General features: G+C 40.4%; 49 protein-coding genes (1 of these 49 running past the window's edge). 45 read left to right on the top strand and 4 right to left on the bottom strand.

What is annotated here, in order from left to right:
- From G631_RS0101970 to G631_RS0101935, 8 genes are all read left to right on the top strand, one after another.
- Positions 1 to 1,201, top strand: the 3' portion of a protein-coding gene (locus G631_RS0101970; RefSeq protein ID WP_026488014.1) for a Ppx/GppA phosphatase family protein. It extends 347 nt beyond the left edge of the window; 1,201 of the gene's 1,548 nt are visible here — the last part of the coding sequence; its start codon lies off the left edge, out of view; its stop codon occupies positions 1,199 to 1,201.
- A gap of 18 nt (positions 1,202 to 1,219) precedes the next feature.
- Complete coding sequence (locus G631_RS0101965; protein WP_035789104.1) at positions 1,220 to 3,379, top strand: RNA degradosome polyphosphate kinase; 2,160 nt, start codon at positions 1,220 to 1,222, stop codon at positions 3,377 to 3,379.
- A 13-nt stretch (positions 3,380 to 3,392) separates the two neighbouring features.
- Positions 3,393 to 3,980: a Maf family protein gene (locus tag G631_RS0101960; RefSeq protein WP_026488012.1), complete on the top strand. Its 588-nt coding sequence runs from the start codon at positions 3,393 to 3,395 to the stop codon at positions 3,978 to 3,980.
- Positions 3,981 to 4,001: 21 nt separating this feature from the next.
- The gene (locus G631_RS0101955; RefSeq protein WP_026488011.1) at positions 4,002 to 4,256 is read left to right on the top strand and encodes a hypothetical protein; all 255 of its coding nucleotides are present in this window, start codon (positions 4,002 to 4,004) and stop codon (positions 4,254 to 4,256) included.
- Positions 4,257 to 4,375: 119 nt separating this feature from the next.
- Entirely contained in the window at positions 4,376 to 5,182 is an 807-nt protein-coding gene (locus G631_RS0101950; protein WP_026488010.1) for a Cof-type HAD-IIB family hydrolase, read from the top strand.
- Positions 5,183 to 5,249: 67 nt separating this feature from the next.
- Positions 5,250 to 6,098, top strand: a complete 849-nt coding sequence (locus G631_RS0101945; RefSeq protein WP_026488009.1) for a PHP domain-containing protein — start codon at positions 5,250 to 5,252, stop codon at positions 6,096 to 6,098.
- 152 nt (positions 6,099 to 6,250) lie between these two features.
- Positions 6,251 to 7,744, top strand: coding sequence for a transcription termination factor Rho (rho, locus tag G631_RS0101940; RefSeq protein ID WP_026488008.1), 1,494 nt, complete (start codon positions 6,251 to 6,253; stop codon positions 7,742 to 7,744).
- A 115-nt stretch (positions 7,745 to 7,859) separates the two neighbouring features.
- On the top strand, positions 7,860 to 8,276 hold the full coding sequence (locus tag G631_RS0101935) for a LysM peptidoglycan-binding domain-containing protein (RefSeq protein WP_026488007.1): 417 nt from the start codon (positions 7,860 to 7,862) through the stop codon (positions 8,274 to 8,276).
- 110 nt (positions 8,277 to 8,386) lie between these two features.
- Here the strand turns inward: G631_RS0101935 and G631_RS0101930 are convergent, their stop codons facing one another.
- Positions 8,387 to 10,195 carry a hypothetical protein gene (locus G631_RS0101930; protein WP_026488006.1) on the bottom strand — a complete coding sequence of 603 codons (1,809 nt, stop codon included), beginning with the start codon at positions 10,193 to 10,195 and terminating at the stop codon, positions 8,387 to 8,389.
- Positions 10,196 to 10,736: 541 nt separating this feature from the next.
- On the opposite strand from G631_RS0101930, the gene G631_RS0101925 reads away from it, so the two are divergent.
- The 22 genes from G631_RS0101925 (at position 10,737) to carB (ending at position 35,347) form a co-directional block, all read left to right on the top strand.
- Positions 10,737 to 12,101, top strand: a complete 1,365-nt coding sequence (locus G631_RS0101925; RefSeq protein WP_026488005.1) for an ABC transporter substrate-binding protein — start codon at positions 10,737 to 10,739, stop codon at positions 12,099 to 12,101.
- Positions 12,102 to 12,209: 108 nt separating this feature from the next.
- Positions 12,210 to 13,106: a carbohydrate ABC transporter permease gene (locus G631_RS0101920; RefSeq protein ID WP_035789099.1), complete on the top strand. Its 897-nt coding sequence runs from the start codon at positions 12,210 to 12,212 to the stop codon at positions 13,104 to 13,106.
- Between the two features lie 3 nt (positions 13,107 to 13,109).
- Entirely contained in the window at positions 13,110 to 13,958 is an 849-nt protein-coding gene (locus G631_RS0101915; RefSeq protein ID WP_026488003.1) for a carbohydrate ABC transporter permease, read from the top strand.
- Between the two features lie 137 nt (positions 13,959 to 14,095).
- On the top strand, positions 14,096 to 15,853 hold the full coding sequence (locus G631_RS0101910) for a cache domain-containing sensor histidine kinase (protein ID WP_026488002.1): 1,758 nt from the start codon (positions 14,096 to 14,098) through the stop codon (positions 15,851 to 15,853).
- A gap of 46 nt (positions 15,854 to 15,899) precedes the next feature.
- Entirely contained in the window at positions 15,900 to 16,667 is a 768-nt protein-coding gene (locus tag G631_RS0101905; protein ID WP_026488001.1) for a response regulator transcription factor, read from the top strand.
- A gap of 22 nt (positions 16,668 to 16,689) precedes the next feature.
- A complete protein-coding gene (sdaAB, locus tag G631_RS0101900; RefSeq protein WP_026488000.1) occupies positions 16,690 to 17,358 on the top strand; it encodes an L-serine ammonia-lyase, iron-sulfur-dependent subunit beta in 669 nt (222 codons plus the stop codon).
- A gap of 9 nt (positions 17,359 to 17,367) precedes the next feature.
- A complete protein-coding gene (gene sdaAA / locus G631_RS0101895; protein WP_026487999.1) occupies positions 17,368 to 18,246 on the top strand; it encodes an L-serine ammonia-lyase, iron-sulfur-dependent, subunit alpha in 879 nt (292 codons plus the stop codon).
- Between the two features lie 172 nt (positions 18,247 to 18,418).
- A complete protein-coding gene (locus G631_RS19820; protein WP_026487998.1) occupies positions 18,419 to 19,531 on the top strand; it encodes a class B sortase in 1,113 nt (370 codons plus the stop codon).
- A 216-nt stretch (positions 19,532 to 19,747) separates the two neighbouring features.
- Positions 19,748 to 21,571, top strand: a complete 1,824-nt coding sequence (locus G631_RS0101885) for a leucine-rich repeat protein (protein ID WP_026487997.1) — start codon at positions 19,748 to 19,750, stop codon at positions 21,569 to 21,571.
- Positions 21,568 to 22,497: a DUF1848 domain-containing protein gene (locus G631_RS0101880; protein ID WP_026487996.1), complete on the top strand. Its 930-nt coding sequence runs from the start codon at positions 21,568 to 21,570 to the stop codon at positions 22,495 to 22,497. Before G631_RS0101885 ends, G631_RS0101880 begins: the two co-directional genes overlap by 4 nt.
- Before the next feature lie 63 nt (positions 22,498 to 22,560).
- On the top strand, positions 22,561 to 23,175 hold the full coding sequence (locus tag G631_RS0101875) for an MBL fold metallo-hydrolase (protein WP_026487995.1): 615 nt from the start codon (positions 22,561 to 22,563) through the stop codon (positions 23,173 to 23,175).
- A gap of 320 nt (positions 23,176 to 23,495) precedes the next feature.
- Positions 23,496 to 25,040, top strand: coding sequence for an ATP-binding cassette domain-containing protein (locus tag G631_RS0101870; RefSeq protein ID WP_026487994.1), 1,545 nt, complete (start codon positions 23,496 to 23,498; stop codon positions 25,038 to 25,040).
- Complete coding sequence (locus tag G631_RS0101865; protein ID WP_026487993.1) at positions 25,033 to 25,500, top strand: GNAT family N-acetyltransferase; 468 nt, start codon at positions 25,033 to 25,035, stop codon at positions 25,498 to 25,500. The genes G631_RS0101870 and G631_RS0101865 overlap by 8 nt, the downstream gene beginning before the upstream one ends.
- A 39-nt stretch (positions 25,501 to 25,539) precedes the next feature.
- On the top strand, positions 25,540 to 26,406 hold the full coding sequence (locus G631_RS0101860; RefSeq protein ID WP_026487992.1) for an aminoglycoside 6-adenylyltransferase: 867 nt from the start codon (positions 25,540 to 25,542) through the stop codon (positions 26,404 to 26,406).
- Positions 26,393 to 27,022: an alpha/beta hydrolase-fold protein gene (locus G631_RS0101855; RefSeq protein ID WP_026487991.1), complete on the top strand. Its 630-nt coding sequence runs from the start codon at positions 26,393 to 26,395 to the stop codon at positions 27,020 to 27,022. The genes G631_RS0101860 and G631_RS0101855 overlap by 14 nt, the downstream gene beginning before the upstream one ends.
- Positions 27,023 to 27,040: 18 nt before the next feature.
- Entirely contained in the window at positions 27,041 to 27,919 is an 879-nt protein-coding gene (locus tag G631_RS0101850) for an SPL family radical SAM protein (protein ID WP_026487990.1), read from the top strand.
- A complete protein-coding gene (locus G631_RS0101845; protein WP_026487989.1) occupies positions 27,916 to 28,698 on the top strand; it encodes an HD domain-containing protein in 783 nt (260 codons plus the stop codon). Before G631_RS0101850 ends, G631_RS0101845 begins: the two co-directional genes overlap by 4 nt.
- Before the next feature lie 83 nt (positions 28,699 to 28,781).
- Positions 28,782 to 30,077, top strand: coding sequence for a helix-turn-helix domain-containing protein (locus G631_RS0101840; protein WP_026487988.1), 1,296 nt, complete (start codon positions 28,782 to 28,784; stop codon positions 30,075 to 30,077).
- 279 nt (positions 30,078 to 30,356) lie between these two features.
- Positions 30,357 to 30,536, top strand: a complete 180-nt coding sequence (locus tag G631_RS0101835; protein ID WP_026487987.1) for a hypothetical protein — start codon at positions 30,357 to 30,359, stop codon at positions 30,534 to 30,536.
- Position 30,537: 1 nt separating this feature from the next.
- Positions 30,538 to 31,098 carry an AAA family ATPase gene (locus G631_RS0101830; RefSeq protein WP_026487986.1) on the top strand — a complete coding sequence of 187 codons (561 nt, stop codon included), beginning with the start codon at positions 30,538 to 30,540 and terminating at the stop codon, positions 31,096 to 31,098.
- Between the two features lie 241 nt (positions 31,099 to 31,339).
- Complete coding sequence (locus G631_RS0101825) at positions 31,340 to 31,933, top strand: low molecular weight protein-tyrosine-phosphatase (RefSeq protein ID WP_026487985.1); 594 nt, start codon at positions 31,340 to 31,342, stop codon at positions 31,931 to 31,933.
- A gap of 165 nt (positions 31,934 to 32,098) precedes the next feature.
- Positions 32,099 to 35,347 carry a carbamoyl-phosphate synthase large subunit gene (gene carB, locus G631_RS0101820; RefSeq protein WP_026487984.1) on the top strand — a complete coding sequence of 1,083 codons (3,249 nt, stop codon included), beginning with the start codon at positions 32,099 to 32,101 and terminating at the stop codon, positions 35,345 to 35,347.
- A 94-nt stretch (positions 35,348 to 35,441) separates the two neighbouring features.
- Here carB and G631_RS0101815 read toward each other — a convergent pair whose 3' ends face one another.
- On the bottom strand, positions 35,442 to 37,019 hold the full coding sequence (locus G631_RS0101815) for a helicase HerA-like domain-containing protein (protein WP_026487983.1): 1,578 nt from the start codon (positions 37,017 to 37,019) through the stop codon (positions 35,442 to 35,444).
- Positions 37,020 to 37,548: 529 nt separating this feature from the next.
- Between G631_RS0101815 and G631_RS21050 the strand changes: the two genes are divergently transcribed.
- The 3 genes from G631_RS21050 to G631_RS0101800 all read left to right on the top strand — a co-directional run bounded on the left by G631_RS21050 (position 37,549) and on the right by G631_RS0101800 (position 40,304).
- Positions 37,549 to 37,986 carry a hypothetical protein gene (locus G631_RS21050; RefSeq protein ID WP_026487982.1) on the top strand — a complete coding sequence of 146 codons (438 nt, stop codon included), beginning with the start codon at positions 37,549 to 37,551 and terminating at the stop codon, positions 37,984 to 37,986.
- Positions 37,987 to 38,419: 433 nt separating this feature from the next.
- Entirely contained in the window at positions 38,420 to 39,184 is a 765-nt protein-coding gene (locus G631_RS17670; RefSeq protein ID WP_051196719.1) for a flagellin, read from the top strand.
- Between the two features lie 193 nt (positions 39,185 to 39,377).
- A complete protein-coding gene (locus tag G631_RS0101800) occupies positions 39,378 to 40,304 on the top strand; it encodes a hypothetical protein (protein WP_026487981.1) in 927 nt (308 codons plus the stop codon).
- A gap of 53 nt (positions 40,305 to 40,357) precedes the next feature.
- Here the strand turns inward: G631_RS0101800 and G631_RS0101795 are convergent, their stop codons facing one another.
- Both G631_RS0101795 and G631_RS0101790 read right to left on the bottom strand, forming a co-directional pair.
- On the bottom strand, positions 40,358 to 40,600 hold the full coding sequence (locus G631_RS0101795) for a hypothetical protein (protein ID WP_026487980.1): 243 nt from the start codon (positions 40,598 to 40,600) through the stop codon (positions 40,358 to 40,360).
- Positions 40,601 to 40,699: 99 nt separating this feature from the next.
- Positions 40,700 to 42,619: an asparagine synthase-related protein gene (locus G631_RS0101790; RefSeq protein ID WP_026487979.1), complete on the bottom strand. Its 1,920-nt coding sequence runs from the start codon at positions 42,617 to 42,619 to the stop codon at positions 40,700 to 40,702.
- A 137-nt stretch (positions 42,620 to 42,756) separates the two neighbouring features.
- On the opposite strand from G631_RS0101790, the gene G631_RS0101785 reads away from it, so the two are divergent.
- From G631_RS0101785 to asd, 12 genes are all read left to right on the top strand, one after another.
- On the top strand, positions 42,757 to 44,400 hold the full coding sequence (locus tag G631_RS0101785) for a SulP family inorganic anion transporter (RefSeq protein WP_026487978.1): 1,644 nt from the start codon (positions 42,757 to 42,759) through the stop codon (positions 44,398 to 44,400).
- A gap of 272 nt (positions 44,401 to 44,672) precedes the next feature.
- Positions 44,673 to 46,064, top strand: coding sequence for a PhoH family protein (locus tag G631_RS0101780; protein WP_026487977.1), 1,392 nt, complete (start codon positions 44,673 to 44,675; stop codon positions 46,062 to 46,064).
- A gap of 202 nt (positions 46,065 to 46,266) precedes the next feature.
- Complete coding sequence (locus G631_RS0101775) at positions 46,267 to 47,310, top strand: ABC transporter ATP-binding protein (RefSeq protein ID WP_026487976.1); 1,044 nt, start codon at positions 46,267 to 46,269, stop codon at positions 47,308 to 47,310.
- A 22-nt stretch (positions 47,311 to 47,332) separates the two neighbouring features.
- A complete protein-coding gene (locus G631_RS0101770) occupies positions 47,333 to 48,208 on the top strand; it encodes a carbohydrate ABC transporter permease (RefSeq protein WP_026487975.1) in 876 nt (291 codons plus the stop codon).
- Between the two features lie 12 nt (positions 48,209 to 48,220).
- Complete coding sequence (locus G631_RS0101765) at positions 48,221 to 49,060, top strand: carbohydrate ABC transporter permease (RefSeq protein ID WP_035789095.1); 840 nt, start codon at positions 48,221 to 48,223, stop codon at positions 49,058 to 49,060.
- 111 nt (positions 49,061 to 49,171) lie between these two features.
- Positions 49,172 to 50,497, top strand: coding sequence for an ABC transporter substrate-binding protein (locus G631_RS17665; protein WP_196803797.1), 1,326 nt, complete (start codon positions 49,172 to 49,174; stop codon positions 50,495 to 50,497).
- Positions 50,498 to 50,648: 151 nt separating this feature from the next.
- The gene (locus tag G631_RS0101755; protein WP_026487973.1) at positions 50,649 to 51,959 is read left to right on the top strand and encodes an MBL fold metallo-hydrolase; all 1,311 of its coding nucleotides are present in this window, start codon (positions 50,649 to 50,651) and stop codon (positions 51,957 to 51,959) included.
- A 233-nt stretch (positions 51,960 to 52,192) separates the two neighbouring features.
- The gene (locus tag G631_RS0101750; RefSeq protein ID WP_026487972.1) at positions 52,193 to 52,405 is read left to right on the top strand and encodes a FeoA family protein; all 213 of its coding nucleotides are present in this window, start codon (positions 52,193 to 52,195) and stop codon (positions 52,403 to 52,405) included.
- 124 nt (positions 52,406 to 52,529) lie between these two features.
- Positions 52,530 to 54,521 carry a ferrous iron transporter B gene (gene feoB / locus G631_RS0101745; RefSeq protein ID WP_026487971.1) on the top strand — a complete coding sequence of 664 codons (1,992 nt, stop codon included), beginning with the start codon at positions 52,530 to 52,532 and terminating at the stop codon, positions 54,519 to 54,521.
- Positions 54,522 to 54,560: 39 nt separating this feature from the next.
- Positions 54,561 to 54,719, top strand: coding sequence for a FeoB-associated Cys-rich membrane protein (locus G631_RS20550; RefSeq protein ID WP_081671185.1), 159 nt, complete (start codon positions 54,561 to 54,563; stop codon positions 54,717 to 54,719).
- Positions 54,720 to 55,149: 430 nt separating this feature from the next.
- On the top strand, positions 55,150 to 56,553 hold the full coding sequence (gene argH, locus G631_RS0101735; protein WP_026487970.1) for an argininosuccinate lyase: 1,404 nt from the start codon (positions 55,150 to 55,152) through the stop codon (positions 56,551 to 56,553).
- A gap of 4 nt (positions 56,554 to 56,557) precedes the next feature.
- Positions 56,558 to 57,643 carry an aspartate-semialdehyde dehydrogenase gene (gene asd, locus G631_RS0101730; RefSeq protein ID WP_026487969.1) on the top strand — a complete coding sequence of 362 codons (1,086 nt, stop codon included), beginning with the start codon at positions 56,558 to 56,560 and terminating at the stop codon, positions 57,641 to 57,643.
- Positions 57,644 to 57,671 lie beyond the last annotated feature (28 nt).

Raw genomic sequence — 57,671 nt, 5'->3', positions numbered from 1 at the left:
ATTCCTCGATTATAAATCCATAGCCCTTAAACACGGCTTCTTTAAAGAAATCATTGCTAAGCCTACAGCCATAGTCGACATTGGCGGTGGTAGCATTCAGATATCTCTTTTCGAAAAAGACACCCTTGTTGCAACTCAGAACTTAAAGACTGGCGTGCTCAGGATCCATACCACCATGGAACTTGTTCATGCTCCGAGGCTTAAGTACATGGAACTTGTGTCAGAGCTTGTAAATTCTCAGCTATCTGTTTTTTCCAAACTATACCTGAAGGACAACTCAATAGACAACATAATAGTTATAGATGACTATGTTTCTCCTCTTGTGCAGAGATTTAGCAAGGAGGGTAAAGGCGATGGCTATATAACAACTCAGGAATACTTAGGGTTCCTATCTCAGGCCAATCAGGTAAGTGATATTGTTGTAGCAAAAAAGCTGAACATTCCAGAGGACAATGTACCTCTTTTGTATGTATCCGGAGTGCTTATAAAGTGTATTCTCGATGCCACAAATGCTTCTAATATCTGGGCTCCTGGTATCACACTCTGTGATGGTATTGCTTACGAATACGCAGAGCGTAAGAATTTTATAAGATCGCCCCATGACTTTGAGCAGGACATTGTGGCTTGTGCCCAGAACATTTCCAAGAGATTCATGGGCAGTAAGTCCAGAAGAGAAACCCTTCAAAAGATTGCCCTTACAATCTTTGATAATACTAAAGAGCTTCATGGACTTGGAAAAAGAGACAGACTTCTTTTGCAGATTGCAACTATCCTTCATGATTGTGGCAAGTATATAAGCGTAGTATACCTGGGGGATTGTTCTTATAACATCATAATGTCTACGGAGATCATAGGGCTTTCCCATTTGGAAAGACTGATGGTTGCCAATATTGTCAGATACAATCATGAAGAATTCGAGTATTTTGGTTCACCTAGCCGCTATATGGAAGGAATCTCGAGAGAAGATTATCTGAGAGTTGCCAAGCTGACAGCGATACTTAGAGCTGCTAATGGACTTGACAGAACTCACAAGCAGAAATTTAAGGATGTCAAGGTAAAGCTTGAGGATGACGAGCTTATTATCACTGTTGATACCAAGGCAGACATTACTCTTGAAAAGGGGCTTTTTAATAACAGAGCGGCCTTTTTCGAGGAAGTATTTGGCATAAGGCCAGTTATCAGGCAAAAGAAAATGCTATAAGAAATCGAGGGGTTATTTATGGCAAAGATAAAAGAAAAAAATAAGAAGAGCGAAGATTTTGAAAATCCTAAATACTACATAAACAGGGAGCTTAGCTGGCTTCAGTTTAATGAAAGAGTCCTGTCAGAGGCTGAGGATTCTGATAATCCTTTATTTGAGAAGCTTAAGTTTCTTAGCATCTCTGCCAGCAATCTTGATGAATTTTTCATGGTCAGAGTTGCATCACTCAAGGACATGATAAATGCAGATTACAAAAAGCTAGATATAGCTGGCATGACAGCTACTGAGCAGCTTGAAGAGGTTCTAAGGCATGTTCATGACTTTGTAGACAAGCAGTATGAAATATACAATAAGGAACTTGTGCCAGCTCTTTTGTCAAAGGGGCTTATGATCTGCAAGGCAGAAGATCTTATGGGCAAAGACAGGGAGTATGTGGACAGGTATTTTGATGAGTTTGTGTACCCTGTTCTGACTCCAATGGCTGTCGATTCCTCAAGGCCATTTCCTCTTATCAGAAATAAAACCTTGAATATAGCAGCACTTCTTAAGAAAAAAGAGGGCAAAGATGACGTCGATTTTGCTACAGTTCAGGTTCCCAATGTACTTCCCAGAGTTTTGGAAATACCTGGAAATGGCGGTGAGGATTCTGTCCGCAAGGTTATCTTTTTGGAGGATATAATCCAGAAAAACATTTCAAGGCTCTTTTTAAACTATGATGTCATTACAAGTTCGCCCTACAGAGTTGGTAGAAACGCCGATCTGTCTATTGACGAGGATGAGGCGGAGGATCTTTTAAAAGAGATTGAAAAACAGATAAAACGCCGTCAGTGGGGGCAGGCAATTAGACTTGAAGTTGAAGCTGGCATAAATAAAAAGCTTTTAAAACTCATTACTGAGGAATTAAATGTTGAAGAAAATGAGATTTATAACATAGAGGGACCTCTGGATCTGACATTTCTTATGAAGATGTACAAGCTTGAGGGATTTGACCATCTCAAAGAACACAGGTATAATGCTCCTGCACCAGTACCTGAGTTTGAGATGGATGACAATATCTTTGAAGTTATCAGTAGGGGAGATATTCTGATGCATCACCCATATGAGACTTTTGAGAATGTCGTTAAGTTTGTAGAAAGAGCTGCCATAGACCCGGATGTACTGGCTATCAAGCAGACTCTTTACAGAGTAAGTGGTAATTCGCCTATCATTGCAGCTCTTGCAAAGGCAGCTGACAATGGCAAACAGGTAACAGTTCTTGTTGAGCTAAAGGCCAGATTTGATGAGGAAAATAATATCGTCTGGGCCAAGATGCTTGAAAAAGCCGGATGTCACGTTATCTATGGACTTGTTGGTCTTAAGACCCACTGTAAGATTACTCTTGTTGTCAGAAGAGAAGATGACGGAATAAAGAGATATGTTCATCTTGCTACTGGTAACTACAATGATTCCACAGCCAAGCAGTATACAGATGTAGGTCTTTTTACCTGTGCTCCCGCATTTGGCGAGGATGCAACAGCTGTATTTAATATGCTCTCAGGTTATTCTGAGCCTCTTGGCTGGAATAAACTCTCCCTGGCACCTTTATGGCTCAAGGACAGGATAATAGACCTTATCAAAAGAGAAGAAGAGCATGCTAAAAATGGTGAGAGCGCAAGGATCATTGCCAAGATGAATTCAATATGCCACAAGGATGTTATTGCGGAGCTCTACAAGGCAAGCTCAATGGGAGTTAAGATTGATCTAATAGTAAGAGGTATTTGCTGCCTTAGGACAGGAATTCCCGGAGTTAGTGAGAATATCACAGTCAGATCAATAGTTGGCAATTACCTTGAACATAGCAGGATATTCTATTTTGAAAATGGTGGAATTCCTGAGTACTACGCAAGTAGTGCGGACTGGATGCCGCGAAACCTGGAAAGGCGCGTGGAGATTCTTTTCCCTGTTGAGAATGAGAAATTAAGGGAGAAACTATGGCACATTTTGTCAGTTGAGCTTTCAGATACCGACAAGGCTCATGTTATGGACGAAAATGGCAATTATATCAAGGTTGATAATAAGAAGCTTGATGCATCAGAAAGGGTTAATTCCCAGAAACAGTTTGGAGATGAAGCTGTTCGAAATTCTAAGGTTTTAAGCACTCAGAACTCAAGAGTGTTTATACCAGAAATGAAGGTTTAAAGGAAAGAAAGATATGAGATATGTTTTAGCATCGGGGTCACCTAGAAGAAAAGAGCTTCTTTCAAAGGTAATCCCGGAGTACGAAGTTATCCCTGCACAGGGAGAGGAGATAATAAACTCCGATGATCCAAGTAAGATTGTTGAGGAGTTGTCTTTTCAAAAAGCTTCCGAGATTTTTCACAAAATTTTAACGAATGATACAGATAGACTAGTTGTAATCGGCGCAGACACCGTTGTATCATATAATCGTAAAGTGCTTGGAAAACCCAAGAACCGCAACGACGCTGCGGATATGATAAGGAACTTATCAGGAAATGCCCATTCCGTGTTTACTGGAGTTACATGCTTCTACACAGATGAAGAGGGCAAGGAAAAGAGCTTTACCTTCCACGAGGAAACCTTTGTGGATGTAGCACCTATGACAGAGCAGGAGATACTTGACTATGTTGCTACAGGAGAACCGGACGACAAGGCAGGAGGCTACGGAGTCCAGGGACAGTTTGCAATCTTTATAAATGGTATCAGAGGCGATTACTATAATGTTGTTGGACTTCCAATAGCAAGGCTCTATCACGAAATGCAGAAATTACGGCTATTATAAAGAAGTTACGGAGGACTTTTTATGCACGAGTATGATGAAGCAGTTCTTAGATGTTTTTTGGAGAATCAGGGTCAGCTTTTCCCTGAGGATGTAGCATCGAATATGGAGGAGGCCGAGGCCTTCCTGGAGGACTGTATGGCTGTGGTTGTCGATGGTGTCGATGAGGTAGAAGAATATTTTGAGGAGACCGGAGTTGATACGGAAGGCAGCAATGTGCTTGATGCCGATGAGGTTTTTGATATTGGAGATGGCAGATACCTTATAGTTGAGGGATGACGCCTATTGTTTTGCTATTTGGTCTTTACCTGTTTTGAAACAGCAGGTAAAGACTTTGTTCGTTTATAGGCGGCAATTAGCATACTGACACAAATTATGAATGGAGACTTTATATTTACGTGAGTAAGATTTTTTTCTTTGACCTTGATGGGACACTACTTAATAAAGACAAGGTCATTACCCCAAAAACCATGGAGGCTCTTAGACAATTTACAGATGCAGGAAATCACTTCTGTATCAATACAGGAAGAGCAATTGACTCTGCCAAGGCGGTTTATAATGGCCTTGGACTAAATTTTAAGGGAAGCTTTTTATGTGGTTCTAACGGAACAGAGATATATAGCGTAGATGAAGATAAATACGTTTATAAGACGGGAGTGCCTCTTGAAATGGTGCCACAGATCCTTGATTTGGCCGATGAGTATGGAATCCATTGCCATACATATAACGAGACTCATATCGTATCAAGGCATGATGGCGAGTGCATGGACTATTACAGAAGGGTTATTAAGACACCTCTTATAGTTGCAGATGATGTGATGCAATATTTGAAAACGGCTCCCTCCAAGATGATTGCAATTGAGCTTCATGACCATGACAAGCAGGAGAGATTTAGAAAAGCTCTTTATGAACTTACAGAAGGGAAACTTACTCTTTTGTATTCTAATCCTTATTACATGGAGATTTTTCCATCAGAAGCCGGAAAGGGAAGTGCAGTAAAAAGACTTGCTGACATCTTGGGAATCCCTGTAGAGAACACTTATGCTGCTGGTGATGAACAGAATGACATTTCAATGATAGAAGCAGCAGGTTGCGGAATTGCCATGATAAATGGAACAGACCTGGTCAAGAAAAGCGCAGATGTCATAACTAGTGACGACAATAATCATGATGGTCTTGCCCGGTTTATTTTGGATGCTATTTGATTAAAAAGACTGATTTTATCTCTGTATTTGAAAGAGTACGGGAATAAATGACAATAGGAGAAATTTGATGAAAGCAATAGATTTACATACACATTCAACCTGCTCTGACGGAACCTTTAGCGTTGAGGAGCTTATGGATTATGCCCATGAGAAAGGGCTTGCAGCGATTGCTCTTACTGATCATGATACGGTAAAGGGGCTAGAGAGAGCAGATACTTACGTAAAAGAAAAATATCCTGACATGGAGTTTGTACCAGGAATTGAGTTTTCAACTGTAAATGAGGGAAAAGATGTCCATGTAGTTGGTCTTTATGTGAACTACAAGGATCAGGAGTTTCTTGATACTATCGATTCCTACATGAATTCCAGAATCCAGAGAAATATAAAGATGTGCGATAAACTGCGTGATGAGGCAGGTATAGACATCAGCTATGAGATACTTACTGAGATGTTTCCAAAGACAGTTATAACAAGAGCTCACTTTGCTAAGTACATGCTGGAAAAGGGCTATGTATCAAGTAAACAGGAGGTCTTTGACAGATTTATCGGTGATGATTGTCCATATTATGTGCCAAGAGAAAATATTACCCCTGAAATGGCAATTGAAGCCATTGTTAAAAATGGCGGAGTTCCTATTCTGGCTCATCCTGTTTTATATCATATGAGTGATGCTAAGTTAGAAGCTCTTGTAGTTCGTCTTATGGAGGTAGGACTTGCAGGACTTGAAGCTATCTATTCAACCTATGAAGCCTACGAAGAAAGACAGATGAAGGAACTTGCAGAGCGTCATGGCCTACTTATAAGTGGAGGATCTGACTTCCATGGAGACAATAAACCCAAGATAGATCTGGGGGTTGGCTTGGGCAAATTGTTCGTTCCTGAAAATATTTTGGAACAAATAAAAAAATATAGTTGACTAAAAAATAATAATGATGTAATATACCACAAGACATATCGTTTTAGTTCTTAAACAAATGCAATGATTTGCGGTCGTTTACTAATCCCATTGAACTAGAGTTTTATATATTATGTGTGGTGTAGATAGTTGCCCACGGAAATGGAGATATTTTGAGAGAAAGATACGAAACACTTAAACTTAATGACCTTCGTGACATTGCCAAAAAGCGTGGCATTAAGGGCGCTACAGCACTTAAGAAGTCTGAAATCATAGACCTTATGTGCGAACTTGATGAGAAGGAAGCTGCTAAAAAGGCTGAATCTCAGGAAAAAGAGACTGCTTCAGAGGAAAAGAAGCCACTTCATAAGAAGAAAAACATTGTTGTGACAAATAACAAGGAAGCTTTTAGCAGAGGTGAGGCGGTTGAGCGCAAAGAGGCTCCTAAGGCCGAGAAACCTGAAAGAGTTGACAGACCAGAAAAGACTAAGGAGGCAGCTCCTACTTCAGAAGGAGCAAGGGAAGAGGCAGAAGAGCTTGCAGATGGTGATGACGCAAATGGCATCCTTGAAGTTATGCAGGATGGCTATGGATTCATCAGATGTGAGAATTATCTTCCTGGAGAGAATGATGTATACGTTGCTCCAAGCCTTATCAGAAAATTTAATCTTAAGACTGGTGATATCTTAAAGGGAAGATGCAGAGCCAAGAAGGAGACTGATAAATTTGCAGCTCTTTCAAGACTTGATTCAGTAAACGGATACAGACCAGAAGTTGCTATGGGAAGATGGAACTTTGAGAACATGACACCTATTTTCCCAAATTCCAGAATTAAGCTTGAGCAGCCTGGAAGTTCTGTGGCTATGAGAATCATGGATCTTATAAGCCCTATTGGTAAGGGACAGAGAGGTATGATCGTGTCACCTCCTAAGGCTGGTAAGACAACACTTCTCAAGGAAGTTGCCAAGTCAATTCTTAGAAATGACAGTAATATCCATCTTATTATTCTCCTGATCGATGAGAGACCTGAGGAAGTTACAGATATCAAGGAGTCAATCGAGGGACCTAATGCAGAGGTTATCTACTCAACCTTCGATGAACTTCCTGAGCATCACAAGAGAGTAGCAGAGATGGTTATGGAGAGAGCTAAGCGCCTTGTTGAACATGGCAAGGACGTAGCAATTCTTCTTGATTCTATTACAAGACTTACACGTGCCTATAATATTGTTGTTCCTCCTTCAGGAAGAACACTTTCTGGTGGTCTTGACCCAGCAGCGCTTCATATGCCCAAGAAATTCTTTGGTGCTGCCAGAAATATGAGAGAGGGCGGAAGTCTTACAATTCTTGCAACTGCGCTTATTGAGACAGGTTCCAAGATGGATGATGTTATCTACGAGGAATTCAAGGGAACTGGTAACATGGAAATGGTTCTTGATAGAAAGCTTCAGGAGAAGAGAATCTTCCCTGCTATCAATATTCCTAAGTCCAGTACCAGAAGAGAAGATCTTCTTCTCACACCAGAAGAGCTTGCAGCTATCAATAGCCTGAGAAAGGGCTTTAATGGCATGAAGGCTGATGATGCAGTAGACCAGTGCATCAACCTTTTCTCTAAGACTAGGAACAATACTGAGTTTGTTCGCATGGTAGAGAAACAAGTTAGATTTTAACATGCTTTGAGCTGTCCAAAATAATGACCACCTTGTGTGGCAATATATACTTATTAGAAATGAAGGGTATGTATTGTTGCACAAGGTTTTTTCTTTATTTTGGAGGTAAAGCGTTATGACAAAGGCATTGATAGAAGCAGCAAGTCTTTATAATGATCCAAGGTTTTTATCAAAGAGTGAGCTTAGGATATACGAGAATAAGAAGAGAAGACTAAGGATAGTAAGACGCCAGAAAATGGCATTGGCACTATTTGTAACTGCGGTAATCTTTCTTTTGCTTTTCTTTAGGAATTCCATAAAATTGGAAGCACAGAATGAGAATTATATTCCGAAATGCAAGTATTATAAGGTTGTAACTGTTCATGCGGGAGATAATCTTAGTAGTATTGCAGGCAGATTCTATGATAGTCAGGAGTATGAAGACTTAGAGCACTTTGTGTCAGAGATCTGCAGTATTAATCAGTTAAATGATCCTGATGTGATAAAGGCGGGAGAGAGCATAGTAGTACCTTACTATGATGAATACAAATAATTAATGTTAGCAGTACTTATTAGTGAAATAAGTCATGAACTATATGAATGTAAAAAGAAAAGAGATTGGACGCATCCAATCTCTTTCTTTTTCTTTATATCATTTAAATGTTAGTCTTCCAATAACCAGCCATAGTTCTGAACTTCGAAGCCATCTATTGTTCCATCATCATCTATATCAAACTTGATATAATTATCACATCTGTCTAATGAATCTTTCTGATCAAGAGGAATAGTGTATTTCTTGTAATCCTTTTTGTACTCGTAGTTTTCAATCTTGTTGCTCTCAAGGAACTTCTTGATATCATCATCAGTTGATGAAATGTTGATTCCGCCAGGAATCTGGAAATCAAGCTTAGTACGGCTGTATACGTTAACCTGAACAGCTACAACGATTGTGTTATTGAGATGTACAGCATAATCCATAGGGTTAACTGCCTCGAGATATACTCTGTCGTCGCCGATTGAAACAGGAACAAGACATCTCTGTCCAGCGCCAAGAGTATCATCACTTACATTGTAGCTCCATCCATTGTCAAGGAACTTCTGCATTGGGCAAGGAAGAGCATAGACCTTCTTGTCAAGCTGAATGTTTCCTGAGAGAGGATCTGATCCAAGTTCCTTGGGCTCTACATAAGCTGAAAGGTACTCAGGTGTTTCATCAGATACTTCTGCCTGTACAAAGTCTTCTGGTTCAACATCGTTCTCGATATAAATAGTAGAGAGAATCTTTGTATCGCCAAAATAGAATCTTACAGAAGAATCGATTCCGTAATTGTCATGCTCTCCATAATATGTAAGAGATTTGCTTCCTGATGATCCGTCATATTCATTGTCGGCCTCACCCAGGATTGCCTTTACATCCTCAGCCTTACTCTCGCCGAGTTTGATAGCACCCTTCTGAACAGTTACTGTCTTGCCAAGTTTATGCATTGAGTAGTCGTCAAGTTCAACCTTTACGATGTAGCAATCGCTAAGAGCCATAGCATTGTTAGAGAAGTTCTTGACATATACTGTTACGTGGTTTCTTGATGTATCACCAGGAACCTGAAGGTAAATGTATTCATCCTGATTAGATGCAAGCTGCTTCTTGGCATCATTATCATCATTGTATTGCCATCCATCTGCTATAAGATCTGAGATAGGCATAGGAAGTGAATAATCAGTTCCATCAAAGTTGAAAGAGAAGAGGCTTGAAGGATCAACTTCTACATTACTCTTTGCAACCTTTGTTTCTTCCTTAGGTTCTTCAGCTTCTTCTGTGGTAGCTTCTACAGCTGCATCTTCCTCTGAAGTAGCTTCTACAGCTGCAATTTCTTCTTCCTCAACAGGTTCAACAGAAGCTTCAACTACAGGCTCTTCAATTTCAGGAGCAGCTTTCTTCTTGGAACCATTAGCGAGTGCAAAACCGCCAATTCCAAGAACGAGAACTGCGGCAATTACTACTCCAAGGATAAGGCCTGTCTTGTTGCCACCCTTGTTTCCGCCGTTCTGAGGCATACCAGGCTGAATAGGCTGGCCTGTCTTAGGATCAAACTTCATTCCACCGTTACCCTGCTGTGGAACACGCTGCATCTGAATAGGCTGACCTGTAACTGGATCAAACTTAGGACCGTTTGCTGCAGGTCCTCTCTGCATTCCAGGCTGAGGCATTCCGTTCTGAGGCATACCAGGCTGCATAGGCTGGCCTGTAACTGGATTGAACTTAGGTGCTCCTCCTGGCTGCTGCATGTTTGGCTGCTGCATTCCGCCCTGAGGCATAGCAGGCTGTATTGGCTTGCCAGTAACTGGGTCGAATTTAGGACCGTTTACAACTGGCTGTCCCATATTTGGCTGCTGCATACCTGGCTGAACACCGGGCTGAGCAGTTGGCTGATTGATTGGCTGTCCTGTAACAGGATCAAATTTCATTTCGCTCATTTTTCATATTTCTCCTTCCACATATGTTTCTACACGAAACCACAATATTTTAGCAAAATATTCTAAAAAACTCAACGTATATAAGTTTTATTATAAAAATTTGCTGACCTGAACTTAATTCTAAAACTTTGATAATAGAGAATATATATTTAGATATGAAAGAATAGCCGTGATAATTTGCTTATATGGTGAAATAAGAAAAAGTAAGTGTTAAAAGAAAATGCAATGTCGTGGAAATGTATAAATATCTGTTGGTTAAACTGGATATAAACTTTTATTTTTAAAACGTTTTCGTCTGTAAAGATTACTAGTTTTTTTAGAGCAATCAGAAATATTTTAAATTTATTTGTGCATATAGTTCAAAAAAATGATGCCCAAAAGACATTTTTTGTTAAAAAGTAAAAATAGTGCTTGATGAGGTAAAAGATTTACATTCAATAAAGTTCATGAATATTCTATATTCTATTTATAAAGAGTTTGGGTTGCATGCGCCTGAACTTAAACGTGAACGTGATTTAATTAAATAAGGAGAGGTATGAAAATGAAGAAACGTATAGCGTCTATTCTCATGGCTGGTCTTATGACATTCTCAATCTTCGGATGCGGATCACAGGCACCAGCAGCAGAAACATCTGACAACACTCAGACAGAAACTAAGGCTGATACTACAGAGACAGCTCCAGCAGCTGAGCAGACAGAAAATACTGAGGCTGCAGCTATTCCTACAGACGAGCAGATCACACTTAACATGTGGTGTATTGCTACAGAGAGTGACTCTAACCGTCATGCATATGAAGCAGCTATCGCTGAAATGGCTGAGAAATATCCTAATATCACTCTTAACTGGGAAGCATTTGAGAACCAGTCCTACAAGACTAAGATCAAAGCCGCTGTTTCAGCTAACGAGATGCCTGATATCTTCTTTACATGGTCATGCGCATTCCTTGGCGACTTTGTAGATGCTGGCAAGGTTTATTGCCTCGATGATGTTTATCCAAAGTTTGCAAGTGAGCTTCCTGAGAACATGCTTGGAAATACAACTTATGATGGCAAGCACTACGGCGTTCCTACAACAATGAACATCGTTGGTCTTTTCGCAAATATGGATCTTCTTGCAGAAGTTGGCTACACAGAGGTTCCTGGAACATATGAAGAGTTCATCGCTTGCTGTGATGCACTTAAGGAAAAAGGAATCATTCCTTTCGGATGTGCTGGTAAAGAGACATGGTGCGTAACAGAGTATCTTGAGTCAGTTATTGAGAAGAGTGTAGGTGCTGATACTCTTAACGATATCTTCCTTGGAAGAGATACATGGAACAATCCTGACGTTGCAGCTGCTGTAGATACATTCCAGACACTTGTAAACAACGGTTACTTCGATCCTTCAGGAATCGGCCTTACAAATGACGAAGTTAAGAATAACTTCATCGCTGGAAAGTATGCATTCTATATGAATGGTACATGGAACTGCGCTGACTTTGCTTCAAACGCAGAGTTCCTTCCTAAGGTTAAGGTTGCTGAGTTCCCAGTTATCAACGCTGACAAGGCTAAGCTTGGCCAGCTTATCGGTGGACCATCAGATACACTTGCTGTAGCAGCTTCTTCACCTAACGCTGAGATCGCAGCTGAGTACGCTATGGAGCTTGGTAAGCTCATCTGCCACTATGGATACCTTGATGGATGCGGACTTCCAGCTTGGACACCTTATGGCGATACAAGCGCTATCAATCCTCTTACACAGACTGTAGCTGATATCTGTGCAAATGCTGATACATTCGTTCTCTTTGGCGATACAGCTATGGATGCTGATTCTGCTAACACATATCTTTCATATGTAGATCAGGTTTATGGATGCCAGGTTAACGGAGATCAGTTTATAGAGGGTCTTGCTAAGGATATAAGATAAAAGATTATAAATAATTATTTTTTCCATCTCTTTGGCCCTTCCTTACCTCCCACTCGGGAAGCGGGGAAGGGCCCTTTTAAAAGAATTTACTATTGGTGAGGATTGGGTATGAGTGAAAAGAAAAAGAGGAAAATAGAAGAGGGCTTGGCTATTTTCGTATTTCTTCTTCCCGGACTGTTTCTGTTTATCAGCATTCTGATTGCGCCAATTGCTGTATCAGTTTACAGAAGCATGTTCGATTGGAACGGATTTTCTGAAGGAACCTTCATTGGTTTTGATAACTATATAGAGCTGTTTACAAATGGCTCTATTAAATTTGTGAATTCTCTTAAGAATTCTCTTATACTGGCTTTTTTCTCGGTGTTTGTACAGCTTCCGCTAGCTCTAATGCTGGCCCTTATTCTAGGAAGACATGAGACGAGAAAAGAAAGAACCTTTCTTTCAATTTTCTTTATGCCAGTACTTATTTCTACTGTTGTAATTGGTCAGTTATGGCTCAAAATCTATAATCCAGACTACGGCCTTTTAAATAGATTCCTTGATGCTGTGCATCTTGAGAACTGGAAGCACGTCTGGGTTGGAGATATAAAGACTGCTCTTGGAAGTATCATTGTGCCTACTGTATGGCAGTACGTAGGTTATCATATGCTCCTTATGTATGCAGGGGTTAAGGGTGTTGATCTTGACCTTAGAGAAGCTGCTATGCTGGATGGTGCTACAAAATGGCAGGTTGACAGATACGTTGTCATTCCTATAATCAAGCCTATTTTAAGAGTTAGTGTCATATTTGCAGTTACTGGTTCTCTTAAGACTTATGACCTTGTACGTATTCTTACAGAGGGCGGTCCATTCCAGTCTACAGAAGTACCCAGTACGCTTCTTGAAAATATGCTGTTTTTGAGAAACAGATACGGAATGGGAAGTACTATTTCTGTAATGCTGATTCTTTTGTGCTTTGCTTTTGCACTTCTTATCAGCGCAGCATTTAAAGAAAGGGATGAGTAAAAGATGGAGAGCTATACATTAAAAGAAGAAAGCCCTGTAATCAAGGTGATAATCAATATTTTCCTTGTTATCTGGGCTGTCATAAATCTTTTCCCCATTTATTTCATGTTTACTTTTTCTCTTAAGTCTAATGAGGAAATATTTGGTGAAAATATCATAGGACTTCCTAAACACTGGCTGTGGTCAAATTATTCTTCGGCCTTAAATACAGGTAATATGGCATTGTACTTTTTTAACAGCTTGCTAGTTACCACACTTGCAATTGCCATTTCTATAATGGCAGCCATGATGGCCTGCTATGCAATAACACGAATCAGATGGAAATTTAGTGGGCTTACAAATGCCTTTTTTATGCTGGGACTTACTATTCCTATCCAGGCATCTATTGTTCCTGTATATGTTGTAATGTCTAAGGCTCACTGGCTTAACAAGTATTCAACGCTGATCGTACCGTATTCAGCCTTTGCCCTGTCCATGGCAATTCTTATCTGCACAGGTTTTATGTCAGAAATTCCTTTTGCATTGGATGAAGCTGCAAGAATTGATGGATGCGGACTTTTCGGAACATTCTTTAAGATCATTCTTCCACTTATGAAACCGGCGGTTTCTACTGTGGGTATTTACTCATATTTGCAGTGCTGGAACGAGTTTATGTTTGCTAACGTATTTATTTCTGATTCCAAGCACAGAACACTTCCTGTTGGTATTAAGGCTCTATCGGGGCAGTATACAACAGACTGGGGCCCTATTGGAGCGGCTCTTGCTATTGCGACATTCCCAACCCTCATTGTTTACCTTTTCCTATCAAGGAGAATTCAGGCAAGCTTTATAGCAGGCGCAGTAAAGGGTTAAGAGGTAAACAGGATTTACAGGCTCAGAGTCAGTGCTGGGCCTGTTTTTTCGTTCTTTTTTGTCTTTATTCATAGGTCAATTAGTGGTATTTTATTAGGAAAGAGAATGCTTTGGGGAAAGCGAAAATGGGGTGAGTAATGGGGAAGTTTTTTGCACGCTTTAGAAAAAAGAGTTCCTTATCAGAGAGTCTTCAGAGGGGAATTCTTGGTCTTATACTTGTTGTAACTATTTCTTTTTTGATTTCCACGTATTTTATAGTTGAGAGAGAGCAGAGAAGCTACGCTGTTCAGGAAGCGGAGAGTATTACCAAGACTCTATCAAGTAACATAAATGCAGATATTGTAAAATATATGGAATTGTCCCGTATCATCATGACTGAAGACAGGCTTGTAAAATTTCTGCGTGCTGATGGTGACAGCGTAGATATAGGCATGATAAACGACGCCAGATATGGCATTATGGATGTTTTGAACGTTACTGAGGGTGTGGACTGTGTCATGGTAATAAGAGAAGACCTGATCCTGGCTACAACCAACAGATTTACTTATAAATTTGATAATGAGGTTTTAGGCGGCGATGAGTGGAAAAAAGATATCTGTGAGGCAAGAGGCAGCGCTGTAGTTTCCTTAAATAGTAATGGCGTGGCCAAAAAGTCAGATAACAGGCCTTTTGTAACTATTGGAAGAGCTATATATGACATTGATTCTCAGAAACAAAAAGGAATCATGCTGATGAACATATCACCTGGAATCTTTGACAGGATGCTTTCTTCTCTTGGCTATAGGAACATCTGCATTATGGGGACAGATGGAACTTTTCTTGCGGGGAACAGCAGGGTAGCTCAGCTCTATGACAGCTCTTTTGCCTCAGACAGGATAAAGTTCAAGGATGTGGCGGTTGATGGCGAGAGGATGCTCTTATCCGGAGGAAGAGTAGGGGATTACCCTATAGTTTTACTGCGGGCTGCGCCCTTTAGTACTGAGGGAATTCCTTTCAGGATGGTATATGTTCTTTTTGCTCTTTTACTGATATTTATGATAATGGCCTTCTTTGTAGGAAATTTTATCAGGAAGAATATCACAGATCCTGTGCTGGAGCTATCGGCCAGTATGGATGAGAACAAGCGCTCCGGTGACCTTAAGAAGATTGATGTGGAGATGCCTTCTACTGAGCTTGAACTTTTAAAGGGGGATTACAATTCTCTTATAGATCATGTTAATGAGCTTATTGTAACTTTGATAGATAAAGAGAAAACGCTTCAGAAAGCGCAGATGCGAGTTTTGCAGGAACAGATAAAGCCGCATTTTCTTTATAATTCCATAGAGACTATCGGGTTTCTGGCGCTTGATGCCGGAGCTGACAAGGTTCACGATGCACTTGAGACTTTGGGGAGCTTTTATAGGAATTTCCTTAGTAAGGGAGACAGGGAAATCCCGCTGTCAAGAGAAATATGCATAGTCAAGGACTATCTTTCTCTGCAAAAGCTAAGGTATGGGGACATAATAGAGGATGAATATGATATAGCTGAGGATACTATGAAACTGGTAGTTCCCAAGCTTATCCTGCAGCCTCTTGTAGAGAATAGCATCTATCACGGAATCAGGCAGAAAGGGGAGCCTGGTGTCATCAGGATAAGAAGCTACATTGCAGACGGGTGCCTTCATCTATCGGTGAGGGATACAGGCGTTGGGATGAGTAGCGAGGAGATTACGAGAGTTCTTTCTACTGAAAATCCCGAGAACAGGTCCGACGAGGAGAGCTTTGGCCTATGGGGAACTATCCACAGAATGAGAATCTTTGAGGGTAAGGATGACATTGTCAGGATAGAGAGTGAAATAGGGGAATATACAGAGGTTGAATTTGTTTTAGACGTAGGCAAATCCTATGGCGTATAAATGGGGAAGGCTTTAATTTAGATTAAGAATGTATGGGGAAAAGGGTATGGACAGAAAGTACAGGGTTATGATCATTGATGATGAGCAGTCGGCAAGAAAGCTTATGAGGGCGGCTATAGACTGGGAGAGCCTTAATATGGAGGTGGTTGGAGAGGCTGCCAGCGGAATTGAGGCAATCAATATTATAGATGAGATCAGGCCGGATATTGCCTTCGTTGATATATCCATGCCTTTTATGGATGGAATAGAGTTTACTCAGACTGCTACCAGCAGGTATCCAAATCTTGTTATAATAATAATGACTGCTATAGATCAGTTTGAATATGCGAGAAAATGTGTTAGCCTTCCAGTATTTGAATATATGCTAAAGCCTATGGTAAGGGCTGAGATCACAGAGGTTCTTGAAAGGGTCAAGGCTAAGCTTAAGGTTTCTCCGGATTACTGGGAAGAGGGCAAGACTGAAAGCCTTGAGAGTCATGTATCCAAGGGCGATTCCACTGATATGATAAAAAAGTATGTGGAAGAAAATTATGGAGATCCTGGGCTTAATCTGACTTATATTGCCCAGCACTTTGGATTTAGTGCAAGCTACCTGTCAAGGAAATTCAAGCAGGATACGGGTAAGAATTTTATAGAGTATTTAACTGGTATCAGAATGACAAAAGCGATGGACATTGCCAAAAGTCGTGTTAAAATGTATCAGGCTGCATCTGAAGTTGGGATACCTGATCCCAATTACTTTGGAAGGTGCTTTAAAAAATATGCCGGCATGAGTTATTCAGATTATGTGAACGCTCAGAATACCAGTGCCTGAGCATATTTAAAAGAGGTTATGGATGAATGTATTTGATATTATTGGCCCTGTAATGATAGGACCATCAAGTTCTCATACTGCAGGAGCAGTGAGACTTGGAAGAGTTGTTAACAAGTTGATAGACAATAGGAAGCTTAAAAAAGTTGAGATTACTTTGTCTGGTTCTTTTGCCCAGACCTATAAGGGACACGGAACGGACAGAGCACTTCTTGCCGGGATAATGGGCTTTAAGAGCTATTCTCCTGAGATCAGAGATGCCCTCTCTATAGCAGATGAGAGGGGAATCGAATACTCTTTTACCAAGGAAAATATAAAGGGAGCTCATCCCAATACAGCTATGATCAGGTTCTTTTTGGAGGATGGAAGTAGTGGAACCATGCAGGGCGCCAGTATTGGCGGCGGTAATATTCTAGTAAATCAGATAAATGGCATGAATGTGGAATTTAACGGAGAAAACAATACACTTCTTGTTATGCATGATGATAAGCCAGGGGTTATAGCTAGTGTGACCCATATGATGCATTTTGAGCATGAGGATCTTAATATTTCTAATTTCCATTTATCCAGGCAGGAGAAGGGCGGAGATGCTATCATGACAATCGAGATAGATAGTAATCCTCCGGATGAGCTAGTGGATGAGATCAGAGAAATTGAGCATGTTAATAATGCCATCCTGATAAGGAGAGTGTAGGAATAGTTAATGCTGAAATATGAATCAATAGAAGAGCTTGTTATGCAAGCTGAGAAAAAGAATGTTAAGATAAGCGAGCTTGTGATTGAGGACCAGGCACTTGCCATGGAGAAGGACGAGCTTGAAATATATGAGAAAATGGAACTTGCCTTTCAGGTAATGATGGAGTCAGTTAAGACAGGGCTTGATAAAAATCTTAAGTCAACATCTGGCCTTACTGGCGGCGAAGGATACCTGATGAATGAATATGCCAAAGAAAAAGAGTCCTTGTGCGGAGAATTCATGGGTAAGGCTATTGCAAGATCCCTTGCTGCGGCTGGATGTAATGCCAGCATGGGAAGGATCGTGGCTGCGCCAACAGCTGGAAGCTGCGGAATTCTTCCTGGATGTCTTGTAAGTCTTTATGAAGACAAGGGCTATGATGAAAAAGCTATAGTTATGAGCATGTTTACAGCTTCTGCTTTTGGAATGGTCATAGCCAAGAAGGCAAGTATTGCTGGAGCTCAGGGTGGATGTCAGGCAGAGTGCGGAAGTGCTGCGGCTATGGCTGCTGCAGCTCTCGTGGAGCTTAGAGGTGGCTCTCCAAGGCAGTGTGCAGATGCTCTTGCTATCGCTATTTCAAGTCAGATGGGACTTGTCTGCGATCCTGTTGCAGGGCTTGTTGAGATTCCCTGCATCAAAAGAAATGCATCTGGCCTTATGATAGCTTTTTCAAGTGCAGATATGGTCCTTGCAGGGATAGATGCCAAGATTCCAGCGGATGAATGCCTGGATGCCATGAAAGAAGTTGGAGATGCGCTTCCTTTATCATTGAAAGAGACTGCGGCAGGGGGGCTTGCAGCAACTCCTACTGGAAGGAAACTCAGGGACAAGGTTTTTGGAGAATAAAATATAGTTATTAGTACTACGAGCCGGTGCAAAGAGCATAGCACCGGTTTTCTTTTTGATGTTCACAAAATGTTTTCTTTTTTAGGATTGACTTATTGGGGACTAATTAGATAAAATCTTTCGGTGTGCTTTTTGGTATGGTTTTTTCAGATTATAAATTGGTAAAAGAGAAATGAAGAATTTACTATCGAAATTTAAAACTTTTAATAATAATCATAGAAAGCTTGTTCCTTTTATTATATATTTTGAGATTCTGGTTATTGTATTTGCCAGCATCTTTAAGGGAATCAGGAGACATTTTGTTGTGGCGCTGGCAGCTCTTTTGCTGATACTTGGTATATTTGCAGCTGTTAAGCTGATCCCGGGTAAGAGTGGAACTTCTGGGGCTGACAAGGAACCTGAGGTTGTAGAAACAGTTTCTGTGGCATCAGCATCTGAGGCTTCTTCTGAGACGGATGAGGCAGGGGATGTTGTAAGTGCAGGTGCTACATTGGCTTCTGGTGATACTGTGAGCTTATCTGAAATTGCAGATACATCTGCTGCAGAGGTTACTGATAAAACAGATGTCAATGAAACAGCAGAAAAAGCTAATATACAGGATAAGTCTTCACAGGAAGGCAAGACTTCATCAAAGGATTCTTCCTCAAAGAATGGTGAGAAGAAGGATTCTGAGACCAAGGAAATCGTTGATACTATCATAATTGGCGAAGATGTGGGACAGAATATATCTCAGGAAGCCTTTGATAAGTTTGTGCAGAGATATACTGATACTGTGGGTTGGCTTTATTTCGAAGACGAGAGATTAAGCTATCCTATAATGCGTAGTAGTGATAATGACAAGTATTCTGTAGATGATTATGCGGGCAATGAGTCTGAGACAGGAGCTATTTTCCTTGATTTTAGATGCGATCCTGAGTTTACAGATTCTAATTCCATCATATATGGCCATAATATGAGAAACCGCACTATGTTTGGCGCACTCAGAATCTACAAAGAGGATCTTAGCTTTTTGGATCAGCACAAGTACTTCCAGATCAGGACCTCTAGTGGAATTTCAAGATATATGATATTTGCATTTATGGATGTTCCCAAGGATTCATATATCTATGATGTTTATGGCAAGAACCCTTCCAATATGAGGGAGTATCTTGATACAATAGAGTACAAGACTTACATAGATACTGGCATAGAGCCAACAGTAGATGACCAGATCGTTATGTTATCTACCTGTACTAAGTCAGATGACCTTTACTTTGTAATGTTTGCGGTAAAGGTTGATGAATAAGCGTTGATGAATGATTCTTTGAAATAAGGTATAGAAGTAAGGTATAGAAATAAGGTTTAGAATAGAAAGAGGCAGACTAAGGAAACTTAGGACTGCCTCTTTGCTTGAAGTTTAGGCTATTACAAGAATCGGTAAATGATGTTGAATCACTAAATCGTTAATGATACTATGGTTTTTGGGGGAGAAATACATAAAACTAAAAAGGGGATTTAGTGTATGAGAAAAAAGTTATGGGGTGTTACAATGTCTACGCTGTGTGCTGTAGTATCAGCAGCCACAGTCTTTTCTTCAACAGTTTCTTACGCTTCTGAAAATTCAAGCGAAATTACAACTGAAGATGAAATCGAAGCCGAAAGTGATGAGGCTAGCGAGGCTGCTAGAGAGAACTCCGAGGATGAGGTGAAGGAGGAAAACAATATTGTCTTATCTGAGGTAGACGAGACTGAGACGGATGGTGAGAAGCTGGCAGACTCTACGGAAGTCAAAGAGGAAGTGGTTTTAGAGAAAGCTGGGGAAGAAGCGAAGGATGATACAGCCTCTTTAAAGGGCACTGAGAATGAAGATAATATTTCATGGGCTTACGACACCAAGACCAACACTCTTACAATCAGTGGTTCTGGTGCAATAGGAGATTTTGACAGCAATAAAGATCAGCCCTGGTATAGCTACAGAACAAAGGCAAAATATGTTGTTATAGAAGAAGGTATAACAAGAATTGGCAAAAGAAGCTTTGCTGACTTTAATAACTACTCATCCACAATTGGCGGAAGAGTTGAGTTTACATTTCCTTCTACATTAAAGTCAATTGGAGCTTATGCTTTTAACTATGCAAGCACTTTTGATGATTTTGTGATTCCTGAAAGTGTTACAGAAATTGAGTCTTATGCACTGGCAAATGCTCGAATCAATGGACGCCTATATATAAAAGCACCAGTTAAAAAACTTGAAGCAAATAGCTTTAATGGTATTCAGGTTAATAAGGTTTTCTTTCCTGATACACTTGAAGAGATTGGAGAAAAGGCATTTTGTAATGCACTTAGTATAAGGGACGTGACTTTCCCTGCAAGCGTTAAGAAGATTGAATCAAAGGCTTTTTCTATAAAAGCTCTTAAAACTGTTAAGTTTGATGGCGAAGCTCCTGAAATAGCAGAAGATGCTTTTAAAGGTGCAGTTAAGAACTTGACTGTTACATATGACGGAAGTAAGAGATCTTTTAGGGACGTTACAGCAGACAGGCTTGGTATGGCTGATCTTGATCCTGTGCTTACTCCTGAGTATCCAGATAAGGAATGCACTGTTTCTTTTGCCTTTGAATCAGATAAATACAAGGATGTAGTAGTTCCAGAGCAGATAGTTAGATGTGGCCAGTACGTAGCAGCACCAGATCTTTCAGGCATATCTTTTGCAGAGGGTGCTTACCCAGTGTTTGGACTGTACTATACATCTGATGGCGAGGCTGTTTATTCTGAAGCACTTTCAAGTGTAGAGAATATACTGATCACAGAGGACACTACTGTTAAGATCATAGTTGAGGGCGAGCCTTCAGAACCTGACGAGCCTGAAATTCCAACACCCGAAAATCCGGAGACACCTGACACTAATAATAAGCTTGTAGAAAAGTGGGGATCAACCTACTATATTTCTGAGGATGGAACAAAACTCACAGGCTTCCAGACTATAGATGGCCATGATTACTATTTTAACGACAGGGGTGTTATGCAGAAACAGACCTGGATAACTGTAGATGGCGTAACCTATTATGCTGATGCAGAGGGAGCTCTTTTAAAGAACTGCATGCTTACTAAATGGGGCCAGACATATGTACTTGATGAAAACGGCGCTATGCTGACAGGCTTTATCTCTTTTGACGGCAAAGACTACTATGCTAATGAAAAGGGACATCTTGCCAAGCAGACTTTTTTCCATGTGGATGGCAGCAAGTATTATGCAAAGGGCGACTTTACTCTTGCCAAGAACGAGATCATTACAAAGTGGGGCAAGAAATATACTTTTGATGAAAATGGACGAATTGTTGAATGATCATTAATACAGGACAGAGGACGGATATTCCAGCCTTTTACCCAAAGTGGCTGGCAAACAGGTTTAAAGAGCAGATAGTATGTGTGAGAAATCCTTTTAATCCGGAGATGGTCAGCAGATTCAGGCTGAGCCCGGAAACGGTGGACGTAATAGGCTTTTGCTCTAAGAGCCCGGCACCATTTTTTGAATATATGGATATTATCAGGGATTATGGGCAGTACTGGTTTGTCACCATAACTCCTTATGGGAGAGATATTGAGCCCAATGTCCCTGATAAACATAAGATATTGGAGGACTTTAAAACTCTTTCAAAAATGGTTGGAGTAAACTGCATAGGCTGGAGATATGATCCGATTCTTGTTACTGACAGATACACAACAGAGTACCATTTAAAGGCTTTTGAGCAGATGGCGGCTTCTCTTTCTGGCTACACCAATACTGTAGTTATCAGCTTTATTGATCTGTACGAGAAGGTTAAAAGAAATTTCCCGGAGGCAAGGGCTGTTTCAAGGCAGGACCAGCATTTTCTTGGGAAAGAAATGATAGAGATTGCAAGGGACTATGGTATGGTCGTAAAGCCCTGCGGAGAAGGGCAGTTTTTGGCAGAATATGGTGCTGATTGTAGTGGCTGCATGACAATTGCAACCTATGAAAAGGCTATTGGACAAAGACTTATTGTTCCAAACAAAAAACCTGCCAGAAAGGAGTGCGCCTGCTATTTATCTGGTGACATCGGCGCCTATGACAGTTGCGGACATCTGTGCCGATATTGCTACGCCAATAATGACATAGAAGCCGTAAAGAGAAACATGAAATTACATGATCCTAAGTCACCCTTCCTGATCGGTAATTATAGAGAGGGCGACATCATTCACGATGTGAAGATGGAGTCCTATATTGATAATCAGCTATACTTTATTTTGTGAATGAATTGCCGTAGAGCTTTTGCTATAATTAAGATAAACTAGGCTTGATTGGAGGGACAGAACATGGCAGCAACACTACTATATCAGGGACATGCAAGTGTCAGAATTGTCACAGATGATAAGAAGGTTATCTACATTGATCCCTTTATGGGTGATGGGTACGACCTTCCTGCAGATCTTATTCTAATGACACATGATCATTATGATCATGTCCAGGATAAGCTTATTTCAAAAAGAAATGATGGCTGCAGAGCTATAAAGTGGTCAGATGCTCTATTTGGTGGCCAGCATAATGATTACAAGCTGGGTTATGTTCACGTTGAAAGTGTGGAGGCAGGGTACAACAAGAACCATGATGCTTCAGAGTGTGTGGGATTTATACTTACCTTTCCTGATGGGATACAGGTTTATTTTTCCGGGGACACATCTACAACACCGCATATGACAAGGCTGGAATCCAGAACGCTTGATTATGCCTTTTTGTGCTGTGATGGCGTTTACAATATGAACGTAGATGAGGCCTCGAGGTGCGCCAAAATTATTGGCGCGAGGCACAATATACCTTATCACATGGAACCAGTTAAAGATAAGACCGGCTTTGATATTAAGGTCGCTGAGAGATTTGATGGACCGGGCAAGATAATACTAAGGCCCGGAGAAGAACTGGAACTTGTTTGACAGGATAAAATTATATTGCAACTGTTTGTGACCAATGCTATCATGAAAATGGTTTAATAATATAAAGAAAGAGCGCTTGGCGTTTAGGTGAAGGAATGTTTATTAGATAATTTAGCTTGAGTGAACACTATTATTTTTTTATAGCTGCTTATGCGGCTGTTTTGTGTACGCTTAAACTAGATTATCATGCATTTTTAGCCTAACTGTTTTAGTTGGTTTATTTGTGTGAGTCTATTTTGCGTATGCGAAATAGACTCATTTTTATGATACGAGGAAATCGTCATAGGAGCGGCATTAAGCAGCGGAATTGGAGGCGATATATGCTGCAGATTAAGGACTTGACTATAACACATCGCAAAGATTTAAGGATTATACTTGAAAAATTTAATATGACTTTAAACGACGGAGATAAAGCGGTTATTATTGGAGAAGAAGGAAATGGAAAATCTACTCTTATGAAGTGGATTTATGATCCGCAGATGGCTGAAGAGTACACGGAATGCGAGGGAGAACTGATAACTGCTGGAGAAGTGATGAGGTATCTTCCCCAGGAGCTGCCTGATGCAGACAAAAGAAAATCTCTTTATGAGTACTTCTCAGAGGGAGATCTCTTTTTTGACAAGGATCCAAAAAAACTATCAGAACTAGCCAAGGAATTTAATGTTCCGATTGATTTTTTTTATAGCGAACAGAGCATGGGGAGCCTCTCTGGTGGTGAGAAGGTAAAGGCCCAGTTATTAAGGATTATAATCGATAAGCCGTCAGTTCTTTTGCTGGACGAGCCGTCAAACGATATCGATATCAGTACGCTGGAATTGTTGGAAAAACTAATAAATGGGTGGAAGCAAATAGTTCTTTTTATATCCCATGATGAGACCCTTATCGAGAATACTGCGAATGTGGTGATACATATTGAGCAGATCATGAGGAAAACTAAGAGCAGGTACACTATTGTCAGGGATGGCTACAAGAATTATATAGAGAAAAGAGCCGAAAACTTCCAGAGGCAGGAACAGCAGGCGTTAAATGACAGACGAGCCAAGAAAATCAGAGATGAAAAATACAAAAGAGTGTATGATTCCGTAGATAGTGCTCTTGCCAATATTTCAAAAGGAGCTAGAGATGCACCAGGTAAAAACCTGAAAGACAAGATGCACACTGTTAAGGCCATGGGAAAGCGCTTTACAAAAGAAGATGAGAACATGACCAAGATGCCCGAGCAGGAAGAAGCAATATTTTTTAAGCTGGGGTCTGATGATGCCAGGATGCCTGTTGGAAAGACGGTTATTGAGTATCAGCTTGATGAGCTTAGGACTCCGGATGATACAAAGGTTTTGGCAAAAGATATATTTCTGAGAGTCAGAGGCCCTGAGAAAATCTGCATTGTTGGAACTAATGGAGCAGGAAAGACGACACTCCTTAAAAAGATGGCCAAGGAACTACTATCAAGGAGCGATATAAAGGCTCAGTACATGCCACAAAACTATGAGGAACTTCTTGACCTTGATGTGACGCCTGTGGAGTTTCTAGATGAAACAGGAGATAAAGAAGTACGGACCCGCATCAGGACTTACCTTGGGTCACTTAAATATACAGCGGATGAGATGGACCACCCTATAAGAGAGTTGTCGGGCGGGCAAAAAGCAAAGGTGCTTCTACTAAAGATGAGCTTATCTGATGCAAATGTTCTAATCCTAGATGAGCCTACAAGAAACTTTTCGCCGCTCTCTGGACCAGTTATTAGGAAGATGATAGCTCTTTTCCCAGGGGCTGTGATCAGCATTTCACATGACAGAAAGTTTATTGATGAGGTTTGTACAACAGTATATACACTAACAGAGAAGGGGCTTTATAAAAATGAGTGAATATAAATATTGTAATCTTAGAGAAAAACAGAAATTAAAGGAAACTGCAGCCAATTGGTTTCATGAAAAATGGGGCGTTCCTAAAGAGGCTTATCTAGAGTGTATGGAGGCGTATCTTAAGGGTGATACGGAGTATGGCTGGTATTTGTGCCTTGATGGTGACAAGATAGTTGGTGGCCTTGGTGTTATAGACAATGATTTTCATGACAGAAAGGATCTTACGCCCAATATTTGCGCTGTGTACACAGAAGAGGAGTATAGGTGTCAGGGAATTGCGGGTGTGTTGCTTAATATGGCGGTTGAGAATCTGAAAACCAAAGGAATTACGCCAGTTTATCTTGTTACGGATCATGTGGGATTCTACGAGCGATATGGCTGGGAGTTCTTCTGCATGGCACAGGGCGATGGAGAACCTGAAATGACTAGACTCTATATGCACTCTTGTAAGGAAACTTTCTGAGAAATATACTGATTATAAGGCTATATGTTAGGAGAAAATATGAAAACATACGATGAAATGTTTGAACTTATCATAAAAACAGCTAAAGAGGACGAGAGAATTCGTGCGGCGACAATGGAAGGCTCTGCGGTTACACCAGGTGCAGTCCGGGATGATTTTTCGGATTTTGACATTACTTTTTTTGTCTCAGATATTAGAGAATTCACTTCTGACAAAGATTACATGAAAAGATTTGGAGACATCCTGATCATGCAGACTCCGGATGACTGGTATATGGAACCTTATGATTACGACGGGAAGAACCGATTCGCATATCTTACACAATACAAGGACGGCAACAGGATTGATCTGACTTTTATAGATGTTTCACAGATTGGAAAACAGAAAGGTTTTAATGAGCCTAGAACAATACTCATAAACAAAGACGGATTTTCTGAGTTAAAAGAGATTACATCTGGCGATATATTTTTTGTCAAAATGCCAAGTGAGTTTGAATTCTTTAACACTGTAAATGAATTTAGATGGGTCAGTAATTATGCCACAAAGGGGCTTTGTAGGCATCAGTTTTACTATGCCAGATATTCCATAGAACATTTGATGATGAATATGTTCATGAAGATGTTAAACTGGAAGGTTGGTATCGATAATGACTTCAAGATAACCACCGGTTCTTTTTCCAAGTATCTTAGCAAATATCTCACGGAAGAAGAGATGAAGCGCTTTGAAGGGATTTTCGCAGGCGGAACCTATGAAGATATGTGGGATAAGCTATTTCTCATGTATGATTACTTTGAAGACTTATCAATTTACGTTGCTGACAAACTTGGATTTTCACTTGACCTTGAAGAATCCCGGAATGTACGGGACTTCATGCAGAAGAGACACGAAAGCTATGAAAACATATGAATTTGGAAATGAAAAAGCCAACATTGTTCTGATCCAGCCAGTTGATGATCACGACCTTGAAGGAATAGAAAAAGAATTTGCGGCAATCTCCAGTAGCTGCGGTATGAGTGTGCGCCTGATTGCTGTCAGGATAAATAATTGGAACAATGATCTTTCCCCTTGGGAAGCGCCGGCAGTATTTGGAAAAGAGAACTTTGGCAGTAGTGCAGCAAAGACTCTTAGCGAATTAGTCACGCTATGCAAGGACAAAGGCAAAAGATATTTCATTGGCGGTTATTCGCTCGCTGGCCTATTTGCCTTGTGGGCAGCTTATCAGACGGATATTTTTGAAGGTGTTGCGGCTGCTTCCCCTTCCATGTGGTTTCCGGGCTTTTATGATTATATGAAAAAGAATGAGATTAAAACGGATACAGTTTACCTGAGCCTTGGCGATAGGGAAGAAAAGGCACGTAATCCCGTAATGGCAACTGTAGGTGCCAGAATACGTGAAGCAGAAGAACTGCTAAAAGAAAAAGGCGTAGACTGCGTCCTTGAGTGGAACGAGGGTAATCATTTTAAAGATGCTGACATTAGGACAGCCAAGGCATTTGCCTGGGTTCTGAATACAAAAAACTAAAAAGAGGATTTTGTAAATATGCATTTTGTTAACGCAAAAGGAATTTTGACGAAGAATTCAGGATTTACAGGAATGAACATATATCGCGGCTGCAGTCACGGATGCATCTATTGTGATAGTAGAAGCAAATGTTATCAGTTTACGCATCCTTTTGAAGATATAGAAGTGAAGCAAAACGCGCCAGAACTTCTAGAAGCGGCATTAAGATCCAAAAGAAAAAAGTGTATGATCGGTACAGGTTCGATGTCCGACCCTTATATGCACTGCGAGGAAAACTTGAGGTTGACGAGAAGGTGTTTTGAGATTATTTTGCAATATGGTTTTGGAGCCGCAGTTATAACCAAGTCGGATCGCATTCTTCAGGACCTGGATCTCCTTGATGAAATCAATAAAAGAGCTAAATGTGTAGTGCAGATCACGCTTACAACCTATGATGACGAGTTATGCAAGATTATTGAGCCTAATGTTTGTAACACAAAGCGCCGTATCCAGGTACTTAAAAAGATGCAGGAAAGAGGAATACCAACTGTTGTATGGCTGTGTCCAATCTTGCCTTATATCAATGATACCATGGATAATCTGACTGCAATCTTAAATGAATGCGCAGATGCGGGCGTTAAAGGAATCATCAATTTCGGAATGGGGCTGACACTTAGAGAAGGTGATCGCGAGTATTACTATGCGGCACTTGATAAGCATTTCCCTGGGCTGAAGGAGAAGTATATAAAAAAATATGGTAATTCTTATAACCTTGTAAGCCCCAATGCTAAGGAACTTACAGAAGCTTTTTATGAAATTTGCCAAAAGAACAAGATCATTTGCAAACCGGAGGAATGCTTTCAGTATATAAACGAATTACCAGAAAAATATGAGCAGATGAGGTTATTTGATTTATGAAAATAGATAGACAAAAAGTTAGAGAGCAGTTTGCAGCGTATACAAGGAATTATGATCCAAATGATCCTAAGATAGCGCTTAAGATAGCTCATACATATAGAGTGGCAGATAATTGTGAGAAAATAGCAGTGAGTTTGAGCCTTACCGAAGAGGAGATCGAGTTTGCGTGGCTGTCAGGAATGTTACATGATATTGGCAGATTTGAGCAGGTCAAAAGATATAACACCTTCATAGACTCTGAATCAGTAGACCATGCAGAATTTGGTGCGAATCTTCTTTTTGGAGATGAAGGGCTTATTACAGAATATGCTGATTTTAGGTCATGGGACAATGAACTTGAAACTGTTATCAGACAGCATAATAAGTACAGGATAGACGAATCTATTTCTGGAAAAACACTTATCTTTTGCAATATCTTAAGAGATGCTGACAAGGTTGATATCCTGAGAGTGAATGTAGAAACTCCCATGGAGGAAATTTACAACGTAACTGAGGATGTATTATTCAATGCAGGTGTTTCTGAAAAGGTCATGGAGCAGGTCAGGGAGCATCATGCAGTAAATCGCGATATCATGGATTCGCCTGCTGAACATCTGATTGGTCATATAGCTCTTGCCTTTGAACTTGTATATCCAAAGAGCTGGGAACTAGCCAGGAAGCAAGGATATCTTTATAAAATGTTTGAATTTCCAACAAGAAATGCCAGCACCAAAAAGGCGCTGGCAGAATCGAGAACTGAGCTTGAAAGTTTTTATTCGCTAAGGATGCGCAATAAATAGCAAAAACGGAAATACTATTATGATGATAGAAGACTAAGATTGGTGTGTAGCTACGAAATATCACAGAAAGGAGGAAACTGCGTATGGTCAGGGAGATGATCCAGAAAACATTGGATTATGTTGATAGCAACATAAAAGAAGACATTACTGCGGAAGAACTAGCTGAAGTTGCGGGATATTCCGTTTTTCACTTTTACAGATTGTTCCAATCAGCTGTTGGAATACCGGTTATGCAGTACGTTTTAAGGAGAAAGCTCTTGTATGTTATCTATGAGATAGGCTTGGAACGAAAGAAAAACGAAGTGGTTTACGAGTATGGTTTCGAAACATATTCGGGCTTCTACAGAGCTTTTATCCGCGAGATCGGATATACTCCGGCGCAGTACCTCCGGGAATATAAGGCAAAAAGACCTTATAAGATTAATATTTTTCAGGAGGAACACATCATGGTCAGTAATAAGTTGATTTTTGAAGTGTTGATAAATTGGGGGCTTCAGAGAGAGCGCGTGTCAGATATCGTATTTTCGGAAACTGGAGAGATCAGCGACTGCGCAAAGTATGTAGGGAGCAATATGGTAATTAAGTATACGGCAAATCTTGGTTCGGCGAAGAAGGCGATAGAGATTTCCAAGGCACTTAACAGTGTTGGACTTACTGCTCCGTCGGTTATTCCGACTATTGATGGTAAAGAATATGTTACAGTCGGAGAACTCTACTTTACGCTTACAAGGAAGGTTGAAGGCGAGAGAGTTATGGCGAGCGGGCTTTATCTTGACGATTATAAAGAAAAAGCACGTTTTATCGGGGAAATCGTTGGACAATTGGATCTTGCGCTTGCCAAGATAGATACGATTGCGGATGAAGCGGACTTAGGAAAGAGTGTCAGGGAGTGGGCGGTCCCGGCCTTGAAGGGTAAAATCGATATGAATCCGGAAGCTATGGAGAAATATGCAGCGCAGTTTTGTGATCTCTATAGGGCTTTGCCGCGCCAGGTGATTCATAGGGATCCGAATCCGAGCAATATTATCCTGGCGAAGGACAAGTGGGGATTTATTGATTTTGAACTAAGCGAGGAAAACGCCCGGATATTTGATCCATGTTATGCGGCAACAGCTATACTGTCAGAGACTTTTGAAGAAGGAAACGAAAATAAGTTACTTACCTGGGTAGAAGTCATGAAAGAAATCATGTACGGATATGACAGTGTTGTAAAAATGACGGATGCGGAAAAGAAGGCTGTTCCATATATGATATTGGCAAATCAGTTTGTGTCTACAGCTTTCTTTGCTGAGAAAGATAAGTACGAGGAACTGTACAGGACAAACAAGGCTATGACTGAATGGATTGGCACAAATATGGACAAATTGAGTATATCTTAATTAGAAGTTAGATGTCCTTAATTTGGATCAGCTTAAAGATAATCTGGAACTTACGAATGAAATAAAAGACAACTAGATATAACGTTGTTTACAGGAAGGCTGTCACCGTGAAGGGTAAAGTTGATAAAGGATAAGCTGGATTATTTAGGGATGGCGCAGTATTAACGTGTTTTTGTGCATAGGAGACTACCAAAAAACTACTCTTGGGTTGATTGAAAATTGTTTCCAACATTATGAATAATATTTATGGTAAAATATAGCAAATGCGAGGTAAATGCTATGTGTGATGTTAAGAAATATGGAGAAATTTACAAGGAAATAATAAAGCTTAATGCTCAAGATACATTACAGCTTGTGCTAGAGAGCGAGACAGAAGACGAGAAGGATTTCTATGAGATGATAGGAGATTATCTTCTTCAAAAAAAGCAGCAAGAAGTACTAGAGAGGAATACAAACTGAAATGAAAAAGTACACTATTGTTGCTGGCGTCAACGGAGCGGGAAAAACTACTCTTTATGATGCAGAACAGCTTCAGAAATCTGAATATAGAGTTAATGCTGATGAAATATTAGTAGAAGCTGGCGGTGATTGGAGGAATGCCTCTGACGTGATGAATGCTGGTAGAACAGCAGTAGAGAGGTTAAAGCATTATATAGAGGATGGTGTAAGCTTTAATCAGGAGACAACGCTTTGTGGCAATTCTATTCTTAATAATATCGCAAAGGCGAGAGATAATGGTTACTTAATTGAGGTGCATTATATTGGACTATCCAGTGCTGAACTAGCAAAAGAAAGAGTTGCGAAAAGAGTTGCTGATGGAGGCCATGGAGTAAGTGAGGCGGATATAGAAAGAAGATATGAGCAATCTTTTAAAAACCTAATAAAGATTATTCCAATATGCAACTTGGTTGCTCTTTATGATAACACTGAAGGGTTTAGGAGATTTGCAATTTATAAAGATGGTGTGCTTGTAAGGAAATCTCATAAAGTTCCGGACTGGTTTGAAAAAGTTTGCATATAATAATGTCGGGTGAAAAGAGGCCATTACGGTCTCTTTTTCATTTCTCCGAATATCTCAAAATCACCACCCCTGCCTTACTACTTTTTGACTACTTTTCATGTCCATGATTTTCCTAGATATTCCTATTTATTACACAAACTGTGATATGATAGTTCTGTCACCGTGATATGTGAACACAATTTCTATCCCACAACGGTGCGCATTACAGGGAATAACCCAGAATTTCAAGGAGCAAAGATAAATGATAAGAATTTTATTCGTCTGCCACGGCAACATATGCCGTTCTACAATGGCAGAGTTTATTATGAAGGATATAGTTAACAAACAGGGCCTGGCAGAGGCCTTTCACATAGAGTCTTCTGCGACGCACACAGATGAAATATGGAATGGTGTTGGAAGCCCGGTGTATCCGCCTGCAAGAGCCAAGCTTAGAGAGCACGGGATCGGGACTGATGATAATGAGCTTGGAGTTAGTCAGAAGAGAGCAAGGCTTACTTCCAGAGCTGACTATGATAAGTTTGATTTTATAATTGGGATGGATAGCGCTAACATTAGGAATCTGAATGGAATCTTTGGCGGTGATCCGGACAATAAGGTACACAAGATGCTGGAGTTTGCTGGAAGAGATGGTGATGTGGCTGACCCCTGGTATACAGGGAACTTTGATGCCACCTGGAAAGACTGCAGCGAAGGCTGCCATGGACTCTTTAGACAGATCCTGACAACTCCTGAATATGCAAAAGAATTGTCTCTGGCTGATGATGATAATGATGCAGATGATGAGACTTTTGATGCGAGGGATAACCTTAAATACGATGATTTCCCCAGGGGGTGATTATCCTTAAAATCATAGTAGTTACTGGATTTAGAATATTTCTGGAAAAAAAATATATTCTTATTGCGAAAAAATATTCCTGATTTGGGAATATTTTTTTCTTGTGCAAATGGCATCATGCATATAAAATGGATGAGATGGTAAAATGAATAACGGAGGAGCAATATGGCACAAAGAACTGATATACACAAAGTTTTGATTATCGGCTCGGGACCGATAGTTATTGGGCAGGCGTGCGAATTTGACTATTCGGGCACGCAGGCATGCAAGGCTCTTAAGAGTCTCGGGTATGAAATTGTTTTAGTTAACTCCAATCCAGCGACGATTATGACTGATCCGGAAATGGCGGATAAGACATATATCGAACCACTTAATGTGGAACGCGTAGCTGCAGTTATTGAAAAGGAAAGGCCAGATGCTCTACTACCTAATCTTGGTGGTCAGTCAGGCCTTAATCTTTGTTCTGAATTATACAAGGCCGGAATTCTCGACAAATTCAACGTAAAAGTTATAGGTGTCCAGGTTGACGCAATTGAGCGTGGCGAGGACAGAACAGAATTTAAAAAGACAATGGACATGCTTGGCATTGAAATGGCTCGTTCCAAGGCTTGTTACAGTATAGAAGAAGCTCTTGCAGAAGCTGATGAGCTTGGATATCCTGTTGTACTTCGTCCTGCTTATACTATGGGCGGCGCAGGCGGCGGCCTTGTCTATAACAAGGAAGAGCTTCAGACAGTATGCGCAAGAGGCCTTCAGGCGTCTATTATTCACCAGGTTCTTGTTGAGGAGTCAATCCTTGGCTGGGAAGAACTTGAGCTTGAGGTTGTTCGTGACAAGGACAACAACATGATAACTGTCTGCTTCATTGAGAACGTTGACCCTGTTGGCGTTCATACTGGTGATTCCTTCTGCACAGCTCCAATGCTGACTATCTCTGAAGATCTGCAGAAAGAGCTTCAGCGTCAGGCCTACAAGATTGTTGAGCACATCGGCGTTATTGGTGGAACCAACGTTCAGTTTGCTCACGACCCTAAGACAGGCCGTATTATTGTTATTGAGATCAATCCACGTACTTCACGTTCTTCAGCCCTTGCTAGTAAGGCTACAGGCTTCCCTATTGCCCTTGTTTCAGCCAAACTCGCTACAGGACTTACTCTTTCAGAACTTCCTGATTCTAAATTCGGTACCCTTGATAAATACGTTCCAAATGGCGACTACGTTGTAGTTAAGTTTGCCCGCTGGGCCTTTGAGAAATTCAGAGGTGTAGAGGATAAGCTTGGCACACAGATGAGAGCTGTGGGCGAAGTTATGAGTATCGGCAAGAACTTCAAAGAGGCTTTCCAAAAGGCAATCAGATCCCTTGAGAAGGACCGCTATGGCCTTGGCTGCATCAAGAAGTTCGAGGAAATGGACAAGAATGAGCTATTAAGACTCCTTAAGGATGCTTCCTCAGAGAGATACTTCCTTATGTATGAAGCTATGAAGAAGGGCGTTACAACTTCTGAACTTCATGAGATTACTAAGGTCAAGGATTACTTCTTAAATGAGATCAAGGAGCTTGTTGAGGAAGAGAAAGCTCTTTTGACTGAGTTTAAGGGAACTGTTCCGGCAAAAGAAATACTGATAAAAGCCAAAAAAGATGGCTTCTCAGATAAGTACCTCTCAAAGCTTCTTGGAGTGTCTGAGGATGATATCAGAAATAAGAGACAGGAAGCTGGCCTTTTAGAAAACTGGGATGGCGTTCATGTTTATGGCACAGATGGAAGTGCATATTACTACTCAACTTATCAGGATGAGAGCGCTCTTGAGCATCCTATGAAGCTTGCAGAGGGTGACAACAAGAAAATCATGATCCTGGGCGGTGGACCAAACAGAATCGGTCAGGGTATCGAGTTTGATTACTGCTGCGTTCATGCTGCTATGGCCCTCAAGAAGCTGGGCTTTGAGACAATTATTGTAAACTGTAACCCTGAGACAGTATCTACAGATTATGACACATCAGATAAGCTCTACTTTGAGCCACTTACACTTGAAGATGTACTTCAGATTTATCGCAAGGAGAAGCCTCTCGGCGTAATTGCCCAGTTCGGCGGTCAGACACCTCTTAACCTTGCAGCCAAGCTCAAGGAAGAAGGCGTCAACATTTTAGGCACAACTCCAGAAGTTATTGATCTTGCAGAAGATAGAGACCAGTTCCGCATGATGATGGATAAGCTTGGAATCCCAATGGCAGAGGCAGGCATGGCGTCAGATGTAGAGGGAGCCAAAGAGATTGCGGCCCGCATCGGATATCCTGTTATGGTTCGTCCTTCATTTGTATTGGGCGGCCGCGGAATGGAAATTGTAAGATGCGAAGAGCAGATGGAAGAGTACATGAGAGCAGCTGTAGGAGTAACTCCTGACAGACCAATTCTTATAGACAGATTCCTCCATAACGCTCTTGAGTGCGAAGCTGATGCTATAAGCGATGGCCAGCATGCATTTGTTCCTGCAGTAATGGAGCACATTGAGCTTGCAGGTATCCATTCAGGAGACTCAGCTTGTATTATCCCTTCCAAGCACATTTCTGAAAAGCACCTTAAGACAATTGAGGAGTATACCAGAAAGATTGCAGTAGAGATGAATGTAGTTGGTCTTATGAACATGCAGTACGCTATAGAGGACGATACTGTATATGTTCTTGAGGCTAACCCACGTGCGTCTCGAACAGTACCTCTTGTTTCCAAGGTTTGCGGTATCAGAATGGTTCCTGTAGCAACCGACATCATTACATCTCAGCTTACAGGCAGGCCTTCCCCAGTAGCCGACCTTATCGCCAACAAGAAGACAAGCGAACCTCCTTATTATGGGGTAAAAGAGGCAGTGTTCCCATTTAATATGTTCCCAGAAGTTGACCCTGTACTTGGACCAGAAATGCGTTCAACAGGTGAAGTTTTAGGACTTGCAAAGACTCCAGGAGAAGCCTTCTTTAAGGCACAGGAAGCAGCTGGTAGTAGACTCCCTCTTGAAGGCGCAGTTCTAATTTCACTCAATGAAGAAGATAAGCCTCACGCAGTTTGCCTTGCAAAGAGCTTTGTAAGGGATGGCTTTAAGATCTATGCAACAGGTAAGACCTATGAACTTATCACTGAGGCTGGAATTGAAGCAACTAAGATTTTAAAGAACTACGAAGGCGGAAGACCAAACGTAGAAGATATCATCAAAAATGGTGATGTTCAGCTTATTATCAACACCCCAATTGGCCGAGGCGCTGAGCATGATGATGGATACCTTAGAAAAGATGCCATAAAGGCCCGTATTCCATACATCACAACAGTTGCTGCTGGAAAAGCCGCTGCAGAAGGCATTCATGAGGTAAAAGAGAAGGGCTGCGGAAATATCAATTCCCTTCAGGAGTATCACTCACAGCTCTAAGTTTCATCAAAAGAACAAATCGGAAAGAGATCAAAACTCTTTCCGATTTTTTTAGTAAATCAATGCACAGACGAAAACAAATACTTATGCGAGCTTAAGACTTAAATAGTGTTGATAAAAGACCTCTTCCAAGGCTTGCACCAAGGTTTCCGCCAAGAGTCTTACCAAACTTACCGAACTTGCCACCAACAGTTTTACCAACTTCTCGGCCTACAGTTCCGGCAACTGCGTTTCCTACGCTCTTTGCAGCCTGCTTCTTTTTGCGAGCCTCCGCAGCCTCTGCCTTTTCCTTTGCCTTTGCAGCTGCGGCTTCCTCTTTTTCTTTTGCCTTGGCAGCTTCTGCCTCGGCCTTTAGCCTCTCGGCTTCCTGGGCATCAGCAAGTCCCTTTCTCTCAAGAAATTCATAAGCTGAATCAGGATCTACAGGCTCATAATACTTGCTGTAGAGAACGCTGCCCTTGATCTCTTTGTCTCTTGTTGCAGAGTCGATGCTGCCCATAAGAGACTGGGGCGGGAGTATCTTTACTCTTTGAACAACAGAAGGAGTGCCATCTTCCTGCAGGAAGGATACAACAGCTTCGCCGGTTCCAAGCTCCTGGATCACGTCAGCTGTCTTAAATTCAGGGTTCTCTCTAAAGGAGTCTGCAGCAGCCTTTACAGCCTTCATATCTGATGGAGTATAGGCGTGGAGCGCATGCTGAATCTTATTGCCCAGCTGAGCCAGAACACCATCTGGAATATCTCTGGGGTTCTGAGTTACAAAATAAATGCCAACACCCTTGGATCTTATAAGCTTAACAACCTGCTCAATCTTGTCCATAAGAAGCTTTGGAGCATCATCAAATAATAGATGTGCTTCGTCAAAGAAAAATACCATCTTGGGCTTATCAAGGTCTCCAACTTCAGGAAGCGTCTCAAAGAGCTCTGACATCATCCATAGAAGGAATGTGGCGTAGAGCTGGCCATTATTTATAAGGCTTGTGCTATCGAGAATATTGATCATTCCCTTGCCGCCTTCGCCTGTAGCAAACCAGTCTCTTATGTTCAGGGCTGGCTCGAAAAAGAACTTGTCGCCACCAGCAATCTCAAGGGCTACAATAGCGCGGACTATGGCAGCAATAGATACCTTGCTGATATTTCCGTAATCTGCAGCAAATTCCTTGGTGTTCTCTGAGATATAGTTGAGCATAGCCTTTAAATCCTTGGTGTCTACAAGGAGAAGGTTATTGTCATCTGCTATTTTGAAGGTTATTGATAAAATGTCACTTTGAAGGTCATTAAGACCAAGAATCCTGGATAAAAGAAGTGGCCCCATCTCAGAAACAGTTGTGCGAAGCGGAATGCCTTTTTCTCCAAAAACATCCCAAAACACGGCAGGATATTTCTGATATTTAAAGCCAGCTTCATTAAGACCAAATTTCTGAATTCTCTTTTGCATATCCTCTGAATCAGCGCCTTCGAGCACCATTCCGGACAGATCACCCTTGACATCAGCAAGAAATACCGGTACTCCCATGTCACTAAAGGATTCAGCAAGAACCTTAAGAGTTATAGTCTTACCAGTTCCAGTTGCGCCTGCAACAAGACCATGGCGATTGGCCATCTTAGGCAAAAGAAATACATTTTCTCCGTTTTCAGTGTTTGCCACCCAAACTTTACCGTCTTTATACATACCTTTCTCCATTCCGCCGCGTAAATACAGCTTTTATATAGAGATAATTATAATACTATTTTATTTGTTTATGTTGATTGATGTAGGAAAAATACGAAAAAAAGAATTGTCTGAATTGACTTTTAGGGAGTGCCAGGGTTGTATGAGGTCAACCCTGGCTGGTGTAAAAAAGTTGTTATGAAAGTGTTTATCCTTTCTGAAAATAACTATACAATCCCAACCTAAAAATAACCTAAAAAGAAATAAAGAACACAAAATGCGATGAAAAAGTGCAACAGCTGTGTTAGTATAAGTGTACTAATAATATGGCCATAAAAAAACCACCTCTTAAAAGGTGGTGTATTTTTGGGAGGAGGGGTTGCCCAGTGGGGAACCAGACAACCCGTGTATGAAAAAAAGTATTGTTGGGGGTTCAGAAGGTTTTACCCTTCTGATAGGATTATAATAACGGGAAAGTGTTGCCAAAGTGTGACCGAACTCTAAAAGAAATATGACCTATTCTAAAAAATGTATAGGAGAATCAGAAAAAATGTCAAAAAATAATCGAAATAAAGAATATAGAAAATCCGCAAAACACAGCAAAAACAGTGGTTTCGGGAAACTTATGATGTCACTTGTGATTTTGGGAGCAGTTTTATTGTTGTTCATAAATGTAGCTCTTCCTATGTTAAAAGATTCTGTTAAAAAAGCTGCTGCAGAAAAAACTGTTGATATGATCACAGAAAATGCAGAAAAAATAGCTGCTGACAATCCTAAGGTTGCAGAAGTTTTAGAGAATATGACTGAGGAAGATAAGGAAGTTGTAACTGAGATAATTGAGAATCATATGGATGCAGAAACTGTATCTGAAGTGTCTGGATATGTAGCAGATGGAGATCAGGATGCGCTTATAAAGTATGCTGCAGAAAATCTTACACCAGAAGAGATGGCACAGCTTCTTGAACTGTATGGGAAGTACGGTAACTAATAAAAAAATCCTTATATAACGCAAAAACACCCACGGGGGGACGTGAGTGCCTGCGATTTTCTTATGAGGGGGAGATAGTGATTAGGCTTCGAATAGATTCGTAAGCCGAGCTGCATCACTAACTTGGTTATTATACTAAACCTAAATTGTGTTCAAAAAGTGAAAAAAATAATTTCAAATTGTGAATTATTATACTTTTTTAGAACAAAGTTACGGGAAGCTACTTAAATAGTGAAATTCTGTGCCGTTTTTCCCTGGATTTAATACTTATTTAATAACCTTTTTGAAAACATGATGCTACTATGGCAGTAACAAAGGAAGGCACGGAGGCCTGTAGAGTTTGCAAGGATGCACTAGCAGGGATGCGACGAGTATTGCAAGGATGCAAGGTGTTTTCGCAGGGATGCGAGGGAAATTTCAAGGAGGTAGCAATATGAGTAGCATATCATCCGTAGGCGGATATTCAGATAATTCCGCTTATGCAACTATAGCAAGAGGCGGTACGATAAATAAAGCTTCTGAGGATGCGGCAGGACTTGCAATCCAGGAGAAGACCAAATCTCAGGTAAATGGCCTTGATGCAGGATCTGAAAATCTTACATCTGCTAAGTCGGCTCTTAATGTAGAAGAAGGAGCTATGGCAGGTATTGAAGATTATCTTCAGTCAATAAAAGAGCTTTCAGTAAAGGCAGCCAACGGAACTCTCTCAGATGATGACAAGCAGAGTATACAGGCTCAGATCAAGGAATATCTTGATGGAATCAATGAAACAGCCAAGGGTACAACCTTTAATGAAAAGGAGCTTCTTACTAAAGAGGATTCTTTGGAAGTTGCCTCTGATGGCAATGGCTCTAGCGAAAAGGTATCTACATTCAATGCAACAACAGATGCTCTTGGAATCACAGATTATGATGTGACCAAGGACTTTGATATGAGTAAGATCGATGATGCTATAGATAAGATTTCCAGTATGAGATCTACTACTGGTTCTGAAACCAATGGCGTTGATCATGCTCTTACCTATAATTCGCATGCTGCCATGGAACTTAATGGCTATCAGATGGACAAGGAAGAAGATAATGCTGTAGAGGCTTATCAGGAGATGAAGACCAAGCAGGCTCTAGATTCCTATCAGAACATTCTGCAGAAACAGCAGATGGAAGACAAACAGGCCCAGTCAATGGCTCTGTTCGCATAAGCAGTACTCGGCAAGTATTTGTTTTATCATATTTTGAAAAAGAAGCTGTGGCGATCATTTCTGCCACGGCTATTTCTATTGTGTGACTGTCTCTGCAGGCATTTGTCTACATAAAAATCTCATTTTCTATGCGCTTGTAAACAGCTATCAGAATATATAAAATGAAATAGATGTTTTACAGGAAGGATTGCCGATGCACAAATATAGTATTTACGGACTTTCAATAGAATCAGATGTTGAGTTTATGCAGCTTGAAAAAGCCGATGACGAAAAAAAGGCGGACATTTCTATTATTTCTAGGGGATGTCATGAAGAGGTGACAGATTACCTTGAAAAAATGGGGGCAACCCAAAAGCGCTACGAGATAGGTCTTGAGTATTCCTGCTTTGAGAATAAGGGCGGTTTTTATACTATCCGTGATGGAAAAGAAATACGATATGAGTGCAGAGATGGCTATACAAAAGAGATGGTCACAGGCTGGCTTTTAGGTTATTGCCTTGCAATGGCTCTTTTGCAGAGAGGAGTCCTTGCTATCCATTGTAGTGCGGTTGTTGACGCTACTAGAGAAGGTGAGTCCGCGGTTCTTATAGCTGGAGAACCTGGAGCAGGCAAGTCTTCCACCACCAGGAAACTTATTGAAGAAGGCTATAAAATAATGGCAGATGATGTGGCGGCTCTTACTGTGTCAGAAGAGGGAGCCTACGTTTATCCAGCTTTTCCCTATCAGAAACTTTGCAGAAATGAAGTGAAGAGTACTGATTTAGATTTAGACGATCTGATCTATATAAATGAAGACAAGGATAAATTTCTTGTTCCCGTAAAAGATAAATTTGTTTCTTCAAAAAGGTCTGTAGGATTTATGGCTTTTTTGACTGTAGAAAATGTGAATGAAGTAAAGGTTAAAAAGATGACTGGCATGGATCAGCTCTTTGCCTTTAAGCATAATTTGTTTTTACACAGGCTATCGGGAGACTGGGAGAATAATCCTAAACTTGGGCAGCTATGTCTTTTGGCGGCTTCAAAATGTCCGGTTTATATTATTGCAAGGCCAAGAGAGGGGAATTCTAAGGAAAGAATAGTGCAGATTATAGGGGATATTCAGAAGGGCAAAATCCTATAAAGATAAAAAAGAGACTACCAATCGGTAGTCTCTTTGACTTTGTAATTAAATGATTAGCTGAGCTTATCAATAGCAATATCAGCAGGACTTGTGTTGTTGTCCTCAGCTGGTGTAACTGTAGGTGTAGGTATTGGTGCTGGACTTGGAGCTGGAGTTGGCGCTGGATCTGGTCCAAACCATCCTGTTATTTCTCCGTCTCCTAAATATCCACCATCTTTCTCCCAAGAAAATTTCCACTGATGCTCTGTAGCACTAAGATCAAGACAGCTAATTTCTGCTCTTTCCCACTTCTTCATGTATACTTCTCCTCACATTAAAATTTCTATCACATATCAGATAATAAGGTAAAAGGCCAGCTATGTAAATAAATCTATCAGATTTGTAACAATTGAAAACTAAAGGGTTAAGTAGGATGCAAACAAATGAATAATAAACAAGTTTAAGTAACTATTTTCTTCATTAAACTCAAAGTCTTGGATTCCATTTATGCATTCTTTTGAGGCAGTTCTATTTATATATTCATCAAGACTGTCATTATCAAATTCTTTTTTTAATGTAGAGAGAATCTCATCTTTTGAATCATGTAATCTGATAAGCCAGTCAGAACTTTGAACTCCGGTCTGCAATATAGGATACAGGATTTTCTCAGGAATCATATCTTTCATAAATCCCCTTATAAGATACCTTGGAATTCCGTTGTAGGAGTAGTATTCAAATGGAAAAGAATAGCAGTAATTCAGAATATCAGGGTCTCTTGTAGCATCCCTTATTACAATGCCGGTATAAAGGCCAAGCTTGGTTTCCATGGCACCTATATATGAAAGAGCTGGCAGCGTATATACTTCATGTTGCATGCCGCCACCAGTCTGAACTGAAGGCCTGAAAGAGATAGGCATACCTGATGTGTTTCTTTCTTTTAATGAGTAGTCCTTCAAAAGATCTGGATTTACAAAAGGGTTAAGGAGTTCTTTGGGTATATTTTCCTGAACATCAAGTGAGTTTTGATCTATACTCTCAAGATACCGAAGCATGCTTGGAAATGCTTTTTTTCTGCTTATCTTTGCTTTCTTGCAATAATTATTAAGGTACTTAAAGGCAGTTATATATTTTCTTTTACTGATAAGCTCGTAAATAGCGGCTTCTATCTTACCAAAGGACACACTGGCATTTCCGGTCTGACCATTTAGAAAGACTTTGCAGCCTCTTTGCGAAGCGCTTCTGTAGATTTCAAGAAGCTGTGGAAGGTTAACAAAGGCTTTAAAGGGAATCTCCAATACATCCAAAAGTTCATCCACGTAACCAAAAAAGTTTTTCCCATCATTATCGGTAAAGGTGGCGTCAATGTTTGGATACATCCTGAGCATTTCCTTAACCTGAGCAGATTCATTGGTTATCCTGGACTTTGGATAGTACATGGACATGTCTGTGCGCGGAACGTAAGTGTAGGAAAAAAGGCTCTTTTCCTGATCCTTTAGAAGGGGAGCAGCAAAAGCGGCAACTGAAGTTGAATCAAAGCCTCCGCTAAGAGCCATGGCTACACCTTTGTCTGTCCTTATGGTGCGGCCTACAGCTGTTTTATAGGTTTCAAGAAATGTATCCTTTAAGCCTTCTATGTTTCCTGGAAGATTTATTTTTTGAGGAGACCAGTATCTGTCTGTCTTTACAGAGTCTTTTGTGATTGTTATGCTGCAGCCAGCTTCTATTATAAAGATGTTTTCCCAGGGTGTTTCTGTTGATGAAATATTGGGCATAAGTCCTGGAATCAAGAGAAAATCCTTCAGGTAGAGCTGATTTCTCTTTAGGTCTTTATGTATTTCTTTTATGGGAGATATGAGGGTTGAAAAACTGCAGGAATTATCTTCTTTGCAGTAATAAAGGCATCTGCTGGAAGTTCTGTCTGTAAAAAGAAATAGCTCCTGCTTTTTTGTGTCGAATATGGCTACGGAATATATTCCTTTTAAATGGGAGACCAGATTTTTTCCCCATTTCTGGTAGGCAAGACAAATCAGAACCCCGTCAGGAATCATGGATGAATCCTTTGACGACTTAGATAATTCAGATGAAAGCTCTATTTTTAGCTCATCTCTGTTATCCAGGATGCAGTCAGCAGCTATAAGGGCATTGCCTATAAAATAGGGTATATCCTCGGCCTGGTCTTCTTTATTTACGAACAACAGACCGCCGCCAAAAAGAGCGTTGCCAACTACTTTCTCGCAAATTCTGTCCAGCTTACATTTTCTATTGTATTCAGAAGCCATGGATTTTACCTGGCATTCGCTTGAATTAAAATCAATGTGTCCCCAAATTGCTGACATGATAACCTCACAAGAAATACTTTTTTGTCCTATAAATTCGAGAATACTATAGTCAGACTATAATTGCAATTGACCTGTGGATGTGGTAGGAATATAATGTCATAGGTTTTAACGGTTAAACATTTGTGGAGGAAATTATGGAAAACGAAAAACTGAAACCCATGCTGTTTACAGCTATGAAGGGCTACAATGGCAAACAGTTTGTCCAGGACTTTATTTCTGGAATAATTGTAGCCATCATTGCATTGCCTTTATCTATCGCACTTGCTCTTGCATCAGGTGTAGGACCTGAGGAAGGTCTTTATACTGCAATTGTTGCAGGCTTTATTATTTCATTTGTAGGCGGTAGTAGAGTACAGATTGCTGGGCCTACTGCAGCTTTTGCTACTATCGTTGCTGGAATCGTAGCAACAAAGGGCATGGAAGGACTTGCGCTTGCTACAATTTTTGCCGGAGTTCTTCTTATTTTGATGGGTGTGTTCAAATTAGGCTCACTTATCAAGTTTATTCCTTATACTATAACAACAGGATTTACTGCTGGTATTGCTGTTACAATTGCAATTGGACAGATCAAGGACTTTTTGGGACTTACATATCCTGCAGGAACTTCAACTGTTGAGACTATTGAGAAAGTAGAAGCTATTGGCAAGAATATAGGTACCTTTAATTATCAGGCACTTATTGTCGGACTTATCTGTCTTGTTATTCAGATTGTATGGCCCAAGATCAGCAAGAAGATTCCAGGCTCTTTAATAGCTGTAATAGTTGGGATCCTGATGGTTAAGCTTCTTAATATGAATGTTAATACAATAGGAGATCTTTATGAGATAAAGGGACAGCTCCCAGCTCTTAAGATTCCAGCATTTAGCTTTGCAGCACTTAGATCTGTAGCAGGAGACGGATTTACAATTGCTATTCTTGCTGCGATTGAATCTCTTTTGTCCTGTGTCGTTGCAGATAGTATGATTGACAGTAAGCACAGATCTAATATGGAGCTTGTAGCTCAGGGTGCTGGTAACATTGGTTCTGCACTTTTTGGCGGTATTCCTGCAACAGGAGCTATTGCCAGAACTGCAGCTAATATCAAGAATGGCGGCAGAACACCAATTGCCGGTATGATCCATTCAATCTGCCTTGTACTGGTTCTTTTAGTACTCATGCCTTATGCAGCGCTTATTCCAATGCCAACTATTGCGGCAATTCTTTTCATGGTTGCATACAATATGTGTCAGTACAAGACTTTTATCCATCTTTTAAAGACAGCTCCAAAGAGTGACATTATAGTTCTTGTTACTACTTTTGTTCTTACTGTAGTATTTGACCTTGTTGTTGCTATCGAGGTTGGTATGCTCTTTGCCTGCGTTCTCTTTATGAAGAGAATGAGCGAAGAGTCAAGAGTTCGCGGCTGGAAGTACTATGATCCTGAAGATGATCCTGATGGCCCTGGACTTAAGGACATTCCAAAGCATGTCAGAGTATATGAGATCAGCGGCCCTATGTTCTTTGGCGATGCCGAGCAGATAGCAGAGATTTCTTTTAAGGACTTTACAAGAGCTCTTGTTATCAGAATGCGTGGTGTTCCAGCAATCGATGCTACAGCTATGCATTCTCTTGAGGAACTGTACAATAGATGCAAGAAGAATAACGTTCAGCTTGTATTTTCGCATGTTAATGAGCAGCCTATGAATACGATGGAGAAGGATGGATTCGTTGATCTTGTCGGACGAGAGAACTTCCTTCCTCATATAAATGATGCCCTCAAGAGAGCGGCTGAGATCTAAATCAGTCAATAAAGTTGATATATATTATTCTATTAAAATGACAGAATAAAAAAGAAATAAAGACATAAAACAGGAGACATTAAGCTAGATGCTTATGTCTCCTTTATTTATGGAATACACCACTTTTTATTGCAAAATATCATGTTCGACTATACGTTTATAGATAAAATATGCTGTTGATATATTATAATTTTTTTATTAATAATAATCTTTAAAATACAAGATATGGTATAATTTACTCATAAGTCATACAAATAGAGGGGGACCTACGCATGAAGAAGATCTACGTACTGGACACCAACGTTTTGATTCAGGCACCTCACGCTTTGAAGTGCTTTGAGGATAACGAGGTCGTTCTTCCGCTGGTAGTCTTGGAGGAACTCGACGGCCACAAGAGGGATGAAGGCGAGCGAGGTGCTAATGTGCGCGAAGCTATTCGAATTTTGGAGCAGCTACGAGGCGCAGGGGATTTGGTCAAGGGAGTTGAGCTTGACAATGGAGGGTTCCTTAGAGTTGAAAAGAATTTCAAGGATGTGGAACTTCCCAAGGATATGGCAGAATACAAGTCAGATAATCGTATTCTGAAGGTTTGTAAGGGACTTAGTGATTGCAGTAAAGAGCAGGTTATTCTGGTTACCAAGGATATCCTGATGCGAATCAAGGCGCAGATTCTTGGAGTTAAGTCAGAAGACTTCACTACTGAACAGGTTGCAGGTGAGGGAGAGCAGTATAGCGGCCGAATTTCTGTCTATGCGCCGGAAGATGCTTTTAAGGATTTCAAGAAAAAGGGCATTCCTGTAGACAAGGTGTATTGTTGTGATGAAGAAGGCAATAAGTATGCACCTGAGCTTTATGAGAATGAATTTGTTGTAATAAGGGCTGATCAATCCACTAATAAGACTCAGATGGGCAGGGTGTGTGGAGGCTTTATCAAAAAGCTTGAATTTGAGAAGGCACAACCTTATGGAGTTAAGCCCAGAAACGCAGGTCAGTACTTCCTTCAGGAGGCGCTTATGCAGCCTGCAGAGGTGGCTCCTCTTGTAATAGTTAAGGGTATGGCTGGTACTGCCAAGACTTTCTATTCTCTTGCAGTTGGACTCGAGAAGATGATCAACAGGCCAACTGGGGAGTATCGCAGGATTTTAGTCTGCAGGCCCAATTCTCAGTTTGATGATGATATAGGTTTTTTGCCAGGTGATGAGCAGGAGAAGATATCTCCACTTATGAGGCCTATCATCGATAACCTTGAGCAGCTCATTGACTCCAATGAAGAGGAGAGGTATAAAGACGAGAAAGAACTACAGGGCAAGACAGATGAGGTGTTTGAAAGAGGTATTGTTCAGTGCGAGGCCCTTAACTTTATCAGAGGAAGGTCTATCCTTAAGACTTATCTTATAATTGATGAAGCTCAGAATATGACACCTACACAGGCAAAGGGCATTATTACAAGAGCTGGCAAGGATACCAAGATAATTTTATTGGGAGATCCTAATCAGATTGACAGACCTTTCCTTGATGAGAGAACTAATGGCTTGTCATATGCGGCTGAACATATGAAGGGAAGCCCACTTGCGTGGCAAATATCACTTTCGGCTTCAGAATGCGAGAGAAGTAAACTTGCCATGGATGCAATAGGCAGAATGAAAGATAAAAAGGACTTTTAAAGGAAACGAAAATTTTTTGAAAAAATTTAGCTAGATTTTTCAAGGGCGGAGCCAATGTGATGATTGCTCCGCCCTTATTTTATGGGCTTTTTGGCCACCTTGTGAAAAAGTTAATAAATATTTAATAATCTGTGAATATATAGTATAATCAAATTTGCGACTTTATTTACTTGTATTATTTTTAATCAATTAGAGGTGAAAAATGGATATTAGAATTGAGAATCTGACAAAGACTTATGGCAGCCTTAATGCGGTTGATCATATGAATCTTAACATCAACGACGGAGAGCTTGTTGGTCTTCTTGGTCCTTCGGGATGCGGTAAGTCTACTACGCTTTTTATGTTGTCAGGTCTTACAACCCCTACAAGCGGAAAGATATTCTTTGGAGACAAGGACGTGACTAATATTGCTCCAGAGGATAGAGAGATTGGTCTTGTTTTCCAGAACTATGCTCTTTACCCACATATGACAGTTATGGATAACATTACTTTCCCACTTATCAACCGTGGAATGAAGAAGGACAAGGCTAGAGAAGAGGCCCTTGAAATTGCCAAGGTTGTTAAGATTGACCAGTATATGAACAGAAAACCTAGTGAGCTTTCAGGTGGACAGCAGCAGAGAGTTGCTATTGCCAGAGCTCTTGTTAAGAAACCTCAGGTTCTTCTTCTTGATGAGCCTTTATCTAACCTTGATGCTAAGCTTCGTGTAGCAACAAGAGAAGAAATCAGACGTATTCAGCAGGAAGTTAAGATTACAACTATCTTCGTAACACATGACCAGGAAGAGGCTATGAGCATTTCTGATCGTATTGCAGTTATGAAGGAAGGCGTTCTTCAGCAGTACGAGGTACCTCAGACAATGTACCTTAATCCAGCTAATGAATTTGTTGCTAATTTCCTTGGAACTCCAGAAATCAATAATATAGAAGTTGATGTTAAGGGCGGCGTTATTTCTTGTGGTGATGTTGTTCTTAGAACAGGTGCACAGCTTGCAGATGGTCACTATCATGCAGGAATCAGACCAGAGTCATTTACTCTTGATGACAATGGAATCTCTTTTGCAGTTGATAATCTTCGTATGACAGGCCGTGATCTTCTTCTGTTTTCAAAGCTTGGCGAGAGCATTGTTCGCGTTCTTGTACATTCATACATGCAGGTTTCAGAAGGCGATGTAGTTAAGGCTTCTGTACGTGAAGGCCATATCCTTGTATTTGACAAGGATGAGAAACTCATTGGCAGATTCTAATTAGGGTACAAGGGAGAACATTATGGATAAGAAGAGTTTTAAGGGATATTTATATCTCCTTCCATCTATCATTATTATGGCGGCTTTCACCATTTATCCGCTTATAAGAGCTATCATCATGAGCTTTTTGGGAAATTACAGTATTATTAATCATTCCTACAGCTCAATAGGCTTTGAGAACTACAAGGCTCTCTTTGCAGATCCTGACTTTGCGCTTTCATTGCGTAATACAAGTATTTACGTTATATGTGTTGTACCTGCTTCAATCTTTTTATCTCTTGTTATAGCAGTGTTGATCAACAACACGACCAAGACCAAGGCGTTTTTCCAGACTGTTTACTTCCTTCCTTATGTTACCAGTGTAATTGCTATCGGTATCGTTTGGAGATGGATGTTTAACAGTAATTATGGACTTATCAACTATTTCCTTGGATTATTTGGAATTGATCCTATTCCATGGCTTAATCGTCCTGAATATGCTATGCCTGCTCTTATAATATTTGCTATTTGGAAGAGCATGGCTTTCAATATTCTTATTTTCCTTGCCGGACTTCAGACTATTCCAGAGGATCTGTACAGGGCAGCTAGAATCGACTCTACACCAAAGATCAGAGTATTTACTAAGATCACAGTTCCTCAGCTTGCTCCTATGATTGTTTATTCCAGCGTTATCGGAATGATTGGAGCATTCAAGGTTTACAACGAGGTATTCTCACTGTTCCAGGGTAAGGCAGGCCCAGCCAACAAGGCTATGACTATTGTATATTTCATTTATGACAAGTTCTACAATAGCTACAAGTATGGAATAGCTGCAGCTGGTTCTGTTGTACTGTTTTTGATCATCCTTGTAATGACTCAGATTCAGCTTCGAGTAACTGGTGAAAAGAAGAAAAAATAAGAGGAAATTAAGATGACACAGAAAAGAAAAATAGGAAACGTCATAGCTTCAATACTCAAATATGCGGTTCTGATCTTCGGAGCAATCTTTACGATTCTTCCATTTGTTTGGATGATCTTATCTTCACTTAAGACTCCATCAGAGCTTAATCAGATGCCTCCAGTATTTTTCCCTGCTGAGCCACAGTGGGTCAATTATCAGGAAGCCTGGAAGGCAGCTCCTTTTGCGAGATATTTTGTTAATACACTTATTGTTACAGCCTGCACTACATGTGGAGTTCTTGTAACTACAGTACTTTCAGCATTTGCTTTTTCAAGATTGAATTTCCCAGGTAAGAAGACAGTGTTCTCTCTTTTCCTTGCAACACTGATGATCCCTGGAGAAATGCTTATCATCACAAACTATGAGACAATCATTAACCTTAAATGGATTGATTCCTATAAGGCAATGATCATTCCTTGGATTTCAAGTGCATTTTATATTTATCTGCTGACACGTTTCTTTATGCAGGTTCCAGAGTCACTGTATCTGGCAGCCAAGGTAGATAAATGTTCTGATTTTAAATATATGATGAAGATCATGGTTCCAATGAACAAGCAGGCTATTTTCTCTATTGCAATCCTTAATATCATCAGTTCCTGGAATGCATTCCTGTGGCCACTTCTTGTAACAAACTCACAGGAGATGAGAGTATTGTCAAATGGTCTTGTAAGATTCCAGACAGAGGCAGGCTCATCGACAGAGCTTATCATGGCGGCTTCATGTATGCTTGTTATGCCTATCATCATCATATATCTGTTCCTTAGAAAATACATCATTGAAGGTGTAACAAGGAGTGGACTTAAGGGATAACACTATGTTATACTGAAAGGCTGCATTAGGCAGCGCATCATTTTATGATCATAATGGCATCAGCCTTTTATGATAGAAACGCTTTTTTTCAAAGAAAGAGAGGATTATGAAATGAAGTTAAAGAAAATTGGTGCTAGCATCCTTGCAATGGCTATGGCAACATCCATGCTTGCAGGCTGCGGCGAAGCTCAGACAGAGGCTCCTGCAGAGGCTCAGTCAACAGAGGCTACTGAAACACCTGCAGCTGAGACATCTGCTGCAACAGAGGAAGCTTCAGCTACTACAGAAGCTAAGAACATCGAGGCTACAGAAATCACATTCTGGCACGCTATGAATGGTAACCTTGAGACAGTTCTTACAGAAATCACAGATGAGTTCAACAACTCAAACGAGTACGGCATCAAGGTTACTCTTGTTAACCAGGGTGGATACTCAGATCTTCAGACAAAGCTTCAGGCAAGTGCTGCAGCTGACGCTCTTCCAGACGTTGCTCAGGCTTACAACAACTGGCTCACACCTTACCTTGATAAGGTTGTTCACCTTGATGATTTCGTAGCTAACGACTTTGACAACTGGGATGACGTTGTAGAAGCTTACAGAGATGAGTGCTCTGAGTTTGGTTTCGTACACGCTGTTCCTTACAACAAGTCAACATATGTTCTTTTCTACAACAAGACAATGTTCGATGAACTCGGAATCGAAGTTCCTCAGACATGGGCTGATGTAGAGACAGCAGCTAAGACTGTTTACGATGCAAAGGGCATTTCTTTCATCGGATTCGATGATCTTGCAGGTGTTGTTGAAGCTTCTCTTCACCAGAACGGTGTTGATTATGTAGATGCTACAGGTGCTCTTTTCAACAATGATAAGGGTCTTGAGACATTCACATACCTTTCAAACCTTTACAACAACGAGTACTCTCGTCTTGTTGGTGAGGATGGATACTTCTCAAACGTACTTAGCAATCAGCAGATCGCTTCTTACGTTGGTTCTTCAGCAGGCGTTTCTTATATCAAGGCTGAGGGATGGGAACTTGGCGTAGCTCCACTTCCAGGTAACGTTAATAAGGCAGCTAACATGGCTGGTACAAACATCGTTATGTTCGCACAGGATTCTAACAAGCAGCTTGCAGCTTGGGAGTACCTCAAGTACATCACAAGCACAGAGGCTATGACAAAGTGGGCAGTAGGAACTGGCTACCTTCCAATCAGACAGTCTTCTTATGAGACAGATGAGTACAAGGCATACATGGCTGAGAATGTTTGCGCAGCAGCATGCTATGAGCAGGCTAAGGACTTCTTCTTCTCACCTACATTCGATGCTTCTAACGATATCAGAAACACAGTTCCTGGTGTTGTAGAGCAGCTTGTATTTGACAAGGCTGATGCTCAGACTTGGCTTGATACTCTTGTAGAGCAGATCAACGCTCAGTATTAATTTTATCAAGTAATTTTTTGGCGGGTAGAGAATTACCTTCTCTACTCGCTATTTTTTCTTTTGTACGATATTTTGATATAATGATACAGGTGTCATATGCATATATTGACAACTGATGAGTTTTGGATAGATAGAATTTTGCGAGGTGTTTATGACAAAACTTAAATTCTATAGTGGTCTTAAGGAAATTGGTGGAACAGTCGTTGCAGTTGAGACCGATAAGGCTATATGTTTATTTGATTTTGGCTTTTCTTATGCAGACAGAATTGACAATAAGGTTAGGATGAGAAAAGGGAGCGAAGCTTATGATTACATAAGACTTGGGGTACTTAACGCAATTGATGGTATATATGATAAGGAACTTGCTGACAGGCTTGGTGTTAAGGCTTATGGAGAAACAGACAAGGAAGTATTTCTTATAATATCTCATATGCATATTGATCATATGGGAGGATTAGGTGCCCTTGATCAAAGAGTGCCTGTCTATATGAGCCGTGATTCAAAGATTTTGTATCATGAACTCGGCGTAATGAATGAACTTGAAATTAGAGAACATGAAAACGTTCTTCCTATAGATTATGATGATTCAATAACTGTACAAGATATAAAGGTTACCTGTATTCAGGTTGATCACGATGTTATTGGCGCTTGTGGTTTCCTCATTGAAACAAAAGATGGCAAGATCTGTTATACAGGTGACTACAGACTTCATGGATATCATCCTGAGATTAGTCTAGACTTTGCAAATAAGTGTAAGGGCGCTGATCTTATGATCAGTGAGGGTGTTACAATAAGCCATAGTGATGTTGATGTACTTGCGCTTGAGGGGCCTGTAAGAGAGAACACAGAGCTTACACTTCTTGATAAGATGAAGTCCTATGCAGAAAATGAGCAGGGGCTTATTGTGATCAACAATTATAACCGTAATGTGGAGCGTGTTCATAATTTTGTAAGAGTTATAAAAGAGGCTGGAAGAGAACTGGTTCTTGATCCTGTTCAGGCTGAATATCTGGCAGCTTTCTATAAAGAAGATAAGTTTAGTGTTTACCTTCCCGAGGGTGGAAGTGTTAATGCTCCACTTGTGACGGACTATCCGATTGTTACAAGAAAGGATATTCTGGCTAATCCTAAGAAATATGTCCTTCAGCAGGATTATAAAGACAGCTATGAACTGTTTGATATTGCCAGTGTTATTTCTATATATCTTCATATGGATGGAGCCCCACTTGGTGACTATGATCCATCCTATGAAAAGTTTTATACTATGCTTGGCGTTTTAGGACTCAATGTAGAAAGATGCGGACTTGGAGGCCATGCTGAGCCTTTCTATCTTAGAAATACCGTGGACATTATTGAACCAAAGATTCTGGTTCCGCTTCATAGCTTTAGGCCAGAACAACTTAAATCAGAGCATGCAGGAAAGATAATTCTTCCTGAGGTATTAGATGAGATAACTCTTTAATAATATAATGGTTAACCCTATTGACAATTCTTCTCAATAGGGTTATTTTTATTATAGAAGTTAGCAATTGCTAACAAAATGCATTATAATAAATAGCTATAAAAACATTTAGATTGTGCAAAATGCTTTATTGACAACGTTTTAAGGTTAGAGTACACTAACATTCGGTTAGCTAAAGATAACTACATTTAGCGTGAAGCGCATACTTTCCTGCGTGTAAAGGAGATGATAATATGACACTGAATGAAGCTCAGTTTGGCAATGAATATACTGTAGTGGATGTTGATACTCAGGGTGATAGCGAAATGGAGAGCTTTCTCTTTTCACTTGGCTGCTACAGTGGGGAGAAGATTACTGTAGTTGACAAGAAACGCAATCTCGTAGTAGCAATCAAGGATGCAAGATACAATATAGATCCAGAGCTTGCTGCTGCAATCAAGATTTGACAGACTGGAATTGTAATGAATGTACATTGATTTAGTCCGGATTTATTGTCCGGACTAAATTTAAGATACCATGTTAGCAATGGCTAATATAATATCAAAATAAAAGTATTTAGGAGGAAGTATTATGAGAATCGCAATGGCTGGTAATCCAAATAGTGGAAAGACTACCATGTACAATGCATTGACTGGCCGAAATGAAAAAATAGGTAACTGGGCAGGAGTAACAGTAGACAAGAAGGAAAGCCATATCAAGAAGAACTACTATGATGGTGATAAGGAACTTATTGCAGTAGACCTTCCTGGCGCTTATTCAATGTCTCCTTTTACATCAGAGGAGAGTATCACAAGCGGTTATGTTAAAAATGAGCATCCCGACGCTATTATCAATATTGTTGATGCTACAAACCTTAGCAGAAGCTTGTTCTTTACAACACAGCTGTTGGAACTTGGGGTACCTGTAGTTGTAGCACTTAACAAGACAGATGCCAATGATAAAAAGGGAAACAGCATAGATGAAAAGAAGCTTTCTGAGAAGCTTGGATGTCCTGTAATCAAGACTGTAGCTACATCGGAAAAAGGACTTAAGGAAGTTGTTGAGACTGCAGCAAGCCTTGAAGGAAAAGGCCAGAAAGAGGCCTATGTTCAGGGTGATGTAGATGTTCACAGCAAAGCTGCTGTCGAAGAGGCTGATAGAAAGAGATTTGAATTTGTAAATAAGATTGTTTCTGAGGTTGAGAACCGTAAGGTACTGACCAAGGACAAAAACTTTGGAGACACAATTGACAATATCATCACTCATCCTGTTCTTGGTATTGCAATCTTTGCGCTTGTAATGTGGGCTGTATTTTATATTTCACAGACAACACTTGGAACCTGGCTTGCAGATATTCTTGTAGGATGGATTGAAACCTTCCAGGGCTTTGTTGGCGATAAGATGGCAGATGCTAATCCTCTGTTATATGCACTTTTGGTTGATGGTATTATCGGCGGTGTAGGTGCTGTTGTAGGCTTCCTTCCACTTGTTATGGTAATGTATTTCCTTATTGCTCTTTTAGAGGATTGCGGATATATGGCAAGAGCTACTGTTGTTCTTGATCCTATCTTTAAGAGAGTAGGTCTTTCTGGAAAGTCAGTTATACCTATGATCATCGGAACTGGTTGCGGAATCCCTGCTATCATGGCTTGCAGAACTATCAGAAATGAGAGAGAAAGAAGAGCAACAGCAATGCTTGCAACTTTCATGCCATGTGGAGCTAAGCTTCCTGTTATAGCTCTTTTTGCTGGAGCATTCTTCCCAGAATCAAAGTGGGTTGGAGTAACATGTTACTTTGTAGGTATTGGACTTATCCTTTTAGGAGCTCTTCTTATCAAGGCTGTAACTGGTATGAAGTATAGAAAGTCATTCTTTATCATTGAGCTTCCTGAATATAAGGTTCCAAGTCTTGTATTTGCAGCTAAGTCAATGCTTGAGAGAGGTAAGGCTTATATCATCAAGGCAGGTACTATCATTCTTGTATGTAACACAGTTGTTCAGATCATGCAGACATTTAACTGGCATTTCGAAGTTGTAGAAGAGGGTATGGAGCATACATCAATTCTTGCAAGCGTAGCAGGACCATTTGCTTACCTTCTTGTACCTGTAGTTGGTATCGTTAGCTGGCAGCTTGCTGCAGCAGCTATTACAGGCTTTATTGCAAAAGAGAACGTTGTTGGAACAATTGCTACAGTATTTGCTATTACTAACTTTATTGATACAGAAGAACTTGAGCTTATTGGAGAAGGAAATGCAGTAGCAGCTGCTATGGGACTTACAAAGGCTGCAGCTCTTGCATATCTTATGTTTAACCTCTATACACCTCCATGCTTTGCAGCACTTGGTGCAATGAACTCTGAGATGAAGTCACAGAAGTGGCTCTGGGGCGCAATCGGCCTTCAGCTTGCTACAGGCTTTACAGTAGGATTTATTGTATATCAGTTTGGTACACTCTTTACAACAGGAGCTTTTGGAACAGGATTTGTAGCTGGTCTTATTGCAATTGCTGTATTTGCTGGTATCATTGGATTTATAATCTATAGAAATAACAAGGCTATGGCTTTGGAATACAAGCTTGATTAAGCCTTGATAATAAAGTTTTTATTTTGAAAGGAGGCTGCTATGACAAATGTAATAGCTTCACTAGTAATTCTGCTCATAGTTGGCTGGGCTGTAAGATATATATATAAGGCCAAAAAGAGTGGTGTAAAGTGCATTGGCTGTCCTAATGGAGGCAATTGTCACGGAGGATGCCAGAGCTGTAATAGCCAAAAAAGCTGATGACTATCATTGTGACGATAGTTTTAGCCTGATTTCATATAAAGACTGAAAATTTATATTTTTTGAATGAACAAATATAAGGCAAATGTTCGTGTGAAGCGGACATTTGTCTTTTTTATACAAAGAAATTGTATAGTCACAAAAAGATTTGTGTAATATTTTGTTTGATTAGGGGGTTTTCACTATGCTTAGTTTGGATTATAATTCTTTATAACTTTAATACAAAAAAGCGCAAACAAATGTATATATATGCAGAACGAATTTATATTATACATTTTATATGCATACTTTTTTCTTAAAGTATCCTTTACTTATAAGCAAATACTCATTTTGTTTTCTGAAGGTTTTTGTGATAATACCAAATGAATTTCTAATATATAGACTAAGGCGTCTGACAATCTTAGATGCTTAGACGATAGGAGAATTGGAAATGGCTCAGCTGTGGGGTGGTAGATTTACCGGTAGTATAAATGAACTTGCTTGGAATTTTAATGCGTCCATATCCTTTGATAAGAGGTTTCTGGAGGTAGATGTGGCAGGCAGCAAGGCTCACGCTACAATGCTTGCTGCAAAGGGCATAATCACTGAGCAGGAGAAGAATCAGATACTTGATGGCCTTGATTCAATCCTGAGGGATGTTCAGGCTGGGAATCTTGAGATAACAACCAAGTATGAGGATATTCACAGCTTTTTAGAAGCTAATCTCATAGAGAGAGTAGGAGATGCTGGTAAAAAGGTTCACACAGGACGCAGCAGGAATGATCAGGTGGCTCTTGATATGAGGTTATATGCAAGGTCAGAAGTCTTGCATATGTCTGATCTTCTTTTAAATATGTTAAAATGCCTTAGCGGAATTATGAAGGATAATCTTACTACTTATATGCCAGGCTTTACTCACCTTCAGAAGGCTCAACCGGTTACGCTAGCTCACCATTTAGGTGCGTATTTTGAAATGTTTAAAAGAGATGCTCTTCGCATGAAGGACATTTATGAGAGGATGAATTATTGTCCGCTTGGAGCAGGTGCCCTTGCTGGAACAACCTATCCTCTTGACAGAGAATACACTTCAGAGCTTCTTGGATTCTATGGACCTACATTAAATAGCATGGATTCTGTATCTGACAGGGACTATCTGATAGAGTTTATGTCAGCTTTGTCTACTATAATGATGCACCTGTCCAGATTTTCTGAAGAGGTTATAATCTGGAATTCCAATGAATATAGATTTGTGACTATAGATGATGCCTATTCTACTGGCAGTAGTATCATGCCTCAGAAAAAGAATCCTGACATTGCAGAGCTTGTAAGAGGCAAGACAGGAAGAGTATATGGCGATCTGATGTCTCTTTTGACAACAATGAAGGGAATACCGCTTGCTTACAACAAGGATATGCAGGAGGATAAGGAAGCTTTCTTTGATGCTATAGACAATACATCGAATTGCCTCGCACTTTTTACCGATATGTTGGCAACAATTAAGTTCAACAAAGATGCTATGATGGAAAGTGCCAAGATGGGCTTTACTAATGCTACAGATGCAGCAGATTATCTTGTTAATAAGGGAATGCCCTTTAGAGATGCCCATTCGGTTATTGGAAGGCTGGTTCTTGGTTGCATCGACAAAAGTTGTGCTATAGATGATCTTAGCCTTGAGGAGCTTAAGAGCTATTCGGAGCTTTTTGAGGAGGATATATACGAGGCTATCAGTCTTGAGACCTGTGTCAATAAGCGAATCACGATTGGCGGCCCTAGTCCTATTGTGATGAAAAAAGTAATTGCTTCAAATGATAGATTTATAGAAGAATATAGCATAGGTAATGATAAGGAGGAGTAACATTATGAGCGAGAAACTTAAGGTAGCAGTTCTTGGAGGAACTGGAATGGTTGGTCAGAGATTTATCTCTATTTTAAATAACCACCCATGGTTTGAGGTAGCAACAGTTGCTGCCAGCCCTAGAAGTGCAGGGCAGACTTATGAAGAGGCTGTAGCTGGAAGATGGAAGATGGACGAGGCTATTCCTGATTCTGTTAAGAATCTTGTTATCAAGGACGTAACTGATGTTAAGGCTGTATCTGAGGATGTTGATTTTGTACTTTCAGCAGTGAATATGTCCAAGGATGAGATCAAGCACATCGAGGAAGAGTATGCTAAAACTGAGACTCCAGTAGTTTCAAATAACTCTGCCCACAGATGGACACCAGATGTTCCAATGATCATTCCTGAGATCAACCCACAGCACATGGATGTTATCGAGTTCCAGAAAAAGAGACTTGGAACAACAAAGGGCTTTATTGCAGTTAAGCCAAATTGCTCAATTCAGAGCTACACTCCAGCTCTTACAGCATGGAAGGAATATGAGCCATACGAAGTTGTAGCTACAACTTATCAGGCAATTTCAGGCGCCGGCAAGAACTTTGATGAGTGGCCAGAGATGGTAGGTAATGTAATTCCTTTTATTTCAGGCGAGGAAGAGAAGTCAGAAAAAGAGCCACTTAGAATCTGGGGTAAGATTGAAAACGGCGTTATTGTGCCAGCTGATGATGTAAAGATTACATGCCAGTGTATTAGAATCCCAGTACTCTATGGCCATACAGCAGCGGCTTTTGTTAAGTTTAAAAAGAATCCTACAAAGGAAGAACTTATTGAAAAGCTTGAGAACTTCTCAGGACTTCCACAGGAGCTTAAGCTTCCAAGTGCTCCAAAGAAATTCATCCAGTACATGCAGGAAGATAACAGACCTCAGATAACTCTTGATGTTAACTATGAAAATGGAATGGGAGTCAGCATAGGCAGACTTCGTGAGGATACAATCTATGACTGGAAGTTTGTAGGTCTTTCACACAATACTCTTCGTGGCGCTGCTGGTGGTGCTGTAGAATGTGCTGAGCTCTTAAAGGCAAGTGGCTATATCAACAAAAAATAATTGTGGCCAATTTAACAGTACTTGGGTT

Origin of the sequence: Butyrivibrio sp. XBB1001, assembly GCF_000424505.1 — a bacterium.
Lineage (GTDB): Bacteria > Bacillota > Clostridia > Lachnospirales > Lachnospiraceae > Butyrivibrio.
Note: the sequence above shows the minus strand (reverse complement) of the source record. Positions and strands in the feature narration are given on the sequence as shown.

Bases quoted from the DNA above. Each gene is read 5' to 3' on its own strand.
- G631_RS0101960 (WP_026488012.1), top strand. From the start codon at position 3,393: ATGAGATATGTTTTAGCATCGGGGTCACCTAGAAGAAAAGAGCTTCTT.
- G631_RS0101770 (WP_026487975.1), top strand. From the start codon at position 47,333: ATGGATAAGAAGAGTTTTAAGGGATATTTATATCTCCTTCCATCTATC.
- G631_RS0101755 (WP_026487973.1), top strand. From the start codon at position 50,649: ATGACAAAACTTAAATTCTATAGTGGTCTTAAGGAAATTGGTGGAACA.
- G631_RS0101935 (WP_026488007.1), top strand. From the start codon at position 7,860: ATGACAAAGGCATTGATAGAAGCAGCAAGTCTTTATAATGATCCAAGG.
- G631_RS0101905 (WP_026488001.1), top strand. From the start codon at position 15,900: ATGGACAGAAAGTACAGGGTTATGATCATTGATGATGAGCAGTCGGCA.
- G631_RS0101765 (WP_035789095.1), top strand. From the start codon at position 48,221: ATGACACAGAAAAGAAAAATAGGAAACGTCATAGCTTCAATACTCAAA.
- sdaAB (WP_026488000.1), top strand. From the start codon at position 16,690: ATGAATGTATTTGATATTATTGGCCCTGTAATGATAGGACCATCAAGT.
- G631_RS21050 (WP_026487982.1), top strand. From the start codon at position 37,549: ATGTCAAAAAATAATCGAAATAAAGAATATAGAAAATCCGCAAAACAC.
- G631_RS0101865 (WP_026487993.1), top strand. From the start codon at position 25,033: ATGAGTGAATATAAATATTGTAATCTTAGAGAAAAACAGAAATTAAAG.
- G631_RS0101795 (WP_026487980.1), bottom strand. From the start codon at position 40,600: ATGAAGAAGTGGGAAAGAGCAGAAATTAGCTGTCTTGATCTTAGTGCT.
- G631_RS17670 (WP_051196719.1), top strand. From the start codon at position 38,420: ATGAGTAGCATATCATCCGTAGGCGGATATTCAGATAATTCCGCTTAT.
- G631_RS0101870 (WP_026487994.1), top strand. From the start codon at position 23,496: ATGCTGCAGATTAAGGACTTGACTATAACACATCGCAAAGATTTAAGG.
- G631_RS0101825 (WP_026487985.1), top strand. From the start codon at position 31,340: ATGATAAGAATTTTATTCGTCTGCCACGGCAACATATGCCGTTCTACA.
- argH (WP_026487970.1), top strand. From the start codon at position 55,150: ATGGCTCAGCTGTGGGGTGGTAGATTTACCGGTAGTATAAATGAACTT.
- asd (WP_026487969.1), top strand. From the start codon at position 56,558: ATGAGCGAGAAACTTAAGGTAGCAGTTCTTGGAGGAACTGGAATGGTT.
- G631_RS0101885 (WP_026487997.1), top strand. From the start codon at position 19,748: ATGAGAAAAAAGTTATGGGGTGTTACAATGTCTACGCTGTGTGCTGTA.
- G631_RS0101800 (WP_026487981.1), top strand. From the start codon at position 39,378: ATGCACAAATATAGTATTTACGGACTTTCAATAGAATCAGATGTTGAG.
- G631_RS0101775 (WP_026487976.1), top strand. From the start codon at position 46,267: ATGGATATTAGAATTGAGAATCTGACAAAGACTTATGGCAGCCTTAAT.
- G631_RS0101945 (WP_026488009.1), top strand. From the start codon at position 5,250: ATGAAAGCAATAGATTTACATACACATTCAACCTGCTCTGACGGAACC.
- G631_RS17665 (WP_196803797.1), top strand. From the start codon at position 49,172: ATGAAGTTAAAGAAAATTGGTGCTAGCATCCTTGCAATGGCTATGGCA.
- G631_RS19820 (WP_026487998.1), top strand. From the start codon at position 18,419: ATGAAGAATTTACTATCGAAATTTAAAACTTTTAATAATAATCATAGA.
- G631_RS0101910 (WP_026488002.1), top strand. From the start codon at position 14,096: ATGGGGAAGTTTTTTGCACGCTTTAGAAAAAAGAGTTCCTTATCAGAG.
- G631_RS0101955 (WP_026488011.1), top strand. From the start codon at position 4,002: ATGCACGAGTATGATGAAGCAGTTCTTAGATGTTTTTTGGAGAATCAG.
- G631_RS0101830 (WP_026487986.1), top strand. From the start codon at position 30,538: ATGAAAAAGTACACTATTGTTGCTGGCGTCAACGGAGCGGGAAAAACT.
- G631_RS0101840 (WP_026487988.1), top strand. From the start codon at position 28,782: ATGGTCAGGGAGATGATCCAGAAAACATTGGATTATGTTGATAGCAAC.
- G631_RS0101880 (WP_026487996.1), top strand. From the start codon at position 21,568: ATGATCATTAATACAGGACAGAGGACGGATATTCCAGCCTTTTACCCA.
- G631_RS0101930 (WP_026488006.1), bottom strand. From the start codon at position 10,195: ATGAGCGAAATGAAATTTGATCCTGTTACAGGACAGCCAATCAATCAG.
- G631_RS0101845 (WP_026487989.1), top strand. From the start codon at position 27,916: ATGAAAATAGATAGACAAAAAGTTAGAGAGCAGTTTGCAGCGTATACA.
- carB (WP_026487984.1), top strand. From the start codon at position 32,099: ATGGCACAAAGAACTGATATACACAAAGTTTTGATTATCGGCTCGGGA.
- feoB (WP_026487971.1), top strand. From the start codon at position 52,530: ATGAGAATCGCAATGGCTGGTAATCCAAATAGTGGAAAGACTACCATG.
- G631_RS0101860 (WP_026487992.1), top strand. From the start codon at position 25,540: ATGAAAACATACGATGAAATGTTTGAACTTATCATAAAAACAGCTAAA.
- G631_RS0101855 (WP_026487991.1), top strand. From the start codon at position 26,393: ATGAAAACATATGAATTTGGAAATGAAAAAGCCAACATTGTTCTGATC.
- G631_RS0101815 (WP_026487983.1), bottom strand. From the start codon at position 37,019: ATGTATAAAGACGGTAAAGTTTGGGTGGCAAACACTGAAAACGGAGAA.
- G631_RS0101750 (WP_026487972.1), top strand. From the start codon at position 52,193: ATGACACTGAATGAAGCTCAGTTTGGCAATGAATATACTGTAGTGGAT.
- G631_RS0101925 (WP_026488005.1), top strand. From the start codon at position 10,737: ATGAAGAAACGTATAGCGTCTATTCTCATGGCTGGTCTTATGACATTC.
- G631_RS0101785 (WP_026487978.1), top strand. From the start codon at position 42,757: ATGGAAAACGAAAAACTGAAACCCATGCTGTTTACAGCTATGAAGGGC.
- G631_RS0101835 (WP_026487987.1), top strand. From the start codon at position 30,357: ATGTGTGATGTTAAGAAATATGGAGAAATTTACAAGGAAATAATAAAG.
- G631_RS0101965 (WP_035789104.1), top strand. From the start codon at position 1,220: ATGGCAAAGATAAAAGAAAAAAATAAGAAGAGCGAAGATTTTGAAAAT.
- G631_RS0101920 (WP_035789099.1), top strand. From the start codon at position 12,210: ATGAGTGAAAAGAAAAAGAGGAAAATAGAAGAGGGCTTGGCTATTTTC.
- sdaAA (WP_026487999.1), top strand. From the start codon at position 17,368: ATGCTGAAATATGAATCAATAGAAGAGCTTGTTATGCAAGCTGAGAAA.
- G631_RS0101915 (WP_026488003.1), top strand. From the start codon at position 13,110: ATGGAGAGCTATACATTAAAAGAAGAAAGCCCTGTAATCAAGGTGATA.
- G631_RS0101790 (WP_026487979.1), bottom strand. From the start codon at position 42,619: ATGTCAGCAATTTGGGGACACATTGATTTTAATTCAAGCGAATGCCAG.
- G631_RS0101780 (WP_026487977.1), top strand. From the start codon at position 44,673: ATGAAGAAGATCTACGTACTGGACACCAACGTTTTGATTCAGGCACCT.
- G631_RS20550 (WP_081671185.1), top strand. From the start codon at position 54,561: ATGACAAATGTAATAGCTTCACTAGTAATTCTGCTCATAGTTGGCTGG.
- G631_RS0101850 (WP_026487990.1), top strand. From the start codon at position 27,041: ATGCATTTTGTTAACGCAAAAGGAATTTTGACGAAGAATTCAGGATTT.
- G631_RS0101875 (WP_026487995.1), top strand. From the start codon at position 22,561: ATGGCAGCAACACTACTATATCAGGGACATGCAAGTGTCAGAATTGTC.